Raw genomic sequence first — 42,442 nt, forward strand, 5'->3', positions numbered from 1 at the left:
GCGGCCACGCTGCTGGTGCGTGAAGCCTGCTGATCGGAATTGACCATCGACGAGTTTGACGCGCTGACCACACGCAGTGCGACTTCGTTGACCAGACCGGTGGCCGAGGCCACTTCGCGGATCGACGTGTGAATACGCTCCACGAAACGGTTGAACGACGTGCCCAGAGCGCCGAATTCGTCCTGGCCATGGATGGTCAGACGGCGTGTCAGGTCGCCTTCGCCTTCGGCGATGTCATGCATGGCGCGGCCCATGGTCAGCAGCGGTTGCATCAGCACGCGGATCAGCATGCCCAGCAGGGCGATGATGAATACTACGGCAATCACCATGGCGATCAGCGCCGAAGTACGGAACTCGCTGAGCATCGCCAGGGCAGTGTTCTTGTCGAGCACCAGCGCCACGTACCAGTCGGCCCCCGGTACGCCGTTGACCCGCGTGAAGGAGAGGTATTGAGTCTTGCCGTCGAGCTCGACTTCTTTCATGCCTGGGCTGACGTGCAGTGCACCGTCAGGGTAGGCCTCGGCCAGGGTCTTGAGCACGCGCTTGCTGTCGGGGTGGATGAGGATCTTGCCGTCGGCGCTGACGATGAACGCATGGCCGTGGCCGCCGAAATTCAGCGAGTTGATGATGGCGCTGACGCTGGACAGGTCGATGTCCGCACCGGCCACGCCGATCATCTGGTTCTGATGTTGTACCGGGGTGGCGACGGTTATTACCAGTTTGCCCGACGAGGCGGCGATGTAGGGTTCGGTGACGATGGTTTGTTGGGCGCTGTTGGCGGCCTTGTACCAGCCACGGGCGCGGGGATCGTAGTCGGCCGCACGATTGCCGGCCGGTACCGAGAACATCACGCCGTCGGTGCCACCGAAATAGCTGAGCTGGAAGTTGCCGGTGTAGGCCGGTAGGCCCACGGCGCGCTTGAGACTATCGGCACTGCTGCCGTCCACGGCAATCTGCTGGGCCAACGATTGCAGCAATTGGGTGCGGCCTTCGACCCAGGTTTGAATGTTGCGGCTGGTCAGGCTGCCGAGCTCCTGCATGGAGGTCTCGGTGCTGGCTTGCAAGCCCTGGCGCTGACGGTAGTCGTTGAACAGGATGAAGCAGGCGAATGCAACGGCTACCACGAGCGCAGCAGCCAGCAGGATTTTGTGGCTGAATTTCATGTTTCTGGTCATTAAGAACGCTACCGCAGAGGAGCTGGTCAGGAAGGGGCGTCAATTTGCCATAACACCTGGCATCGCGCTGCTCTTTTTATCGGCTCCAAAGCGCTTTGAATCAGGCGCGTGCAGGCTAATCCCGACGAAATACACGACGGCGTCACAAACGGGTTGATTCATCCATGAAACACCGGCCCAAAGCCCAACAAATACTGGGTCTGTCGGGGAACCAGATAGGGGTTTTCTCTTCTAAGGTTCTGGTTGGCACCCTGCCACCCCCTTCCGTTCCAGGAGTTACACCATGTCGCTGCGATCTATCGCCCTGTTGTCCTTGTGCGTCTTGTTGACGGCATGCAGCAAGGTCAACCAGGAAAACTATTCGAAACTGTCTGCCGGCATGCCCAAGGCCGAAGTCGAAGCGTTGTTGGGGAAACCGACCGATTGTTCGGGCGCGCTCGGCATGTCCAGTTGCACCTGGGGCGACCAGAAGAGCTTTATCAGCGTGCAGTACGCCGGTGACAAAGTGTTGATGTTTTCCGGCCAAGGCCTGAAGTAAACCGGGGCCACCGGCCCGCGGGAGAAAAATAATGATGCGGTTATTGTTAGTGCTTTTTGCCGGCCTGGTATTGGCTGGCTGTGCCACTTCTGGCGAAGACCCGTTGGCGCCAAAGACTGTCAACAGCGTCGACCTCAAGCGTTACCAAGGGACCTGGTACGAGTTGGCCCGTCTACCGATGTACTTCCAGCGCAACTGCGCGCAATCCGAAGCCCACTACACCCTCAAGCCTGACGGCAATGTGGATGTGTTCAACCGCTGCCTGACCTCGGACTGGCAGTGGGAAGAAGCCAGGGGCACTGCAACGCCTCAAGTGCCGGGCAAGACCGACAAGCTCTGGGTCGAGTTTGATAACTGGTTTTCGCGGATCGTGCCGGGTGTAGCGAAGGGGCAATACTGGGTCCTGTATGTCAGCGATGATTACAAGACCGCCATCGTCGGTGACCCGAGTCGTCGCTACATGTGGTTGCTGTCCCGAACCCCGACGGTCAATGGCGTTGTGCGCGAAGAACTGCTGAGCAAGGCGCGCCAGCAGGGTTACGACACAACACGGTTGATCTGGCGTGCCTCGGATCGGCAGATGGCCAAGACTTCGGATTGATAGTCACCGATCAAATGTGGGAGCGAGCCTGCTCGCGATGAGGTCGTCACATTCAACACAGATGTTGACTGATAGACCGCCATCGCGAGCAGGCTCGCTCCCACAGTTTTTGTGGTCAACCCAACAGTTCGCGCAAGACTTGAGTAAACGCCCGCGCACTGTCCTCCTCCCCGGCATGATGCCCGTCACGCACGACCCATTGCCCGCCAACCATCACATCCCGCACCTGACGATCTGCGCCGGCAAACAGCCAGCGATTGAGAATCCCATCGCCGTTGGCGCTGGCCAGGTACGGATCGTTGCCATCGAGCACCAGCCAGTCGGCGCGCTTGCCCACTTCGAGGGCGCCGACCGGTTGTCCCAACGCCTGGGCACCCCCTTGCAGCGCGGCATCGAACAAGGTGCGCCCGATCATCGGTTGATCGGTCCGATACAAGCGGTTGCGCCGTTGATCTCGCAGGCGCTGGCCGTATTCCAGCCAGCGCAGCTCTTCCACCACGCTCAACGACACATGGCTGTCGGAACCGATCCCAAGACGTCCGCCCTGGGCGAGGAAATCCACCGCCGGGAAAATCCCATCACCCAGGTTGGCTTCGGTGGTCAGGCACAGGCCGGCAATCGCTTGGCTCCTGGCCATGAGGCTGACTTCGTGAGCATTGGCGTGGGTGGCGTGGACCAGGCACCAGCGCTGATCCACCTCGGTGTTTTCGTACAGCCATTGCAGCGGTCGGGCGCCACTCCAGCTCAGGCAGTCGTCGACTTCCTTTTGCTGCTCGGCAATGTGGATGTGCACCGGGCAATGGCGGTCGCTGGCGGCCAGCACTTCCTGGATTTGCCCGGGGGTCACGGCGCGCAGCGAGTGGAAACACAAACCCAGCGCCTGGGCTGGTTGCCCGGCCAGGATCGGCTGCAAGCGTGACTGAAGTTTCAAGTAGTTTTCGGTGCTGTTGATGAATCGACGTTGCCCGTCATTGGGGGCCTGGCCACCGAAACCGGAATGGCTGTAGAGCACCGGCAGCAGGGTCAGGCCGATGCCGGCGGCGCTGGCGGCCTGGCTGATGCGCAGGGCCAGTTCCGCCGGGTCGGCGTAAGGCGTGCCGTCGGTGTCGTGGTGTACATAATGGAATTCGGCGACCGAGGTGTAACCGGCCTTGAGCATTTCGATGTACAGCTGTCGGGCGATGATGCCGAGCTGATCGGGGCTGATTTTTCCGACGAGGCTGTACATCAGGTCGCGCCAGGTCCAGAAACTGTCGTTGGGGTTGCCCGCCACTTCCGCCAGCCCGGCCATGGCCCGCTGGAAGGCGTGGGAGTGCAGGTTCGGCATGCCAGGCAACAGTGGCCCGCCCAGCCGTTCGGCGCCGTTTGCCTGGGAATCGGCCTGGATATGAGTCAAGACGCCGCTGGCGTCGACTTCAAAACGTACATCATGGGCCCATCCACTAGGCAGCAGCGCGCGTTCGGCAAAGAAGGCGGACATGGTTCAACCTCATCGTGCGTAATTTGTATATACATATACAGACGTTTGCCTGCCCGGTAAACTCCGGCAAGCTAGCACCCTTCTTTTGCAGAACAAGGAACCGCCGTGCCGACTCCGCCTGCCAAACCGCCGCTGGCCGCAAACATGGGCGACAGTCCGGCGCCCTTGTACGCCCGCGTCAAACAGATGATCACCCAGCAGATCGACAGTGGAAACTGGCCGCCGCATTACCGCGTGCCATCGGAAAGCGAACTGGTCAGCCAACTGGGTTTCAGCCGCATGACCATCAACCGTGCCCTGCGTGAGATGACCGCCGACGGCCTGTTGGTGCGCATGCAGGGCGTCGGCACCTTCGTGGCCGAGCCCAAGAGCCAGTCGGCGTTGTTCGAAGTGCATAACATTGCCGACGAGATCGCCTCCCGAGGCCATCGCCATACGTGCAAGGTCATCACACTGGAGGAAGAGGCCGCCGGTTCCGAGCGCGCCCTGGCCCTGGACATGCGCGAAGGCCAGAAGGTATTCCATTCGCTGATCGTTCATTTCGAAAACGACATCCCCGTGCAAATCGAGGACCGTTTCGTCAATGCCCTGGTGGCCCCGGACTACCTCAAGCAGGACTTCACCCTGCAAACGCCCTACGCCTACCTCAATCAGGTTGCGCCGCTGACCGAAGGCGAGCACGTGGTTGAAGCGATTCTCGCTGAGGCGAGCGAGTGCAAGCTGCTGCAGATCGAACGGGGCGAGCCATGCCTGTTGATTCGCCGCCGCACCTGGTCGGGGCGTCAGCCGGTAACCGCCGCGCGCCTGATTCACCCCGGTTCCCGTCATCGTCTGGAAGGACGCTTTCATAAATGATCAAGCAGATGAAAGTTCTGCGCGCCGCCGATTATCCACGCATGCCATGGAAAAACGGCGGCGGCAGCACCGAAGAAATTACCCGTGATGCGGGTACCGGCCTGGACGGTTTCGGCTGGCGCCTGTCGATTGCCGATATTGCTGAGTCGGGTGGCTTTTCCAGCTTCGCCGGTTACGAGCGGGTCATCAGTGTCTTGCAGGGTGACGGCATGACGCTGAACGTCGATGGTCAGGTTACGCGGGCTTTGCATCCGCTGGACCCTTTTGCATTCAACGGCGAGAGCCATGTGCACTGTACGTTGCTGGGCGGGCCGATTCGTGATTTCAACCTGATCTACGCGCCACTGCGTTACCGCGCGCGGTTGCAGTGGATGGGCGGCCAGCAGCGGTTTTTCAGTGAGGCGGGGACGGTGTTGGTGTTCAGTGCGGCTCCGACGCTGAGGGTCAAGATTGATACGGCTGTCGAGGCACTGGGGCTTTACGACTGCCTGCAACTGAGCGGTAACACCGGATTGCTGGAGATATCAACTGCTGGCCAGTGCTGTGTGATCGAGCTGACTGCTCACTGACCTCAGACGTGTAGGCCATTGTGGCGAGGGAGCTTGCTCCCGCTCGACTGCGCAGCAGTCGCAAAAAATATAGGGCTGCTTCGCACCCCAGCGGGAGCAAGCCCCCTCGCCACAAAAGCCTGATCGTTGTTCCTTCTACTCGCACCAACTTGTTACCGAATGCCCCAGCGTGGCGCAACGCCACGCTTTATTGGCCCTTCCTTCCAGTACCAAAAATCCCCTTCAGAAATTTCATTTTCCGCTAGAGCCCTTTAATTACGGGACTCACAACCATGCTCGTCGTTTTCCTTGGGCGCGCATTCATCAAGTTGGCCGCCTGATTGCATATGCTTGTACATACAAGTAAAGACGTATGCGTATGAGTCACCATTGCTCAACGTAACGTGCCTGGAAATCGCGCCCATTGCCTGGGCTGGTCTGGATTGATCGCTGAGGAGTTCTTGCTGTGACCGACGCTACCCGCAAACCCGAAAAATACCGTGACGTTGAAATCCGTGCCCCACGCGGTAACACCCTGACCGCCAAGAGCTGGCTGACCGAAGCGCCGCTGCGCATGTTGATGAACAACCTCGACCCCGAAGTGGCCGAGAACCCCAAGGAACTGGTGGTTTACGGTGGCATCGGCCGTGCGGCGCGTAACTGGGAGTGCTACGACAAGATCGTCGAAAGCCTGACCAACCTCAACGACGACGAAACCCTGCTGGTGCAATCCGGCAAGCCGGTGGGCGTGTTCAAAACCCACAGCAACGCTCCTCGCGTGTTGATCGCCAACTCCAACCTGGTGCCGCACTGGGCCAGTTGGGAACACTTCAACGAACTGGACGCCAAGGGCCTGGCCATGTACGGCCAGATGACCGCCGGCAGCTGGATCTACATCGGCAGCCAGGGCATTGTCCAAGGCACCTACGAGACCTTCGTCGAGGCCGGTCGCCAGCATTACGACGCCAACCTCAAGGGGCGCTGGGTCCTCACGGCCGGCCTGGGCGGCATGGGCGGTGCGCAGCCGTTGGCCGCGACCCTGGCCGGCGCTTGCTCGCTGAACATCGAATGCCAGCAGGTGAGCATCGATTTCCGCCTCAAGACTCGTTATGTCGACGAACAGGCCACTGATCTGGACGACGCGCTGGCCCGTATCGAGAAATACACCGCAGAAGGCAAGGCGATCTCCATCGCGCTCTGTGGCAACGCCGCCGAAATCCTGCCGGAAATGGTCCGTCGCGGTGTGCGCCCGGACATGGTTACCGACCAGACCAGCGCCCACGACCCGCTCAACGGTTACCTGCCGGCCGGCTGGACCTGGGACGAGTACCGCGCCCGCGCCAAGACTGAGCCTGCTGCCGTGGTCAAAGCGGCCAAACAATCGATGGCCGTCCACGTCAAAGCCATGCTGGCCTTCCAGAAAATGGGCGTGCCGACCTTCGACTACGGCAACAACATCCGTCAGATGGCCCAGGAAGAGGGCGTCGAAAATGCCTTCGATTTCCCAGGGTTCGTACCGGCGTATATCCGTCCGCTGTTCTGCCGTGGCATCGGCCCGTTCCGCTGGGCTGCGCTGTCGGGCGACCCGCAGGACATTTACAAGACCGACGCCAAGGTCAAGGAACTGATCCCCGACGACGCCCATCTGCACAACTGGCTGGACATGGCCCGCGAGCGCATCAGCTTCCAGGGTCTGCCGGCGCGTATCTGCTGGGTCGGCCTGGGCCAGCGTGCCAAGCTGGGCCTGGCGTTCAACGAAATGGTGCGCAGCGGCGAATTGTCGGCCCCTATCGTGATCGGCCGCGACCACCTGGACTCCGGTTCCGTGGCCAGCCCCAACCGCGAAACCGAAGCCATGCAGGACGGTTCCGATGCCGTGTCCGATTGGCCGTTGCTCAACGCCTTGCTCAACACCGCCAGCGGCGCGACCTGGGTGTCGCTGCACCATGGCGGCGGCGTCGGCATGGGCTTCTCCCAGCATTCGGGCATGGTCATTGTCTGCGACGGCACCGACGAAGCGGCCGAGCGAATTGCCCGCGTGCTGCACAACGATCCGGGTACTGGGGTGATGCGCCATGCTGATGCTGGCTACCAGATCGCGATTGATTGCGCCAAGGAACAGGGGCTGAACCTGCCGATGATCACCGGCAAGTAACCCCGGAGCCCATGTGGGAGCGAGCTTGCTCGCGATGTGGCCGGCACATTCAACACTTGTGTTGGCTGATAGGCCGCCATCGCGAGCAGGCTCGCTCCCACAAAAAAGCAACGCTCGAACTAGGACAATCCACAGAGGTTGAACCATGGCCGTCACCCGCACACGCGCAAGCAGCAAGCCGTTGATCGAGAGGCGTTCGATCGACTACATACCGGAAGCGGAGAGACACGGCCGATTGTTGAGCCAGTTCACCCTCTGGATGGGTGCCAACCTGCAAATCACTGCCATTGTCACCGGCGCATTGGCGGTGGTGCTGGGTGGTGATGTGTTCTGGTCGTTGATCGGTTTGCTGATCGGCCAACTGCTCGGCGGTGGCGTCATGGCGTTGCATGCCGCGCAAGGGCCCAAGCTTGGCCTGCCGCAGATGATCTCCAGCCGGGTGCAGTTCGGTGTGTACGGCGCGGCCATCCCGATCGTGCTGGTGTGCCTGATGTACCTGGGTTTCACCGCAACCGGAACCGTGCTTTCCGGCCAGGCGCTGGGCCAGTTGTTTGGTGTCAGCGACAGTGTCGGCATCCTCATTTTCGCCAGTACCATCGTGCTGGTCACGGTGCTCGGTTATCGGGTGATTCACTTCATTGGCCGTGTCGCCAGCGTCATTGGTGTGATCGCCTTTGTTTACCTGTTCGCTCGCCTGATGAGCCAGACGGACGTTGGCGCACTCCTGCAAATCCGCCATTTCAGCTGGAGCAGTTTCCTGCTTGCGGTGTCGCTCGCGGCTTCCTGGCAGATCGCCTTCGGCCCCTACGTGGCGGACTATTCGCGTTACCTGCCGAGCAAGACTTCCTCGGTGAAAACCTTTTTTGCCGCAGGCGCAGGTTCAGTCATCGGCGCGCAGGTGGCGATGATCCTTGGCGTGTTTGCCGCCGCCTCGGCCAATGGGCAGTTCGCGGGTCACGAAGTGGCCTACATCGTTGGCCTGGGTGGTACCGGTGCCACCGCTGCGCTGCTGTACTTCAGCATCGCTTTTGGCAAGGTCACTATCTCCACGCTGAACTCCTACGGCAGCTTCATGTGCATTGCGACCATCATCAGTGGTTTTCGGGGTCACCTGAACGTCACGCGCTTGCAGCGTCTAGGCTTCGTGCTGGTCATCGTCGGCGCGGCGACCCTGATCGCGCTGCTCGGTCAGCACTCGTTCCTCGGTGCGTTCAAGTCTTTCATCCTGTTCTTGCTGGCGTTCTTTACGCCTTGGAGCGCGATCAATCTGGTGGACTACTACTGCATCACTCGCGAGCGCTATGACGTGCCGGCGCTGGCCGACCCGAACGGTCGCTACGGTCGTTGGAATGCCCTTGGTATCAGCGTCTATGTCTTCGGTGTACTGGTTCAACTGCCGTTCATCGCCACCAAGTTCTATACCGGTCCGCTGGTGGAAGCGATGGGGGGTGTGGATATTTCCTGGATCATCGGCCTGGTGGTTCCGGCGGTGCTGTATTACCTCGCCGCCAGGAAGTGGCACAGCGCTGTACCCGATCAATTGATCCTGCCGGTCGAGCAGGACGCGGTTGACGCACAACCGAGCAGGGCGGGTCGCATCCAAGCGGCCTGATGGGATGTTGACAGGGCTGGATGCCTCTTGACTGCCGTAAGCCAATTCACTGATTAGGAGCGTCACATAATGAAATCGAACAAGACCCTGCTGACCACATTGCTTTGCATGGGCCTGCTGGCCAGTGCCGGCGCCACGCAAGCGGCGGGTTGGTGCGAGTCGGGCAAGCCGGTGAAATTCGCCGGTCTGAACTGGGAAAGCGGCATGTTGCTGACCGACGTCATGCAAGTGGTGCTGGAAAAAGGCTACGGCTGCAAGACCGACAGTCTGCCAGGCAACTCCATCACCATGGAGAACGCCTTGAGCAGCAACGACATTCAGGTGTTCGCCGAAGAATGGGTCGGTCGCAGTGAAGTCTGGAACAAGGCCGAGAAGGCCGGCAAGGTTGTCGGCGTCGGCGCCCCGGTGGTGGGTGCCATCGAAGGCTGGTACGTGCCGCGCTATGTGATCGAGGGTGACGCCAAGCGTAAGCTTGAAGCCAAGGCGCCGGGCCTGAAGAACATCGCCGACCTGGGCCAGTACGCCGCTGTGTTCAAGGATCAGGAAGAGCCATCCAAGGGCCGCTTCTACAACTGCCCGGCCGGCTGGACCTGTGAGCTGGACAACAGCGAAATGCTGAAAAGCTATGGCCTGGAAAAAACCTACACCAACTTCCGCCCCGGCACCGGTCCGGCCCTGGATGCGGCGGTGCTGTCGAGCTACAAGCGCGGCGAGCCGATCCTGTTCTACTACTGGTCGCCAACCCCGCTCATGGGTCAGGTGGACCTGGTGAAACTGGAAGAAAAACCGGGCGTGGACAAAAGTGTGACCATCAAGGTCGGCCTGTCCAAGACCTTCCACGACGAAGCGCCTGAACTGGTGGCGGTGCTGGAAAAGGTCAATCTGCCCATCGATATCCTGAACCAGAACCTCGGGCGCATGGCCAAGGAGCGGATCGAGTCGCCGAAACTGGCGAAGATCTTCCTGAAGGAACATCCTGAAGTCTGGCACGCCTGGGTCAGTGAAGACGCGGCCAAGAAAATCGACGCGGCTCTGTAGGTCGAATACACCCGGCCAACCCTAGGGCTGGCCGGGACGTTCACTGCATCCACTTGATCGAGAGTCTCTTATGTTTCCCGAAAGCTTTACCTTCTCCATCGCCGACTGGGTCAACAGTTGGGTCGACTCCCTGGTGACCAACTACGGCGATGTGTTCCGGCACATTTCCGACACCTTGCTGTGGGCCATCGTCAACCTCGAAGGCCTGCTGCGCATGGCACCCTGGTGGTTGATGCTGGCCATCGTCGGCGGCATTGCCTGGCACGCCACCCGCAAGGTCGCGACCACGGCGGTGATTGTCGGCCTGCTGTTCCTGGTGGGCGCGGTGGGCCTGTGGGACAAACTGATGCAGACCCTCGCCCTGATGCTGGTGGCGACATTTATTTCGGTGTTGATCGGCATTCCGCTGGGCATCCTCTCGGCCCGCAGCAATCGCCTGCGTTCGGTGTTGATGCCGTTGTTGGACATCATGCAAACCATGCCGAGCTTCGTGTACCTGATTCCAGTATTGATGCTGTTTGGCCTGGGCAAGGTCCCGGCGATTTTCGCCACGGTGATCTACGCCGCGCCGCCATTGATTCGTCTGACCGACCTGGGCATTCGCCAGGTGGACGGCGAAGTGATGGAAGCCATCAATGCCTTCGGCGCCAACCGTTGGCAACAGCTGTTCGGCGTGCAACTGCCCCTGGCCCTGCCAAGCATCATGGCCGGGATCAACCAGACCACCATGATGGCCCTGTCGATGGTCGTCATCGCTTCGATGATCGGCGCCCGTGGCCTGGGCGAAGATGTGCTGGTGGGCATCCAGACCCTCAACGTCGGACGCGGCCTGGAAGCCGGGCTGGCGATCGTGATTCTCGCCGTGGTCATCGACCGCATTACCCAGGCCTATGGTCGTCCTCGGCATGAGGTGAGCAAATGAACAACGCAGCCATCAGCAAGATCGAAGTCAAGAACGTCTTCAAGATTTTCGGCAATCGCTCCAAGGAGGCTTTGGAGCTGATCCGCCAGAACAAGACCAAGGACCAGGTGCTGGCCGAAACCGGTTGCGTGGTCGGTGTGAACGACTTGTCGTTGAGCATTGGCACCGGTGAGATCTTCGTGATCATGGGGCTTTCCGGCTCCGGCAAGTCCACTTTAGTGCGCCACTTCAACCGGCTGATCGATCCTACCAGCGGCGCGATCCTGGTGGACGGCGAAGACATTCTGCAACTGGACATGGAAGCCCTGCGCGAATTTCGCCGGCACAAGATCAGCATGGTGTTCCAGAGCTTCGGCCTGTTGCCCCACAAGAGCGTGCTGGACAACGTCGCCTATGGCTTGAAAGTGCGTGGCGAGAGCAAGCAGGTCTGCACTGAGCGTGCGCTGCACTGGATCAACACCGTGGGCCTGAAGGGCTACGAGAACAAATACCCGCACCAGCTCTCCGGCGGCATGCGCCAGCGCGTGGGCCTGGCCCGTGCCTTGGCGGCGGATACCGACATCATCCTGATGGACGAAGCGTTCAGCGCCCTCGACCCGCTGATCCGCGCGGAAATGCAGGACCAGTTGCTGGAACTGCAAAAGACCCTGCACAAAACCATCGTGTTCATCACCCACGACCTCGACGAAGCCGTGCGCATCGGCAACCGCATCGCGATTCTCAAGGATGGCAAGCTGATCCAGGTCGGAACACCCCGAGAGATCCTGCACTCGCCGGCGGATGAGTATGTTGATCGGTTTGTGCAGCGCAGGGCTGCGGTGGTTTGAGGGATTTGTGGTGGCTGGGCTGCTCCCATCGCGAGCAGGCTCGCTCCCACAATGGGGTCTTTTTTGTTCACCCCATTTTGTGTCCAAAGCAAATCCCTGTGGGAGCGAGCCTGCTCGCGATGGCGCCGGTAAAGCTGCATCAATGTTCAGGTTATAAGCATGAGGTTGAAGATGTCCCAGGCTGAAAAAATCGTAATCGCCGACGCGCCATTGCGTTGGCAGGATGTGGTCGCGGTCGCCCGCTTCGGTGCCGAGCTTGAGCTGTCGGCCCAGGCCTGGGCGCGGATCGACAATGCCCAGGCCATCGTCCAGCGCATCGTCGAAAGCGGCGAGCGCGCTTATGGCGTCAACACCGGCCTGGGTGCCCTGTGCAATGTCTCGCTCAAGGACGAACAGCTCAGCCAATTGTCGCGCAACACACTGCTCAGCCATGCCTGTGGCGTTGGCGCGCCGCTGGCCGATGAACAGACCCGGGCGATTGTCTGCGCGGCCATCCTCAACTACAGCCAGGGCAAGTCCGGCATTCATCGCCGGGTGGTCGAAGCCCTGCTGGCGCTGCTCAATCGCGGCATCACCCCGCAAGTGCCGTCCCAGGGTTCGGTGGGCTACCTGACCCACATGGCCCATATCAGCATCGCGTTGTTGGGCGTTGGCAATGTCAGCTATCGCGGGCAAATCGTCTCGGCGCAACAGGCTCTGGCCGCAGAGGGCTTGCAACCGGTGCAACTGGGGGCCAAGGACGGTTTGTGCCTGGTCAACGGCACGCCGTGCATGACCGGCCTCAGTTGCCTGGCCCTGGCCGATGCGACGCGGCTGCTGCAATGGGCCGACGTGATCGGCGCCATGAGCTTCGAGGCCCAGCGCGGGCAGATCGCGGCGTTCGATGCCCAGATCATCGCCCTCAAGCCGCACCCTGGCATGCAACAGGTCGGCGTCAACTTGCGGGCACTACTGGACGGCAGCGAAGTCATCGCTTCGAGCCTGGGCATTCGCACCCAGGATGCGTTGAGCATCCGCTCGATTCCTCAGGTCCACGGTGCCGCTCGTGACCAACTGGCCCATGCCCGGCAACAGATCGAAACCGAACTCAACGCCAGCACCGATAACCCGCTGTTGCTGGGCACGCCGGAGAGCTTCCGGGTCATGTCCCAGGCCAACCCCCACGGTCAGTCGGTGGCTTTGGCGGCGGATCTGCTGGCGATTGCCATGGCCGAAATCGGCTCCATCGCCGAACGTCGTCTCGACCGTTTGATCAACCCCCACGTCAGCGGCCTGCCGGCCTTTCTGGTGGCCAACCCCGGGGTGAATTCGGGGATGATGATCGTGCAATACGTCGCCGCGTCGCTGTGTGCGGAAAATCGCCAGCTGGCCCAGCCGGCGGTGCTCGACAACTTTGTCACCTCGGGCTTGCAGGAAGATCACCTGAGCATGGGCACCAACGCCGCCCTGAAGCTGCACCGGGCGTTGGAAAACTGCACGCAGATCCTCGCCATCGAATACCTGCTGGCCGCCCAGGCTTTTGAGTTTCTCAAGACGCAGCGGTTCGGGGCCGGCACTGACGTTGCCTGGAAACTGCTGCGTGAGCATGTGCCGGCCTACGACCAGGACCGTTGGCTGGCGCCGGACATCGCCAGCGCTGCTGCGCTGCTTAAAGATCCAGCCGTGTTGCACAACGCTTTACCGAATTTGAATTGATCAAAAAACGCCAGCGTGCCAAGGCATCCACCGTCCAAAAGGCGAGGGTGACGGATAACGGAACATTCCGGAGCGACTGGCGGGTGAAAACAAAACTCTCAAAAGGAGCAATACATGACTGCCTTAAACCTGATTCCCGGCCAATTGAGCCTGGCTCAATTGCGTGACATCTATCAGCAACCCGTGACCCTGAGCCTCGACGCCAGCGCGTCGGCGCAGATCGAAGCCAGCGTCGCCTGCGTGGAGCAGATTCTCGCCGAGAATCGCACGGCCTACGGCATCAACACCGGATTTGGTCTGCTGGCCTCGACCCGCATCGCCAGTGAAGACCTGGAAAACCTGCAACGCTCTCTGGTGCTGTCCCATGCCGCTGGCGTGGGCGAGCCGATCAGCGATGCGCTGGTGCGGTTGGTCATGGTGCTCAAGGTCAATAGTCTGAGCCGGGGTTTTTCCGGCATCCGTCGGCAGGTGATCGATGCGCTGATTGCGCTGATCAATGCCGAGGTCTATCCACACATTCCGTTGAAAGGCTCGGTCGGCGCTTCGGGTGATCTGGCGCCGCTGGCCCACATGTCCCTGGTGCTGTTGGGCGAAGGCAAGGCCCGTTACAAAGGTGAATGGTTGCCGGCTGTCGAAGCGCTGAAAGTGGCCGGCCTTGCGCCGCTGACCCTGGCTGCAAAAGAAGGACTGGCGCTGCTCAACGGCACCCAGGTGTCCACGGCGTTTGCCTTGCGTGGCCTGTTCGAAGGCGAAGACCTGTTCGCCGGCGCCCTGGCTCTGGGCAGCTTGACGGTAGAAGCGGTGCTCGGTTCGCGTTCGCCATTCGATGCGCGTATTCACGCCGCGCGCGGCCAGAAAGGCCAGATCGATGCCGCCGCTGCTTATCGCGATCTGCTGGGCGAGCGCAGCGAAGTCTCCGCTTCCCACCAGAATTGCGACAAGGTCCAGGACCCGTATTCCCTGCGCTGCCAGCCACAAGTGATGGGCGCCTGTCTGACCCAGTTCCGCCAGGCCGCCGAGGTGCTGGTGATCGAAGCCAACGCCGTGTCGGATAACCCGCTGGTGTTCGCCGCCGAGGGCGACGTGATTTCCGGTGGCAACTTCCACGCCGAGCCGGTGGCAATGGCCGCGGACAACATGGCCCTGGCAATCGCCGAAATCGGTTCGCTGAGTGAGCGGCGTATTTCGCTGATGATGGACAAGCACATGTCGCAACTGCCGCCGTTTCTGGTGGCCAATGGCGGGGTGAACTCCGGCTTTATGATCGCCCAGGTCACCGCTGCTGCCCTGGCCAGCGAAAACAAGGCGTTGTCCCATCCCCATTCGGTGGACAGCCTGCCGACTTCGGCCAACCAGGAAGACCATGTGTCCATGGCCCCCGCCGCCGGTAAGCGGCTGTGGGAAATGGCCGAGAACACCCGGGGGATTCTGGCGGTGGAATGGCTGGCGGCGTGCCAGGGGCTGGATCTGCGCGGCGGTTTGAAGACCTCTGCCAAGCTGGAGCAGGCCCGCGCCCTCTTGCGCGCAGAAGTGCCGTTCTATGAAAAAGACCGGTTCTTCGCGCCGGACATCAATGCGGCGAGCGAGTTGTTGGCCAGTCGTTGCCTGAATGAACTGGTCACGGCGCAGTTGTTGCCGAGCCTGTAAGGACCTCATCGCGAGCAAGCTCGCTCCCACAGGGGGTGGTGTAGAGCCCCGGTACACCAGAAGTCCTTGTGGGAGCGAGCCTGCTCGCGATTCGATCTTCAATAATTCGAGGAAACCGGGATGAAAACCCTCTGGCAAAACTGCCACGCCGCCACCATGGCCCAGGGCGTCTACTCGATCATCGAAGACGCCGCCATCGTCACCCACGGCGAGCTGATTCAATGGATCGGCCCGCGCACCGAGCTGCCGGCCGGTGACTATCCGGCCGTCAACGACCTCAAGGGCGCCTGGGTCACTCCTGGGCTGATCGACTGTCACACCCACACGGTGTTCGGCGGCAACCGCAGCGGTGAATTCGAACAGCGCCTGCAGGGCGTCAGCTACGCCGAGATCGCAGCGGCCGGCGGGGGCATCGCCAGCACCGTGCGCGCTACCCGGGCCGCCAGCGAAGATGAACTGTTCAACAGCGCCGCCAAACGCCTGAAAAGCCTGATGCGCGATGGCGTGACCACGGTGGAAATCAAATCCGGCTACGGCCTGGACCTGGCCAGCGAACGCAAGATCCTGCGGGTCATCCGTCGCCTGGGTGAACAGCTGCCGGTCAGCGTGCGCAGCACGTGCCTGGCGGCCCACGCCTTGCCACCGGAATACGCTGATCGCGCCGATGACTACATCGAGCACATTTGCACCGAAATGCTCCCAGCCCTCGCCGCCGAAGGGTTGGTGGATGCGGTGGATGCATTTTGCGAGTACCTGGCGTTTTCCCCGGCGCAGGTCGAACGGGTGTTTATCACCGCCCAACAACTGGGCCTGCCGGTGAAGCTGCACGCTGAACAATTGTCGTCGCTGCACGGTTCAAGCCTGGCGGCCCGTTATCAGGCGCTGTCGGCCGATCATCTGGAATTCATGACCGAGGACGACGCCAGGGCCATGGCCGAATCCGGCACGGTGGCGGTGCTGCTGCCGGGGGCATTTTATTTCCTGCGCGAAACCCAGCTGCCGCCCATGGATGCCCTGCGCAAGCACGGCGTGAAGATCGCCGTGGCCAGCGACCTCAACCCCGGCACCTCGCCGGCGCTGTCGTTGCGCTTGATGTTGAACATGGCCTGCACCTGCTTTCGCATGACCCCTGAGGAGGCTCTGGCGGGGGCGACGATTCATGCGGCCCAGGCCTTGGGCATGGCTGTCACTCACGGTTCGCTGGAAGTCGGCAAAGTCGCGGACTTTGTCGCCTGGCACATCGACCGCCCGGCCGACCTGTCGTACTGGCTGGGTGGCGATCTGGAAAAACGCGTCGTGCGTCACGGCGTGGAAATCGATTAAGGAGAACGGTTGTGGAGAAGGTCCTGAATTTCAAGCAAGGGCGCGTGCCGCTGTTGATCAGCATGCCCCACGCCGGCCTGCGCCTGACCCCGGCGGTGAAGGCTGGTTTGATCCCTGAGGCCCAGAGCTTGCCGGACACCGACTGGCATATTCCCAAGCTTTACGAGTTCGCCACCGAACTGGGCGCCAGCACCCTGGCCGCTGAATATTCACGGTTTGTGATCGATCTGAACCGCCCCGACGATGACAAGCCGATGTACGTCGGTGCCACCACCGGTTTGTATCCTTCGATCCTGTTCGATGGCGTACCGTTGTTTCGCCAGGGGCTGGAGCCGTCCGCCGCGGAGCGGGCGACTTATCTGCAACAGATCTGGGTGCCTTACCACCAGACCCTGCGGCAGGAACTGGCGCGGCTCAAGGCCGAATTCGGCTATGCCTTGCTGTTCGACGCCCACTCGATCCGTTCGGTGATCCCACACCTGTTCGACGGCAAGTTGCCGGACTTCAACCTCGGCACCTTCAACGGCGCCAGTTGCGCCCCGGCGCTGGCCAGCCAGCTCGAAGCTATCTGCGCCCGCCACGGCGAATTTACCCACGTGCTCAACGGACGTTTCAAGGGCGGACATATCACGCGGCACTACGGCAACCCGGCTGAGGACATCCACGCGGTGCAACTGGAACTGTGCCAGAGCACCTACATGGAAGAGTTCGAGCCGTTCAACTACCGTGCGGATCTGGCGGAACCGACCCAGGTGGTGCTCAGGGAATTGCTGGAAGGCTTGCTGGCGTGGGGGCAGCAGGCCTACAAGAAATAATGCCTGTTTCCTGGGGCTAGGGGGGGGGTGGGAGCAAGCCTTGCTCCCTCAGATAGATGTGGCCTTGAGCCTCGCAGGGGAACGGTCGCCACCGTGCAAAACCGGGTCGCCACAGTTCATCTTCAGCCCCTCGACGCTGCGTAATGTTCCGGTCACGGTGCACTAAGACACCGACCTACAATAATCGCTGCCGCACGAGACCTTCCCGATGAAAAGACTGTTCAAACGCTGTCTGTCGATCCTCTGCGGTACCGTCATCCTGAGCAGCGGGGCAATGGCCGCCGAGCCGGCGTCCTGCCAGACCGTGCGCATGGGCGTGGTCAACTGGACCGACGTGATCGCCACCAGTGGCATGGCTGATGTGTTGCTTACGGGGCTGGGTTATGAAAGCAAACAGACCAGCGCCGTGCAGCAGATCATCTTCGCCGGCATCCGTGACAAGCGCCTCGATATCTTCCTGGGCTACTGGAAACCGGCGATGGACAACAACATCGCTCCGTTCCTGGCGGCCAACCAGGTGAGAGTCCTGGACCAGCCAAGCCTTGCCGATGCCCAAGCCACGCTGGCGGTGCCGGACTACGTGGCCGCAGCGGGCCTCAAGACTTTCGCCGACATCGCCCGGTTCAAGGAGCAGCTCGGCGGAAAAATCTACGGCATCGAGCCGGGCAGCGGTGCCAACACCACCATCAAGACCATGATTGAAACCAATCACTTTGGCCTCAAGGACTTCAAGCTGATCGAGTCCGGTGAGGCCGGGATGCTGGCGGCGGTGCAGCGGGCGGTGAATCGCAAGGAGTTCGTGGTGTTCGTCGGCTGGACCCCGCACCCGATGAACATCAATATGAACATCACCTACCTGACGGGCAGCGAAGACGTCTACGGCCCGAACGAAGGCGCCGCGACGGTCTCCACCGTCACCGCGCCGGACTACGCCCAGCGTTGTCCGAACGTGAACCGCTTGCTGGAAAACCTCACTTTCACCGCCGCCCAGGAAAGTCAGTTGATGGTGCCGATCATGGCGCGCAAGACACCCCAGGACGTCGCCCGGCAATGGCTGCGTGAGCACCCCGAGGATCTTCAGCGCTGGCTCACCGGGGTGACCAGTTTTGACGGCAAGGATGGCGTGGCGGCGGTGCAGGCCAGTCTCAAGAATTGACGATTAGATGATCGTGGCGAGGGGATTTATCTGTAGGAGCAAGGCTTGCCCGCGACGGCGATATGTCAGTCGACACTGATGTTGAATGTACCGCCGTCATCGCGGGCAAGCCTTGCTCCCACTTAGATCCCCTCGTCTCATAATCAGCGCCCATCCCGATCCTCTATGTTGGCGTCGTTCCATGGCTACTTATCCACTCTCCCAGGCAATGTCCGCCTTCATCGACCAAACCCTGAGCTTCAACGCCCCGGACAACAGCCTCCCTGGTCTACGCCAGGCCTACAGCCAGATGTGCCGGGCCTTCACCCCGCCATGCCCGCAAGCGCTGGCAGTCGAGGATTTCGAGCTGGCCGGGGTAGCCGTGCGGGCTTACTGCCCTCGGAGCGCGCCGCCGTCCGAAGGCTGGCCATGCATCTTTTATCTGCACGGTGGCGGCTGGGTGGTGGGTGATCTGGACTCCCACGACTTCATCTGCATGGAACTGGCCGCGACCCTCGGCGTGCTGGTGCTGGCGGTAGATTATCGACTGGCGCCGGAGCATCCGTTCCCCGCCGGCTTTGAAGACTGCCTCGCCGTGTGGCATCACCTGGCGGCCACCCCCTTTGCCATCGACCCTCGCCGTCGGCTGGTGGCCGGTGACAGCGCCGGAGGCAATCTCGCCGCCGCGTTATGCCTGGCCTTGCGCGATGCCGGGCAAGCGCTGCCACGGGGTCAGGTGCTGATTTATCCCGCCCTCGGTGGCCCGGACCATCTGCCCTCGCGGCGCGAATGTGCCGATGCGCCACTGTTGAGCAGCAGCGATCTGGACAGTTATCACGCCCTCTATCTGAGCGACGCTCAACCGTCTTCCCTCGCCATGCCGTTGCTCGCCGATGACCTGAGCGGCCTGCCGCCAGCGCTGGTCGTCGTGGCGCAATGGGACCCGTTGCGCGACGACGGCGTCCTTTATAGCGAGCGGCTGAACAGCGCAGGTGTGGATGCTGTACTGTATGTCGGGGGAGGATTGGTTCACGGCTGTTTACGTGGCCGGGGCCAAGTGCCGGAGGTCGATCAGATGTATCGCACACTGCTGGCGTATCTGGCTGACACGCTTTGACTGCGCAGGGGACATGCTCATTCGGGTAATTCGGGTTTATGATGCCGGACGGCAGATTAAATAGAAGTCCCCCCAGGGATGACTCGACCCCTTACGGAGCGCGCAATGCAGACTTTGTACCCGCAGATCAAACCTCATGCCCGGCACGATCTGGCTGTCGATGACACCCACACGCTCTATGTCGATGAAAGCGGTTCCCCGGAAGGCCTGCCTGTGGTGTTCATTCACGGTGGCCCGGGTGCCGGTTGCGATGCCCAGAGCCGTCGCTACTTCGATCCGAACCTGTACCGCATCGTTACCTTCGACCAGCGCGGCTGTGGCCGCTCCACCCCCCATGCCAGCCTTGAAAACAACACCACTTGGGATCTGGTCGAAGATCTGGAGCGCATCCGCAAACATTTGGGCATCGAAAAATGGGTGCTGTTTGGCGGCTCCTGGGGCTCGACCCTGGCCTTGGCTTACGCCCAGACCCATCCCGAGCGGGTACACGGCCTGATTCTGCGTGGGATCTTTCTCTGCCGTCCGCAGGAAATCGAGTGGTTCTACCAGGCCGGCGCCAGTCGCCTGTTCCCCGATTACTGGCAGGATTACATCGCACCGATCCCCCTGGACGAGCGCGACGACCTGCTCGCTGCTTTCCACAAACGCCTGACAGGCAATGACCAGATCGCCCAGATGCACGCGGCCAAGGCCTGGTCGACCTGGGAAGGCCGTACGGCGACCCTGCGCCCGAACCCGCTGGTGGTCGATCGCTTCTCCGAGCCGCAGCGCGCGCTGTCGATTGCCCGGATCGAGTGCCACTACTTCACCAATAACGCATTCCTTGAACCCAACCAGTTGATCCGAGACATGGGCAAGATCGCCCATCTACCGGGCGTCATCGTGCACGGGCGCTACGATGTGATCTGCCCGCTGGACAATGCCTGGGAACTGCATCAGAACTGGCCCAACAGCGAACTGCAGGTGATCCGCGACGCCGGTCACGCCGCTTCGGAGCCGGGTATTACCGATGCGTTGGTGCGCGCCGCCGCCCAAATGGCCCGGCGCCTGCTCGACCTGCCGCCCGAAGAAGCATGAAGGGGCTGTTGCAACGGGTCCGCGGCGCTCGGGTCGAGGTCGCAGGGGAAGTCGTTGGCGCGGTGGACCAGGGCCTGCTGGTGCTGGTGGCGGTCGAGCCCGAGGACACCCGGGCCAGCGCCGACAAGTTGCTGCACAAGCTACTGAACTACAGGGTGTTCAGCGACGCTGATGGCAAGATGAACCTGTCCCTGGCAGATGTCGGCGGTGGCTTGCTGTTGGTGTCGCAGTTCACCCTGGCGGCGGACACCAAAAGCGGATTACGCCCGAGCTTTTCGACGGCCGCACCTCCGGCCTTGGGCGAGGAACTCTTTGACTATCTGCTCACCCACGCGAAACAGGTGCATGGCACTGTGGCATCAGGTAGATTCGGCGCCGACATGCAGGTGCATCTGGTTAACGACGGCCCGGTAACCTTCCTGTTACAGGTCTGAAAGTGTTTGAAACATCTTTTCGGTCCTGTTTCGAGGCAAAACAGGGAGTTTTCTCGATAAATACTTTGTTACCCCTGATGCGTTGTCACGCGGGCTACTAGATAATCGCGCGCTACGGGGGACCAGCGTTCGCTGGTCCATTTGACTTAGGTAGAGACTTGTCCTGGGCCGTTTGGGGAATCATTTTGTCCCATCGGAGTCGGAACAATGCTCGCCAACTTGGCAAGAGTGGCCTGCAGGTGCGGATTTCAATGCCGATACCTTGCAGATACTTTATCTGGCCGTTGGTTTTTTGATCTGTTTTCGGCGAGGGTTGCTCGTGATTGTTAGTCCCTGTAATGCACCAAAAATGACTGCCAAACGGTTTAGAAACGCTCTGGTAGCGGGCTCGGCCCTGCTGTGCCTGTTTGGCGCGGGCCAACTGTGGGCATTCAGCCTGGATGATGTATCGGCGAAGGCTCAAGAACTGGCCGGGCAAAAATTCGAAGCCCCGCGCAGCAATCTGCCGAACGAATTCCGCGAAATGAAATTCGCTGACTATCAAAAAATCCGTTTCCGCACCGAAAAAGCCGAGTGGGCCGATCAGAAGACGCCGTTCAGGCTGTCCTTCTATCACCAAGGCATGCATTTCGACACGCCGGTGAAGATCAACGAGATCACCGCGACCACCGTCGATGAAATCAAGTATGACCCGACGCGCTTCGATTTCGGTGACGTCAAGTTCGATCCCAAGTCCACGGAGAAACTGGGCTACGCGGGTTTTCGCGTGCTGTACCCGATCAACAAGGCTGACAAGCAAGACGAAATCATGACCATGCTGGGCGCGAGCTACTTCCGCGTCATCGGCAAGGGCCAGGTTTATGGTTTGTCCGCCCGTGGCCTGGCCATCGATACCGCCCTGCCATCGGGTGAAGAATTCCCGCGCTTTCGCGAGTTCTGGATCCAGCGTCCGAAGCCGACCGATAAGCACCTGGTGATCTTCGCCCTGCTGGATTCGCCACGGGCTACCGGTGCCTATCGCATGATCCTGCGTCCGGGCACCGACACCGTCGTCGACGTGAAGTCGCGCGTGTTCCTGCGAGATCGCGTCACCAAGCTGGGCATTGCTCCGTTGACCAGCATGTTCCTGTTCGGCGCCAACCAGCCGTCCAAGATCCTGAACTACCGTCGAGAGCTGCACGACTCCAGCGGCTTGTCGATCCATGCCGGCAACGGCGAGTGGATCTGGCGCCCGTTGAACAACCCGAAACACCTGGCCGTGAGCAATTTCTCGGTAGAAAACCCGCGTGGTTTCGGCCTGCTGCAACGCGGTCGTGACTTCAGCCACTACGAAGACCTCGATGACCGCTACGACAAGCGTCCAAGTGCCTGGATCGAACCGAAAGGCGATTGGGGCAAGGGCTCCGTCGATCTGGTTGAAATTCCGACCGCTGACGAAACCAACGACAACATCGTGGCGTTCTGGAGCCCGGAAAAGCTGCCTGAGCCAGGTCAGCCGCTGGACTTCGCCTATCGCCTGCACTGGACCCTCGACGAAGCCAACCTGCATTCGCCGGACAGCGCCTGGGTCAAGCAGACCCTGCGTTCGACCGGTGACGTGAAGCAGTCCAACCTGATCCGTCAGCCGGACGGCAGCGTGGCTTATCTGGTGGACTTCGAAGGTCCTTCCCTGCAAGCCCTGCCGGAAGACGCCGAAGTGCGTAGTCAGGTGAGCGTCGGCGAAAACGGCGAGATCGTCGAGAATAACGTGCGCTACAACCCTGAAACCAAGGGCTGGCGCCTGACCCTGCGACTGAAGATCAAAGACCCGAAACAGTCCACTGAATTGCGCGCCGCGCTGGTCCGTCCGTTGGTTCCGGTTGAAGCGCCGGCCGCGTCCCATGCGGTGACCACGACCCTTGCCAAGGCTGACAAGGTCGCCAGGCAGCAGAGCGATAAGGAAACCGCGCAAGAAAAAGAGCAGGAAAAAGAAGCCAAGGCCGACAACGCGTCCACTGCCGCTGAGTCGACCCCAACCCCGCAGGAACCGGAACCGACTGAACAAGTCCTGACCGAGACCTGGAGCTATCAGTTGCCAGCCGATGAGTAATACTCCAGTACAGCCAGAGACGCTCAGCGAGTATCTGGCCCATTTGCCCATGACCGATGCGCAGCGTGCCGAGCTGGCGGGCTGCAAGTCTTTCAGCGAGTTGCACGAGCGCCTTTCGTCGTCGACTTTCGATGCACCTACCGAAGCGGCGCAAGCCTCGGTGGGCCGTCGGCTGACCCTGAGCACCGCCGAAGAACTCGAAGACGCCGAAATGCTGGCGCTCGACGCCAGCGGGCGTGTCTGTCTCAAAGCCACGCCGCCGATTCGTCGGACCAAGGTGGTACCGGAGCCGTGGCGCACCAATATCCTGGTGCGCGCCTGGCGTCGCCTGACAGGTCGCACCAACCCGCCGAAGCCACCCAAGGACGAGCGCGTGCTGCCGCACGCACGCTGGCGCACCGTGGGTTCGATCCGTCGCTATATCCTGCTGATCCTGATGCTCGGCCAGACCATCGTCGCCGGCTGGTACATGAAGGGCATCATGCCGTACCAGGGCTGGTCGTTGGTGGACCTGGACGAAGTCCTGCACCAGCCGCTGTTGCAGACCGCTACCCAGGTGCTGCCCTATGCATTGCAGACCAGCATCCTGATTCTGTTCGGGATCCTGTTCTGCTGGGTATCGGCCGGTTTCTGGACGGCGCTGATGGGTTTTCTCGAGTTGCTGACCGGTCACGACAAGTACCGCATCTCCGGTGCCAGTGCCGGCAACGAGCCGATTCCCAAGGACGCCCGCACCGCGCTGGTGATGCCGATCTGCAACGAGGATGTGCCGCGAGTGTTCGCCGGTTTGCGCGCCACGTTCGAGTCGGTTGCGGCCACCGGGGACCTGGATCGTTTCGACTTCTTCGTACTCAGTGACAGTAACGAAACCGATATCTGTGTCGCCGAGCAGCAAGCCTGGCTGGACGTCTGCCGTGAAGCCGGGGGCTTTGGCAAGATTTTCTATCGCCGCCGTCGTCGTCGCGTCAAGCGCAAGAGCGGTAACCTCGACGACTTCTGCCGTCGCTGGGGCAGTGACTACAAGTACATGGTCGTGCTCGACGCCGACAGCGTGATGAGCGGCGAGTGCCTGACCAGCCTGGTGCGCCTGATGGAAGCCACGCCGGATGCTGGCATCATCCAGACCGCGCCACGCGCCTCGGGCATGGACACGCTGTATGCGCGCATGCAGCAATTCGCCACTCGGGTGTACGGTCCGTTGTTCACCGCCGGCCTGCACTTCTGGCAGTTGGGGGAATCCCACTACTGGGGTCACAACGCGATCATCCGCATGAAGCCGTTCATCGAGCACTGCGCCCTGGCGCCGTTGCCTGGTAAAGGGGCGTTCGCCGGGGCCATCCTGTCCCACGACTTCGTTGAAGCAGCGCTGATGCGCCGTGCCGGCTGGGGCGTCTGGATTGCCTATGACTTGCCGGGCAGCTATGAAGAGTTGCCGCCGAACCTGCTGGACGAACTCAAGCGTGACCGTCGCTGGTGCCACGGTAACCTGATGAACTTCCGGCTGTTCCTGGTCAAGGGCATGCACCCGGTGCATCGCGCGGTATTCCTGACCGGCGTGATGTCCTATCTGTCGGCACCGCTGTGGTTCTTCTTCCTGGTGCTATCCACCGCGCTGCTGGCGGTGAACACGCTGATGGAACCGCAATACTTCCTCGAGCCACGCCAGTTGTACCCGTTGTGGCCGCAGTGGCATCCGGAAAAAGCCATCGCGCTGTTCTCCACCACCATCGTGTTGCTGTTCCTGCCCAAGCTGCTGAGCATCATCCTGATCTGGGCCAAGGGCGCGAAAGAGTTTGGTGGCAAGTTCAAGGTAACGATGTCGATGCTGCTGGAGATGTTGTTCTCCATGCTGCTGGCGCCGGTGCGGATGATTTTCCACACCCGCTTCGTGCTCGCCGCCTTCCTGGGTTGGGCCGCTACCTGGAATTCACCCAAGCGTGACGACGACTCCACGCCCTGGAGCGAAGCCGTCAAGCGCCACGGCCCGCAAACCCTGCTGGGCTTCTTCTGGGCCTTGCTGGTGATCTGGCTGAACCCGAGCTTTTTGTGGTGGTTGGTGCCGATCGTCGGTTCGCTGATGCTGTCGATTCCGGTGTCGGTAATCTCCAGCCGAGTGGGCCTTGGCTTGAAGTCCCGCGATGAAAGCCTGTTCCTGATCCCCGAGGAATACGCACCGCCACAGGAACTGCTGTCGACTGACCAGTACACTCATGAAAACCGTTGGCACGCGCTGAACGACGGTTTCATCCGCGCAGTGGTCGATCCGCAACAGAACGCCCTGGCCTTTGCGCTGGCCACCTCGCGTCACGGCCAGGCCGAGCCGATCGAATGGCTGCGGATCGAACGGGTTCGTCATGCCCTCAAGGTGGGCCCGGCGGGCCTGAACAACAGCGAGCGACTGGCGCTGCTGAGCGACCCGGTGGCCCTGTCCCGCCTGCATGAGCAGGTCTGGAGCGAGGGGCATACCGAATGGCTGTCGGCGTGGCGTGCATCGGTCAAGGCCGATCCCCACGCTCCGTTACTGCCGCTTCAGCCCATGAGCGCACAGCCTCAACTGGCCTGATACGCAAAAAGCCCCGCTTCTGAAAGGAAGCGGGGCTTTTTGTTGGGGGCTGTTTGAGTATGTGAATACCGCCCGAATGGACTCTATGCGCAGACCATTACCCTAACCGTAATAGTTCGCCACTTAGCTTGATTGATGCCCGCGCCACAACACTCCTAATGTGACCCCCACGACAGCGAACCCGTGGAGTGGTCATGACAACAACAATATCCCCCGACTCGCGCTGGACGCGGCGGCGTTGCGAAAAGCAGCGGCGTCTCGAGCTGGTGAAGGGGCTTGCCGACGGTGTGGTGTTGCCCACCGACAAGATCGTCGCGGCGCTGGAGGCGTTGATCCTTCCGGGCGATCGCGTGGTGCTGGAAGGCAATAACCAGAAGCAGGCGGATTTCCTGTCACGCTCTCTGGCCAAAGTCGACCCGGCGAAGCTGCACGACCTGCACATGATCATGCCCAGCGTCGGTCGCTCCGAACACCTGGACCTGTTCGAACGCGGCATTGCCCGCAAGCTGGATTTTTCCTTCGCCGGAACCCAGAGCCTGCGCATCAGCCAGTTGCTCGAAGACGGTCTGCTGGAAGTCGGCGCGATCCACACCTACATCGAGCTCTATGCCCGGTTGGTGGTGGACCTGATTCCCAACGTGGTGCTCTCGGCCGGGTTCATGGCCGACCGTGCCGGCAATATCTACACCGGCCCCAGCACCGAAGATACCCCCGCGCTGATCGAGCCGGCGGCCTTCAGCGATGGCATCGTCATCGTCCAGGTCAACCAATTGGTGGACGATGTCAGCGACCTGCCACGGGTTGATATCCCGGCGTCCTGGGTCGATTTCGTGGTGGTGGCCGACAAGCCGTTCTACATCGAACCGTTGTTCACTCGCGACCCGCGCCATATCAAGCCGGTGCATGTGTTGATGGCGATGATGGCCATCCGTGGGATCTACGAAAAACACAACGTCCAGTCCCTCAATCACGGCATCGGGTTCAACACCGCCGCCATCGAGCTGATCCTGCCGACCTACGGCGAGTCCCTCGGCCTGAAGGGCAAGATCTGCCGTAACTGGACCCTCAATCCTCATCCAACCCTGATTCCGGCCATCGAAAGCGGCTGGGTCGAAAGCGTGCATTGCTTTGGCACCGAACTGGGCATGGAAAACTACATCGCCGCGCGGCCGGACGTGTTCTTCACCGGTCATGACGGCTCGCTGCGCTCCAACCGCATGGTCTGCCAACTGGCCGGGCAATACGCGGTGGACCTGTTCATCGGCGCCACTTTGCAGGTGGACGGTGACGGACATTCTTCGACGGTGACCCGTGGCCGACTGGCCGGTTTCGGCGGTGCGCCGAACATGGGCCACGACCCGCGGGGGCGCCGTCACGGCACGCCGGCCTGGCTCGACATGCGCCACGGCGATGGTGAGGCGCCGCTGCTTGAGCGCGGCAAGAAACTGGTGGTGCAGATGGTCGAGACCTTCCAGGAGGGCGGCAAACCCACCTTCGTCGAAACCCTCGACGCGGTGGAGGTGGCGAAAAAAGCCGGCATGCCCCTGGCACCGATCATGATCTACGGCGACGACGTCACCCATTTGCTCACCGAAGAAGGCATCGCCTACCTGTACAAGGCCCGCTCGCTGGAAGAGCGTCAGGCAATGATCGCGGCCGTGGCCGGGGTCACTGCCATCGGTTTGCGCCATAACCCGAAAGACACTGCCCGTATGCGCCGCGAAGGCTTGATTGCCCTGCCTGAAGACCTCGGCATTCGTCGCACCGATGCCACCCGCGAGTTGCTCGCCGCCAAGAGCGTGGCCGATCTGGTGGAGTGGTCCGGTGGTCTCTACAACCCGCCCGCCAAGTTCAGGAGTTGGTAAATGCACGCCTTCAACCTGCAACCGAAAAAATTGTCCTTGGCCGAGCGCTTGGCGGATATGGCCGTGGACGCGCTGATCGACGAAGCCGACCTGTCACCCAAACCGGCCCTGGTGGATCCGCGCGGCAATGGCGCCCACACTGATCTGCACTTGGGGCTGATGCACGCTTCGGCGCTGTCGCTGTGGCCGGCATTCAAGGAAATGGCCGACGCCGCCCTTGAATGCGGCGAGATCGGCCTGCCGTTGCGCGAAGCCCTTGGGCGGATCGGCCGTGAGGGGGAAGCGGCGATGCTCGCTACCACCGATGGTGTGAACACCCACCGCGGCGCGATCTGGGCGTTGGGGTTGTTGGTAGCTGCGGCCGCGCTGGAACCTGAATCCAGCGTCGCCAGCGCCGTCACTTTACGTGCCGCCCGCCTGGCCTTGCTTAACGATCGCTACGCCCCCAAACCTTTCAGCCATGGCGCTCAAGTGGCCCAACGCTACGGCGTGCGCGGTGCCCGGGAAGAAGCGCAACTGGCGTTCCCGGCCGTCACCGGCCTGGGCCTGCCACAACTCAAGCGCAGTCGCGCGGCGGGGGCGGGAGAACAGAACGCCCGGCTCGATGCCTTGTTGGCGATCATGACGACGTTGGCCGACACCTGCGTGCTCTACCGCGCCGGTGAGCCGGGTTTGCAGGCCATGCAGCACGGTGCCAGAGCGGTGCTCGACGCCGGTGGCAGTGCCAGCCTGGGCGGTCGTCGCCAGTTGCATGCGCTGGACCAACAACTGATTGCCATGAACGCCTCGCCCGGCGGCGCTGCTGACTTGCTCGCCGCCTGCCTGTTCCTCGACCGTATCGAGCGCGGCGATGGCCTCTTCCCAGGAGTGTGCTGATGCAAACCTTATCCTTTGAATTTCCCGCCGGGCAGCCGCCACGGGGCCGGGCGCTGGTGGGCTGTGTCGGCTCGGGCGACCTGGAAGTGCTGATCGAGCCGGGCCTGGCGGGCAAGTTGACCATTCAGGTGCAGACCTCGGTCAACGGCAGTGAACAACGCTGGCAACACCTGTTCGCCCGCATGTTCGACGGCCAGATGCCGCCGGCCCTGGCGATCGACATCCACGATTTCGGCGCCACCCCCGGGGTGGTGCGTTTGCGCCTGGAACAGGGCTTCGAGGAGATCGGCCATGACTGACAGCGCCGCGTTGCTCAATAAACACAGCTTCGTCGAGCTGGGTGCCCGGCAACGGGCCAAGGCCTTGCTGGATAACGGTTCGTTCCGTGAACTGCTCGACCCCTTTCAGCGAGTCATGTCGCCGTGGCTGCTGCGCCAGGGCGTGGTGCCGCAAAGCGACGACGGTGTGGTGATCGCCAAGGGCTTGCTGGATGGCCTGCCGGTGGTGATCGCGGCCATCGAAGGCGCGTTCCAGGGCGGCAGCCTTGGCGAAGTCGGCGGGGCGAAGATCGCCGGCGCGCTGGAGCTGGCCGCTGAAGACAACCGCAAGGGCATCCCGACCCGCGCCGTGTTGCTGCTGGAAACCGGCGGCGTGCGTCTGCAAGAGGCCAATCTGGGGCTGGCGGCGATTGCCGAGATTCATTCGGCGATTGTCGACTTGCGCCAGTACCAGCCCGTCATCGGCGTGGTGGCCGGCAGCGTCGGTTGTTTTGGCGGCATGTCCATCGCCGCTGGGCTGTGCAGCTATCTGCTGGTGACCCAGGAAGCGCGACTGGGCCTGAACGGACCGCAAGTGATCGAGCAGGAAGCCGGGATCGACGAGTACGACTCGCGTGATCGGCCGTTCATCTGGAGCCTGACCGGCGGTGAGCAACGCTTCGCCACCGGGTTGGTGGACCGCTATGTGGCTGATGACGTGGCGCAGATCCGCGAGCAAGTCAGCCAGTTGTTGCAGTTGGGTGTACCCGCCGAGCACCGCAGCGGTCAGGCCGAAGTGTTCCTGCAACGTTTGGCCCGACTGGACACTGAAGTGCAAATCGAACCGGCCGCGGTTCGCCAGCTGTATCAGGGAGAACGCCCATGAATTCGTATTCGTTGAGAGGCTTGCGCTGGTTCGCGGCTCTGAGCGACGGCGCCACGCCGTTGGCAGGATTGCCCGCTTCTCTGAAAGTGGCCGACGTCACGCTGGGCGAGCAGAACGTGCGGCTGTTGGCCGTCGTGGCCGATCCCGATAGCCGTTTCCCTCGTGCCCGCAACGGCGAAGTCGGTTTGCTGGAAGGCTGGGGCTTGGCCAAGGCCGTGGATGAGGCTATTGACGCCGACCGTGATGCGTCCAGCAAGCGCGCGCTGATTGCCATCGTCGATGTGCCGAGCCAGGCCTATGGTCGTCGCGAAGAAGCCCTCGGCATTCATCAGGCCCTGGCCGGTGCCGCAGACAGTTATGCCCGAGCGCGGCTGGCCGGGCATCCGGTGATTGGTTTGCTGGTGGGCAAGGCGATGTCCGGGGCGTTCCTGGCCCACGGTTATCAGGCCAACCGGTTGATCGCCTTGCGTGATCCGGGCGTGATGGTCCACGCCATGGGCAAGGCCTCGGCGGCGCGGGTGACCCTGCGTAGTGTCGAAGAGCTTGAGGCCCTGGCCGCCAGCGTGCCGCCGATGGCCTACGACATCGACAGTTTCGCCAGCCTCGGTTTGCTCTGGGAAACCCTGTCGGTGGAGCAGATCGAACAGCCAAACGCGGCGGATCTGGCACGGGTCAGGGATTGTCTGCAACAGGCGATCAACGAAGTGGCAGGTGCGCCTCGGGACCTGAGCAGCCGTCTCGGGGCGACGCATCGTGCGGCTTCCAGCACCGTTCGCCAATTGTTGAGAGCGCAGTGGTGAGCACCTTCCTGGCCCACGACCTGCTATGGGGAATGACTCCACAGGCGTTGCCTGCGGATGCGCCGGCGTGGGTCATTGAGTCCTTGAGCCTTGAGCAGCCGGTGGTGGTGCGGCGAGCGATCACCGCGCCGGGACAAATTGCCGTGGGCGTGCGAGGCGTCTCGCGGGAACAGCGTTACGCCACGTCGATGCCGGTGGCGGCGATCCAGCGCCGGGTGCGCCCGGAGGACCTTTGCCATGTCGCATTGCGCCGTGAATTGCCGGCGTTGCAGGCGCTCGCTCAAGTGCGGCCGATGCTGGATGCCAGCGGCTGGATCTGGGGCGTCAGCGGCAGCGCCGGATTTGAACTGGCCAGTGGCATCGAGGCGCTGCATGCACGCAGCGATCTGGACTTGATCCTGCGCACACCGGATCCGCTGGATCGTATCCAGGCCAGGGATTTGTTGGCACAACTGGACGGTTCGACGTGCGCCGTGGACATGCAACTGCAAACCCCCTTCGGCGCCGTCGCCCTGCGCGAGTGGGCCGGCTCGGCGCGGCGGGTATTGCTCAAGGATAATCTTCAGGCGCGTCTGGTGACCGATCCATGGCAACCGGCGCTGGAGCAAGTGGCGTGAGCAGCCTTTTGGTATTCCCCGGCCAGGGTGCGCAGCGAGCGGGCATGCTCCAGGGCGTGTCGCCGCAACTGCTGGAACTGGCCTGTGAAGTGCTGGGCGAAAACGTACGACAGCTGGACAGCACCGAGGCGTTGCAATCGACCCGAGCCGTACAACTGTGTCTGTTGATCGCGGGTGTCGCGGCGGCCCGGCAATTGTTGGAACAGGCACCTGTGCCGGATTACGTCGCGGGCCTGTCCATCGGCGCGTACCCGGCGGCGGTGGTGGCTGGTGCGCTGGGGTTCGATGATGCATTGCGCCTGGTCAGCCTGCGTGGCGAACTGATGCAGCAGGCGTATCCGCGAGGCTACGGCATGACGGCGATCATCGGCCTTGATCTGGCGACAGTGGAGGCGTTGCTCGCGCAGGTACACAGCGCCATGACGCCGGTTTACCTGGCCAACATCAATGCCGATAACCAGGTGGTCATCGCTGGCAGTGACGAGGCCATGGCCAGCGTTGCCGAGAGAGCACGCCGCCAGGGCGCCGCGAAAGCGTGTCGGCTGGCGGTGAGCGTACCGTCCCACTGCCCGTTGCTGGAGGTCCCGGCCCGGGCACTGGCCCAGGCGTTTGCCGACGTGCCGTTGAAAGCGCCCGCTTTGGGTTATCTGAGCGGCAGTCGTGCCCGGCCCGTGGTGAACACCGACGCCTTGCGTGAGGACCTGGCCTTCAACATGTGCCGCGTGGTGGATTGGCGCGGCACCGTGCAAAGCGCCTACGAGCGAGGCGTGCGGTTACAGATCGAACTGCCACCCGGTGCGGTTTTGACGGGACTGGCGCGTCGGGTGTTCGAGCAGGGCACCGTCATTGCCTTCGACGGTGCGCGCCTGGACACCTTGCAGACGTTGCTCAGAGAGGAGGGACGCCGCCGACCCTAAACCACCGACTCAAGCTGGCGAAGCACAAAAACAACAACTTCGACGATGCACTTTGAGGACTACAACAATGATTATTTACGGTGTGGCGTTTTTGGCCTTTTGTACCCTGGCGGGTATTTTCATCGGTGAGCTGCTGGGCAAACTGATCGGCGTGCCGGCCAACGTCGGCGGTGTCGGCATTGCGATGCTGCTGTTGATCGGCCTGGGCAGTTACCTGAGCAAACGCGGCCTGTTCAAGGGCAAATCCGAAGCCGGCGTGGAATTCTGGAGTGCGATCTACATTCCTATCGTGGTCGCGATGGCGGCCCAGCAAAACGTCTATGGTGCGCTCAAGGGCGGGCCAATGGCGATTCTGGCTGGGACCCTGGCGGTGGTGATTGCCTTTGCGATGGTGCCGGTGCTGGTGCGCATCGGCAACAAAGGGCCTGAAACCGATGTTTCCGCCAAGACAGTCGGGTGATTGCCATGTACGAATCAATGATGAAAGTGATCACCGGTTACGGTCTGCTCAGTGGCTTTGCGATTGTCGGCATCACCATGTGGGTGTCGTACTGGATCAGCGACACGTTCACCAAGGGCCGCCTGCACGGTTCGGCCATCGCGATTCTCCTGGGGTTGGTGCTGTCGTACATCGGCGGTGCGATGACCGGCGGGCAGAAGGGTGTAGTAGACATTCCGCTGCTCTCGGGCATCGGCCTGCTGGGCGGCGCCATGCTGCGTGACTTCGCCATTGTCGCCACGGCGTTCGGCGTGAGTGTCGAGGAACTCAAGCGCGCCGGGTTCGTCGGGGTGCTGGCGTTGTTCGTCGGGGTGGCCACCTCGTTCATCGCCGGTGTCGGAGTGGCGATGGCCTTCGGTTACACCGACGCGGTGAGCCTGACCACCATCGGCGCCGGAGCGGTGACCTACATCGTCGGGCCGGTCACTGGCGCGGCGATCGGTGCCAGTTCCGAGGTGATGGCGCTGTCCATCGCCGCCGGTTTGATCAAGGCGATCCTGGTGATGGTGGCGACGCCGTTCGTGGCACCCTTTATTGGCCTTAACAATCCGCGCAGTGCGGTGATCTTTGGCGGGTTGATGGGCACTTCCAGCGGCGTGGCCGGCGGCCTGGCGGCCACCGATCCGAAACTGGTGCCGTATGGTTGCCTGACGGCGGCGTTCTACACGGCGCTCGGGTGCTTGCTCGGGCCTTCGCTGTTGTATCTGATCATGCGGGGGTTGTTGGGCTAAGGCTTTGAATTTTCGCTGAGCGGGCTGTCCTCATCGCGAGCAGGCTCGCTCCCACATTGGATCGGTGTTCACCATCCTGTGTGGGAGCGAGGCTGCTCGCGATGAAGGCGACTGGGTCTCAAGCCTGGCGATTGGCATACATCCGGCACTCCGCCAGCAACGCCAGCAAATTCGGATCGCGCTCCTTGGCCTTCAGGAATACCACGCCGATGTGCTGCTGCAGCCGATACTTTTCCTGCAACGGGATCAGTTTCACCCGGTTTTCATACACCGCCGCAATCCGTCCCGGCAGCAAGGCATAACCGACCCCGGAGCTGACCATGCTCAGCAGGGTGAAGATGTCGTTGACCTGCATCGCCACCTTCGGCTCGAACCCCGCCTGCTTGAACACTCGATTACCATCCTGATGAGTGGCGAAGCCCTGGGTGAGGGTGATGAAGGTTTCGTTGCACACTTCGGCCAGGTCCACTTCACTGCGTTGGGCGAAGGCTGAATCGGCTGGCGTGGCGAGAAAAATGTCGTCTGAAAACAGCTCGATATGCTCGCAGTCAGGGTCGTTCACGCTGTCGTCCAGGGAGATCAGGATGGCGTCCACCTCCATGTTCTTGAGCTTGTACAGCAGGTCGATGTTCGAGCCCAGGATCAGGTCGATGTTCAGTTCGCTGCGGCGGATTTTCAGGCCCATGATCAACTGCGGCACGGTCTTGACCGTCAGTGAATACAGCGAGCCGAGCTTGAACCGCTCCGCGGAAAACCCGGCGGCTTCACGGGTCAGGCGCACGCTTTCGATCACGTCCTGGATCAGCTTCTGTGTGCGTTCTTCCAGCACGTAAGCGCTTTCCAGGGGGGTGAGGTTGCGGCCCTCGTGCTTGAACAACGGGCAACGCAAGGCGCTTTCCAACGAGTGAATGGCCCGGTGTACGCTGACGTTGCTGGTCTGCAACTCGGCCGCCGCCCGCGCAAGATTGCCGGTGCGCATGAACGCCAGGAACACCTCGAGTTTTTTCAGGGTCAATTCTTCGTCGATCAGCATGGGGTGGACTCTTATTCGTATCGCCCGATTGTGCCCCAATCGGTAGGAGGATGTTGATCTGTGGGAGCAAAGCTTGCTCGCGATGCAGGCGACTAGGCTCCTGAGGCACCGCGTTATCTTCATCGCAGGCAAGCCTTGCTCCCACAGAGAGCTAAACATTGCACTTTGTAGCGCCAAGCCTGAGCCTTGGCGTCTGTTTTGGAATGTGAGGTGGGACTGGATGTATCACGGAGAGCGACTCAACGCCTGGACCCACCTGGTCGGGGCGGTGGCGGCTTTTATCGGGGCGGTGTGGTTGCTGGTAATTGCCGGGATGACGGGCGATGCGTGGAAAATCGTCAGCGTGGCGATCTACGGTTTCACCTTGCTGGTGCTGTACAGCGCTTCGACGGTTTACCACAGTGTGCGCGGGCGCAAGAAAGCAATCATGCAGAAGGTCGATCACTTTTCGATCTATCTGCTGATCGCCGGCAGCTATACGCCGTTCTGCCTGGTCACCCTGCGCGGGCCGTGGGGCTGGACCTTGTTCGGGATTGTCTGGGGGCTGGCGCTGATCGGGATCTTGCAGGAGATCAAGCCGCGCTCTGAAGCACGAATCCTGTCGATCGTGATCTACGCGGTGATGGGCTGGATCGTGCTGGTGGCGGTCAAACCGTTATTGGCCGCCTTGGGCAGCGCCGGCTTTGCCTGGCTGGCTTCGGGTGGTGTGTTGTACACCGTCGGCATTGTCTTTTTCGCGCTGGACCATCGGTTGCGGCACGCCCATGGCATCTGGCATCTGTTCGTGATCGCCGGCAGTTTGCTGCATTTTGTGGCGATCTTGTTCTATGTGCTCTAGCTCATAACCACCGCTGGTCCTGTGGGAGGGAGCAGGCTCGCTCCCACACGGCTTCTTCATTCGACTTTAGAAATCCCCCCACAGCTGCTGTGCCACGGCCAGTGCCACCACCGGTGCGGTTTCAGTGCGCAGCACGCGCGGGCCGAGGCGGGCGGCGTGGTAGCCGGCGGTCTTGGCCTGTTCAACTTCGGCATCCGACAAACCGCCCTCGGGGCCGATCAGGAAGGCCAGGCTCGACGGTCTGGCATGGTTGACCAGCGGCTCGGCCACCGGGTGCAGCACCAGTTTCAGTTCGGCGTCGGTTTGCTTCAGCCAGTCGGCCAGTAGCAGCGGCGGGTGGATCACCGGCACGGTGGAGCGCCCGCACTGCTCGCAAGCGCTGATCGCCACCTGGCGCCAGTGCAACAGGCGTTTGTCGGCGCGTTCGTCCTTGAGGCGCACTTCGCAGCGCTCGCTGAAAATCGGCGTGATCTCGTTGACGCCCAGTTCGGTAGCTTTCTGGATCGCCCAGTCCATGCGCTCGCCCCGGGACAGGCCCTGACCGAGGTGGATGCGCAAGGGCGATTCAACCTGCCCGGCGAATTGTTCGTTCAACTGCACAAGCACGCGTTTTTTGCCGACTTCGGCCAGGGTGCCGCGAAACTCCTGGCCAGAGCCGTCGAACACCTGCACCGCATCGCCCTCGGCCATGCGCAGCACCCGACCGATGTAGTGGGCCTGGGCTTCGGGCAGTTCGTGAGCGCCGAGGCTGAGGGGGGCGTCGATGAAGAAGCGGGACAGTCTCATTTCGAATCTCTGAAAAAGTTAAACCTGTGGCGAGGGGATTTAGCGAAACGTCGCACCGCCCCGCTGGGCTGCGAAGCAACCCCAAATGCTTACAACGCGATTTGCCTGAAGTATCGGAGTGTCCGGTTTTAGGGCTGCTGCGCAGCCCAGCGGGGATAAATCCCCCTCGCCACAACAGTATTCCAACAAGAACACCGGGGTTTTAACCCGGATCACGGAATCCTGGATGAAAATCCTTCGGCACCGCCACGCTGACCTTGTCCCGGGTGGCGATGTCGATGCCCTCGCTGGCCACTTCAGCCAGGAAGTCGATTTGCTCGGGGGTGATGACATACGGCGGCAGGAAATACACCACGCTGCCCAGCGGCCGCAGCAATGCGCCGCGCTCCAGAGCATGCTGGAACACCGTCAGGCCGCGACGTTCCTGCCATGGGTAAGCGGTCTTGCTCGCCTTGTCCTTGACCATCTCGATGGCCAGGACCATGCCGGTCTGGCGCACTTCGGCCACATTCGGGTGATCGGCCAGGTGTGCGGTGGCGCTTGCCATGCGTTGGGCCAGGGCCTTGTTGTTTTCGATGACGTTGTCTTCTTCGAAGATATCCAGCGTCGCCAGGGCCGCCGCGCAGGCCAACGGGTTGCCCGTGTAGCTGTGGGAATGCAGGAAGGCGCGCAGGGTCGGGTAGTCGTCGTAGAACGCGCTGTAGACCTCATCGGTCGTCACGCACGCCGCCAGCGGCAGGTAGCCGCCGGTCAGGGCCTTGGACAAACAAAGGAAGTCCGGGGTGATACCGGCCTGTTCACAGGCGAACATCGTGCCGGTGCGGCCGAAGCCGACGGCGATTTCGTCGTGGATCAGGTGCACGCCATAGCGGTCGCAAGCCTCGCGCAGCAGTTTCAGGTACACCGGGTGATACATGCGCATGCCACCGGCGCCCTGGATCAGCGGCTCGACGATTACGGCGGCCACGGTGTCGTGGTGTTCGGCCAAGGTCTGTTCCATGGCCGCGAACAGATTGCGCGAATGCTCTTCCCAGCTCATGCCTTCGGGGCGGAGGTAGCAATCGGGGCTCGGCACTTTGATCGTGTCCAGCAGCAACGCCTTGTAGGTTTCGGTGAACAGCGGCACGTCGCCCACCGACATCGCGGCGATGGTTTCGCCGTGGTAGCTGTTGCTCAGGGTGACGAAGCGCTTCTTGGCCGGCTGGCCACGATTGATCCAGTAGTGAAAGCTCATCTTCATCGCCACTTCGATGCAGGACGAGCCGTTATCGGCGTAGAAACACCGGGTCAGGCCTTCAGGCGTCATCTTCACCAGGCGCTCGGACAGTTCGATCACCGGCTGGTGACTGAAGCCGGCGAGGATCACATGCTCCAGTTGATCGACCTGGTCCTTGATGCGCTGGTTGATCCGCGGGTTGGCATGGCCGAACACGTTGACCCACCAGGAACTGACGGCATCGAGGTAGCGCTTGCCTTCGAAGTCTTCCAGCCACACGCCTTCACCGCGCTTGATCGGGATCAGCGGCAGCTTTTCGTGGTCTTTCATCTGGGTGCAGGGATGCCATAGCACCGCGAGGTCGCGTTGCATCCACTGGTTATTCAGGCCCATATACAGTCTCCTCGAGGCGGCTCGCGGCGGGCGCGGGCAAAACAATCGGGCAAGCCTATGCAATGGCAGCCCCGGGGACAACCCATTGTGTCATTCCTGCTACCTTGAGTAAGGCGATAGACGCCGCTGGCGGCGCTGGGGTGGCTGACGTATTCTTCGCCGTTCTCTGAGCCGTCTGGCTCGAAAAACTGATCGTTCCTGCGTTTTATTCCGGAGTTCGCTGAATGTCTGCTGGTTGGCTGCGCGCCTGTGCGCTGGTGGTGATAGGGCTGTTCAGCGTGTGTGCGCTGGCCAAGGACAAGCAACCGACGGTGATCGTCATCGGCGGCGGCCTGGCGGGGCTCACGGCGGCCTACGAGCTGCAGAACAAAGGCTGGCAGGTAACCCTGCTGGAAGCCAAGCCAAGCCTGGGCGGTCGTTCGGGCATGGCCACCAGTGAATGGATCGGCAACGAAAAAACTCAGCCGGTACTGAACAAGTACATCTCGACCTTCAAGTTGAGCACCACACCGGCCCCGGAGTTCGTGCGCACCCCCAGCTATTTGATCGACGGCACCTACCTCACCGCCGCTGACCTGGCGACCAAGCAACCGGCCACGGCTGAGGCCCTCAAACGTTACGAAACCACCCTGGACGACCTGGCCCGTTCCATTGAAGACCCACAGAACCCGTCGGCCAACAACACGTTGCACGCACTGGACCAGATCAGTGTCTCCAACTGGCTCGACCGTCTGCAATTGCCGACCACCGCGCGGCAGTTGGTGAACCAGCAGATCCGCACCCGCTATGACGAGCCGTCGCGACTGTCGTTGCTGTATTTTGCCCAGCAAACCCGGGTCTACCGTGGTGTGTCCGACCGTGACCTGCGCGCCGCGCGCCTGCTGGGTGGCAGCCCTGTGTTGGCCCAGGCTTTCGTCAAGCAACTGAAAACCATCAAGACCAGCTCGCCCGTCTCGGCCATCTCCCAGGACAAGGACGGCGTTACCGTCAAGGTTGGCAGCGTCGGCTATCAAGCTGACTACGTAGTGCTGGCGGTGCCGTTGCGAGCCCTGAACAAAATCCAGCTGACCCCGGCCCTGGACGCCCGGCATCAGGGCGCGATCAAGGGCACCAACTACGGCTGGCGCGACCAGATCATGCTCAAGTTCAAGACCCCGGTCTGGGACAGCAAGGCGCGCATGTCGGGTGAGATCTACAGCAACACCGGTCTGGGCATGATGTGGATCGAGCCGGCCATGAAGGGCGGCGCCAATGTGGTCATCAATCTGTCCGGCGACAACGCCCGGGTGATGCAGGCCTTTGGTGACAAGCAGATGGCCGATCAGGTGCTGATTCGCTTGCACGCGTTTTACCCGCAGGCCCGGGGTGCTTTCACCGGTTATGAAATTCGCCGCTACAGCACCGACCCGTCCATGGGCGGCGCGTACCTGGCCTTCGGACCGGGCCAGATCAGCAAGTACTGGCGCCTGTGGGAAATGCCGTTGCAGCGCGTAGCCTTTGCCGGCGAACACACCGACACCTTGTATCCGGGCACTCTGGAGGGCGCGTTGCGTAGCGGTCAGCGGGCAGCCAGCCAGGTTGAAGACCTGGCGGCGGGCAAATCGTTTGAACCGGCCAAGGTCGTGCCGGTGGCAGCGGCAGCAGCTGCCGGTGCGGTGGCGGCAAAGAAGGGTAATTTCTTCTCCAACCTGTTTGGTGGTTCGGATGACGACAAGAAGCCGGAGCCGGTCAAGGCTCCGGAGCCGGTAGCGCCTGCTCCAGTGCCGGCACCCGCCCCAGCGCCCGCACCGGTGGCACCACCCGCGCCAGCCCCGGCGAAAGTTGAGCCCGCCAAGAAAGCAACCACCAAACCAGCGGTGAAAAAACCAGCCGCCAAGACCCCGGCCAAAAAAGCCCCGGCCAAGGCTCCGGTGAAAAAGGCCCCGCCGGCGAAGAAGCCGGCAGTCAAACCGACGACGACTACTGAAACCAAGGCTCAGTAACGATCAGGTGGAAAGAACGCGGCTCAAGGGCCGCGTTTTTTATCCAGCATCAAGCGTGCCGGCGGCGCCACTCAAAGCCCGGCGTCGCTTAATAAGCGCTACGTCCTACACGCCTTGGCGATAAATCGGAAACTTCCCACCCTTTAACTAGAAGCAGGCTATGGCGCTTACCAAACCAAAAGTCTAGGCTCCTCGAAAAACAGGAGCGCGTATGAAAATACTAATGGCAGTGGTTGTATTGGTTTCGATATATGGATGTGTGTATGGCGAATGCCGGGATCCTTTGACAATTCCGATGATTCCAAAAAGAGATCCGCAGTTAGCACACAAATGCTCCATCGATCCATATAAGCCTGAGTGCTCGGTAAATTAATGATTCAAGTTTCAGGCTCGTAAACTGGAGCGACCATGAAACCGATAGAAGCTTTGATGTTCTTTATAATGCTCGCCAGTAGAGGCTTTACTGGCGGTCGTATGACGCTTAAAAAATACGACCCTCAATTGGCGTACAGATGCGATATGGATCCACAGGTCCGAGTACCCCATTAAGTAACATTACCTAAGAGAATTTTTAGAGAGGGGGTAACGAAAATGACCACGTATGAATTGGCACGTCCTCAAACAGGATCCTGACCCGCTTCGGCTTCGACATACGTCCCGGAACGAAGCCAAAGCGGGCCCAGCAGAGGTTGCCTGTTCGCATGTCAAAAATGACCAGGTTTCCATCGTCCTGCATGGTCATACAAGTGTTATACCAAAGTGACTTATCAGTACTGTGGGTGCTTTCGGCGATCCACAATCGCCGTCTGGACGGATCATAAAGAAAGCCGCTGTTGCTGACGACGAATTGTAGAGGTTCACGCATTCTCCTTGGATACAACGTGACGCTGTGAGGTTGTTTATCACCAGCGGTCCAGATAATTGCCTCGCGGTCCTTGATTACCAAGTTTCCATCGGCCTGCAATATCAATCGGAACCGCCCATTACTGGATTTTAGGTATTGCCCCGGGGACATCGTTTGATTAGGGGGTAATTGCGGCGAGCCGTTAGCTTTAAAATGGGTATAACGAACAGCCATTTTGTTCACCTTGTTCAATGAGTTGTGGAGCGCTCATTTGATCAAGGGTGAAAGTGAAAATGGCGATAGATATATATTGAATGGAACAAATAGTTGGACGGCGGTAACGGCTCCGGTGCGGTCCCCTGTGGGAGCGAACCTGCTCGTGATGAGGTCCATACAGGCCCCAAAGGCTGCCTGATTGCCTCGCCATCACCCGCCGTTTCCCCTTTAATCTTTCCTTAACCCACCCCCTCCAGACTGATGATCGTATTTCTCGATATTTCAAAGCAAAATTTTTCGCTTTAAATCGATAGATAACTCGCTAGTCTTGGTCGCAGTTTTCACAGGATATGAGCAATGCAGCTACGCAACTCTTCTTCTCGCTATGGCTGGGTCAGCATCGTTTTGCACTGGGGCATTGCACTGGTGGTGTACGGGCTGTTCGCGCTGGGGCTGTGGATGGTCGGCTTGGATTACTACAGCACCTGGCGTAAAGACGCGCCGGACCTGCACAAGAGCATTGGCTTGGTGCTGCTGGCAGTCATGTTGCTGCGGGTGATCTGGCGGGTTGTCAGTCCGCCACCACCGACCTTGCCAACCTATGGCCGCCTGACCCGCGTCGGCGCCAAGCTTGGCCATAGCGCACTGTATCTCGGGTTGTTCGCCGTGATGATTGCCGGTTACCTGATTTCCACCGCAGACGGTGTCGGGATTCCGGTGTTTGGTCTGTTTGAAGTACCCGCGCTGGTGTCCGGACTGCCCGATCAGGCAGACGTTGCCGGCCAGATTCACTTCTACCTGGCATGGGCGCTGGTAATTTTCTCCGGCCTCCATGCGTTGGCAGCATTGAAACACCACTTTATCGATCGTGACGCGACCCTCAAGCGCATGCTGGGACGCCAAGCCTGATGTTCAACCTCGACTCCAAAGGAATAGAAAGCATGTTGAAAAAAACGCTCGCCGCCCTGGCAATTGGTTCTGCCCTGCTGTCGGCCGGTCAGGCCATGGCTGCCGACTACGTGGTCGACAAGGAAGGCCAACACGCCTTCGTCGACTTCAAGATCAGCCACCTGGGCTATAGCTACATCACCGGTACCTTCAAGGACATCGACGGCAAGTTCAGCTTCGACGCCGCCAAGCCTGAAGACAGCAAGATCGAGTTCAACGTGAACACCGCCAGCGTGTTCACCAACCACGCCGAGCGCGACAAGCACATCGCCAGTGCTGACTTCCTGAACGCGAGCAAATTTGCCAAGGCCACCTTCGTGTCCACCAGCGTCAAATCCACCGGCAAGAACGCTGATGGCAAGGAAACCGCCGACGTGGCTGGTGACCTGACCCTGCTGGGCGTGACCAAGCCTGTCGTGGTCAAAGCCACCTTCCTGGGTGAAGGCAAGGACCCATGGGGCGGCTACCGTGCCGGCTTCGAAGGGACCACCAGCATCAAGCGTTCCGATTTCGGCAAGCAGAAAGACCTGGGCCCAACGTCCGACGTGGTCGAGCTGTACGTTTCGTTTGAAGGTGTCAAAGCGAAATAACATTCGCGCCTGATAAAAAACGCCCCTGATCTTGGATCAGGGGCGTTTTTTATTGCCGTATGGAATCTTGTGAACCGCACATGACCCCTTGTGGGAGCGAGCCTGCTCGCGATAGCGGTGGGTCAGTCAACCTCTGTACTGGCTGAACCGACGCAATCGCGAGCAGGCTCGCTCCCACAGGGTGAAGTCGGCGTCACTCAAAAAAAAGGCCCCTGATCGCGAGATCAGGGGCATTTTTACGGCTTGGAGAAACTCAGCGATTGCGGGTCAGCAGTGCCGGCTTCTCGCCCCGTGGACGGCTTGGCAGTTGATCCAGCTGTTCAGGCGTCGGGAATCGATCGATCTTCGACTCCTTGTGCATGATCTTCGGCTGGTTACCACGAGGGGCTTGCACGGCAGGTTCCTGACGAGGCTGCTCGTCACGTGCCGGGCGGCGAGGGCGGGAGTCTTCGCGGCGGGCCTGGCCGTCACGAGGTGCGCCGTTGCGCGGGCCGCTGCGCTT

Annotated in this window: 38 protein-coding genes and 1 pseudogene (1 of these 39 cut by a window edge); 32 read left to right on the forward strand and 7 right to left on the reverse strand. The window is 61.3% G+C overall.

Annotation, left to right across the window (positions count from 1 at the left end; genetic code table 11):
• Window positions 1-1,175 carry the 5' portion of a methyl-accepting chemotaxis protein gene (locus T3A99_RS27570; RefSeq protein ID WP_197685214.1) on the reverse strand. 718 nt of this gene lie to the left of the window's left edge, so 1,175 of the gene's 1,893 nt are visible here — the first part of the coding sequence; its start codon is at window positions 1,173-1,175; its stop codon lies off the left edge, out of view.
• Between the two features lie 283 nt (window positions 1,176-1,458).
• On the opposite strand from T3A99_RS27570, the gene T3A99_RS27575 reads away from it, so the two are divergent.
• Together T3A99_RS27575 and T3A99_RS27580 are read left to right on the forward strand one after the other, a co-directional pair.
• Window positions 1,459-1,713, forward strand: a complete 255-nt coding sequence (locus T3A99_RS27575; protein WP_047226926.1) for a lipoprotein — start codon at window positions 1,459-1,461, stop codon at window positions 1,711-1,713.
• A gap of 31 nt (window positions 1,714-1,744) precedes the next feature.
• Window positions 1,745-2,314 (forward strand): lipocalin family protein, encoded by a 570-nt coding sequence (locus T3A99_RS27580; protein WP_047226927.1) that lies wholly within the window; start codon window positions 1,745-1,747, stop codon window positions 2,312-2,314.
• 115 nt (window positions 2,315-2,429) lie between these two features.
• On the opposite strand, the gene T3A99_RS27585 is transcribed toward T3A99_RS27580, so the two are convergent.
• Window positions 2,430-3,794, reverse strand: coding sequence for a formimidoylglutamate deiminase (locus T3A99_RS27585; protein WP_047226928.1), 1,365 nt, complete (start codon window positions 3,792-3,794; stop codon window positions 2,430-2,432).
• A 144-nt stretch (window positions 3,795-3,938) separates the two neighbouring features.
• On the opposite strand from T3A99_RS27585, the gene hutC reads away from it, so the two are divergent.
• The 26 genes from hutC to madM all read left to right on the forward strand — a co-directional run bounded on the left by hutC (window position 3,939) and on the right by madM (window position 33,094).
• Window positions 3,939-4,649 carry a histidine utilization repressor gene (gene hutC / locus T3A99_RS27590; RefSeq protein WP_171061303.1) on the forward strand — a complete coding sequence of 237 codons (711 nt, stop codon included), beginning with the start codon at window positions 3,939-3,941 and terminating at the stop codon, window positions 4,647-4,649.
• Window positions 4,649-5,218, forward strand: a complete 570-nt coding sequence (locus T3A99_RS27595; RefSeq protein ID WP_107323306.1) for a HutD family protein — start codon at window positions 4,649-4,651, stop codon at window positions 5,216-5,218. The genes hutC and T3A99_RS27595 overlap by 1 nt, the downstream gene beginning before the upstream one ends.
• Before the next feature lie 445 nt (window positions 5,219-5,663).
• Window positions 5,664-7,352 carry a urocanate hydratase gene (gene hutU / locus T3A99_RS27600; RefSeq protein ID WP_047226931.1) on the forward strand — a complete coding sequence of 563 codons (1,689 nt, stop codon included), beginning with the start codon at window positions 5,664-5,666 and terminating at the stop codon, window positions 7,350-7,352.
• Between the two features lie 145 nt (window positions 7,353-7,497).
• Window positions 7,498-8,964, forward strand: coding sequence for a purine-cytosine permease family protein (locus tag T3A99_RS27605; RefSeq protein ID WP_076383360.1), 1,467 nt, complete (start codon window positions 7,498-7,500; stop codon window positions 8,962-8,964).
• 69 nt (window positions 8,965-9,033) lie between these two features.
• Entirely contained in the window at window positions 9,034-10,002 is a 969-nt protein-coding gene (locus T3A99_RS27610) for an ABC transporter substrate-binding protein (protein ID WP_047226933.1), read from the forward strand.
• 70 nt (window positions 10,003-10,072) lie between these two features.
• Window positions 10,073-10,924: an ABC transporter permease gene (locus T3A99_RS27615; protein ID WP_047226934.1), complete on the forward strand. Its 852-nt coding sequence runs from the start codon at window positions 10,073-10,075 to the stop codon at window positions 10,922-10,924.
• Window positions 10,921-11,751, forward strand: coding sequence for a quaternary amine ABC transporter ATP-binding protein (locus T3A99_RS27620; RefSeq protein ID WP_052915294.1), 831 nt, complete (start codon window positions 10,921-10,923; stop codon window positions 11,749-11,751). Before T3A99_RS27615 ends, T3A99_RS27620 begins: the two co-directional genes overlap by 4 nt.
• 171 nt (window positions 11,752-11,922) lie before the next feature.
• Entirely contained in the window at window positions 11,923-13,446 is a 1,524-nt protein-coding gene (gene hutH, locus T3A99_RS27625; RefSeq protein ID WP_076383361.1) for a histidine ammonia-lyase, read from the forward strand.
• A gap of 114 nt (window positions 13,447-13,560) precedes the next feature.
• Complete coding sequence (gene hutH / locus T3A99_RS27630; protein ID WP_047226936.1) at window positions 13,561-15,093, forward strand: histidine ammonia-lyase; 1,533 nt, start codon at window positions 13,561-13,563, stop codon at window positions 15,091-15,093.
• Window positions 15,094-15,213: 120 nt separating this feature from the next.
• Window positions 15,214-16,416, forward strand: a complete 1,203-nt coding sequence (gene hutI, locus T3A99_RS27635; RefSeq protein ID WP_322834995.1) for an imidazolonepropionase — start codon at window positions 15,214-15,216, stop codon at window positions 16,414-16,416.
• An 11-nt stretch (window positions 16,417-16,427) separates the two neighbouring features.
• Window positions 16,428-17,231 (forward strand): N-formylglutamate deformylase, encoded by an 804-nt coding sequence (hutG, locus tag T3A99_RS27640; protein WP_160893988.1) that lies wholly within the window; start codon window positions 16,428-16,430, stop codon window positions 17,229-17,231.
• Window positions 17,232-17,439: 208 nt separating this feature from the next.
• Complete coding sequence (locus T3A99_RS27645; protein WP_139048861.1) at window positions 17,440-18,387, forward strand: choline ABC transporter substrate-binding protein; 948 nt, start codon at window positions 17,440-17,442, stop codon at window positions 18,385-18,387.
• A gap of 181 nt (window positions 18,388-18,568) precedes the next feature.
• Complete coding sequence (locus T3A99_RS27650) at window positions 18,569-19,483, forward strand: alpha/beta hydrolase (protein ID WP_322834996.1); 915 nt, start codon at window positions 18,569-18,571, stop codon at window positions 19,481-19,483.
• Window positions 19,484-19,588: 105 nt separating this feature from the next.
• Window positions 19,589-20,560 (forward strand): prolyl aminopeptidase, encoded by a 972-nt coding sequence (gene pip / locus T3A99_RS27655; protein ID WP_047226941.1) that lies wholly within the window; start codon window positions 19,589-19,591, stop codon window positions 20,558-20,560.
• Window positions 20,557-20,994 carry a D-aminoacyl-tRNA deacylase gene (dtd, locus tag T3A99_RS27660; RefSeq protein ID WP_076383364.1) on the forward strand — a complete coding sequence of 146 codons (438 nt, stop codon included), beginning with the start codon at window positions 20,557-20,559 and terminating at the stop codon, window positions 20,992-20,994. The genes pip and dtd overlap by 4 nt, the downstream gene beginning before the upstream one ends.
• Window positions 20,995-21,343: 349 nt before the next feature.
• Window positions 21,344-23,083, forward strand: a complete 1,740-nt coding sequence (locus T3A99_RS27665) for a glucan biosynthesis protein G (RefSeq protein ID WP_218277732.1) — start codon at window positions 21,344-21,346, stop codon at window positions 23,081-23,083.
• Window positions 23,076-25,646: a glucans biosynthesis glucosyltransferase MdoH gene (gene mdoH, locus T3A99_RS27670; RefSeq protein WP_047226943.1), complete on the forward strand. Its 2,571-nt coding sequence runs from the start codon at window positions 23,076-23,078 to the stop codon at window positions 25,644-25,646. Before T3A99_RS27665 ends, mdoH begins: the two co-directional genes overlap by 8 nt.
• A gap of 194 nt (window positions 25,647-25,840) precedes the next feature.
• The gene (mdcA, locus tag T3A99_RS27675; RefSeq protein WP_047226944.1) at window positions 25,841-27,511 is read left to right on the forward strand and encodes a malonate decarboxylase subunit alpha; all 1,671 of its coding nucleotides are present in this window, start codon (window positions 25,841-25,843) and stop codon (window positions 27,509-27,511) included.
• Window positions 27,512-28,387 carry a triphosphoribosyl-dephospho-CoA synthase gene (locus tag T3A99_RS27680; protein ID WP_322834997.1) on the forward strand — a complete coding sequence of 292 codons (876 nt, stop codon included), beginning with the start codon at window positions 27,512-27,514 and terminating at the stop codon, window positions 28,385-28,387. It begins immediately after the preceding gene.
• Window positions 28,387-28,686 (forward strand): malonate decarboxylase subunit delta, encoded by a 300-nt coding sequence (locus T3A99_RS27685; RefSeq protein ID WP_047226946.1) that lies wholly within the window; start codon window positions 28,387-28,389, stop codon window positions 28,684-28,686. The genes T3A99_RS27680 and T3A99_RS27685 overlap by 1 nt, the downstream gene beginning before the upstream one ends.
• Window positions 28,679-29,530: a biotin-independent malonate decarboxylase subunit beta gene (locus T3A99_RS27690; protein WP_047226947.1), complete on the forward strand. Its 852-nt coding sequence runs from the start codon at window positions 28,679-28,681 to the stop codon at window positions 29,528-29,530. Before T3A99_RS27685 ends, T3A99_RS27690 begins: the two co-directional genes overlap by 8 nt.
• Window positions 29,527-30,330: a biotin-independent malonate decarboxylase subunit gamma gene (gene mdcE, locus T3A99_RS27695; RefSeq protein WP_107323038.1), complete on the forward strand. Its 804-nt coding sequence runs from the start codon at window positions 29,527-29,529 to the stop codon at window positions 30,328-30,330. The genes T3A99_RS27690 and mdcE overlap by 4 nt, the downstream gene beginning before the upstream one ends.
• Window positions 30,324-30,947, forward strand: coding sequence for a malonate decarboxylase holo-ACP synthase (locus T3A99_RS27700; protein WP_274090672.1), 624 nt, complete (start codon window positions 30,324-30,326; stop codon window positions 30,945-30,947). The genes mdcE and T3A99_RS27700 overlap by 7 nt, the downstream gene beginning before the upstream one ends.
• Window positions 30,944-31,864, forward strand: coding sequence for a malonate decarboxylase subunit epsilon (gene mdcH / locus T3A99_RS27705; protein ID WP_107323037.1), 921 nt, complete (start codon window positions 30,944-30,946; stop codon window positions 31,862-31,864). Before T3A99_RS27700 ends, mdcH begins: the two co-directional genes overlap by 4 nt.
• 67 nt (window positions 31,865-31,931) lie before the next feature.
• Window positions 31,932-32,324, forward strand: coding sequence for a malonate transporter subunit MadL (madL, locus tag T3A99_RS27710; RefSeq protein WP_047226951.1), 393 nt, complete (start codon window positions 31,932-31,934; stop codon window positions 32,322-32,324).
• Between the two features lie 5 nt (window positions 32,325-32,329).
• On the forward strand, window positions 32,330-33,094 hold the full coding sequence (gene madM / locus T3A99_RS27715; RefSeq protein WP_076386537.1) for a malonate transporter subunit MadM: 765 nt from the start codon (window positions 32,330-32,332) through the stop codon (window positions 33,092-33,094).
• A gap of 118 nt (window positions 33,095-33,212) precedes the next feature.
• Here madM and T3A99_RS27720 read toward each other — a convergent pair whose 3' ends face one another.
• The gene (locus T3A99_RS27720) at window positions 33,213-34,127 is read right to left on the reverse strand and encodes a LysR substrate-binding domain-containing protein (RefSeq protein WP_047226952.1); all 915 of its coding nucleotides are present in this window, start codon (window positions 34,125-34,127) and stop codon (window positions 33,213-33,215) included.
• A 220-nt stretch (window positions 34,128-34,347) separates the two neighbouring features.
• Here T3A99_RS27720 and trhA point away from each other — a divergent pair, with 220 nt between their 5' ends.
• Window positions 34,348-34,965 carry a PAQR family membrane homeostasis protein TrhA gene (trhA, locus tag T3A99_RS27725; protein ID WP_047226953.1) on the forward strand — a complete coding sequence of 206 codons (618 nt, stop codon included), beginning with the start codon at window positions 34,348-34,350 and terminating at the stop codon, window positions 34,963-34,965.
• 66 nt (window positions 34,966-35,031) lie between these two features.
• Here trhA and T3A99_RS27730 read toward each other — a convergent pair whose 3' ends face one another.
• Together T3A99_RS27730 and T3A99_RS27735 are read right to left on the reverse strand one after the other, a co-directional pair.
• A complete protein-coding gene (locus T3A99_RS27730; protein WP_322834998.1) occupies window positions 35,032-35,751 on the reverse strand; it encodes a 16S rRNA (uracil(1498)-N(3))-methyltransferase in 720 nt (239 codons plus the stop codon).
• Window positions 35,752-35,953: 202 nt separating this feature from the next.
• Window positions 35,954-37,360, reverse strand: coding sequence for an adenosylmethionine--8-amino-7-oxononanoate transaminase (locus tag T3A99_RS27735; RefSeq protein ID WP_076383370.1), 1,407 nt, complete (start codon window positions 37,358-37,360; stop codon window positions 35,954-35,956).
• A gap of 224 nt (window positions 37,361-37,584) precedes the next feature.
• Here T3A99_RS27735 and T3A99_RS27740 point away from each other — a divergent pair, with 224 nt between their 5' ends.
• On the forward strand, window positions 37,585-39,342 hold the full coding sequence (locus tag T3A99_RS27740) for a flavin monoamine oxidase family protein (protein WP_322834999.1): 1,758 nt from the start codon (window positions 37,585-37,587) through the stop codon (window positions 39,340-39,342).
• Window positions 39,343-39,913: 571 nt separating this feature from the next.
• On the opposite strand, the gene T3A99_RS27745 is transcribed toward T3A99_RS27740, so the two are convergent.
• On the reverse strand, window positions 39,914-40,420 hold the full coding sequence (locus T3A99_RS27745; protein WP_047226957.1) for a hypothetical protein: 507 nt from the start codon (window positions 40,418-40,420) through the stop codon (window positions 39,914-39,916).
• Between the two features lie 339 nt (window positions 40,421-40,759).
• On the opposite strand from T3A99_RS27745, the gene T3A99_RS27750 reads away from it, so the two are divergent.
• Complete coding sequence (locus T3A99_RS27750; protein WP_274090673.1) at window positions 40,760-41,311, forward strand: cytochrome b; 552 nt, start codon at window positions 40,760-40,762, stop codon at window positions 41,309-41,311.
• Window positions 41,312-41,343: 32 nt separating this feature from the next.
• Window positions 41,344-41,940, forward strand: a complete 597-nt coding sequence (locus T3A99_RS27755; protein WP_047226959.1) for a YceI family protein — start codon at window positions 41,344-41,346, stop codon at window positions 41,938-41,940.
• Window positions 41,941-42,193: 253 nt separating this feature from the next.
• Here T3A99_RS27755 and T3A99_RS27760 read toward each other — a convergent pair.
• A pseudogene (locus T3A99_RS27760) lies at window positions 42,194-42,442 on the reverse strand (DEAD/DEAH box helicase); the annotation flags it as partial.

This window comes from Pseudomonas sp. N-137, assembly GCF_034555295.1.
In the GTDB taxonomy this organism is placed as follows: Bacteria; Pseudomonadota; Gammaproteobacteria; order Pseudomonadales; family Pseudomonadaceae; genus Aquipseudomonas; species Aquipseudomonas rhizophila.

Bases quoted from the DNA above. Each gene is read 5' to 3' on its own strand.
- T3A99_RS27610 (WP_047226933.1), top strand. From the start codon at position 9,034: ATGAAATCGAACAAGACCCTGCTGACCACATTGCTTTGCATGGGCCTG.
- mdcA (WP_047226944.1), top strand. From the start codon at position 25,841: ATGACAACAACAATATCCCCCGACTCGCGCTGGACGCGGCGGCGTTGC.
- hutI (WP_322834995.1), top strand. From the start codon at position 15,214: ATGAAAACCCTCTGGCAAAACTGCCACGCCGCCACCATGGCCCAGGGC.
- T3A99_RS27745 (WP_047226957.1), bottom strand. From the start codon at position 40,420: ATGGCTGTTCGTTATACCCATTTTAAAGCTAACGGCTCGCCGCAATTA.
- T3A99_RS27690 (WP_047226947.1), top strand. From the start codon at position 28,679: ATGACTGACAGCGCCGCGTTGCTCAATAAACACAGCTTCGTCGAGCTG.
- hutH (WP_047226936.1), top strand. From the start codon at position 13,561: ATGACTGCCTTAAACCTGATTCCCGGCCAATTGAGCCTGGCTCAATTG.
- T3A99_RS27685 (WP_047226946.1), top strand. From the start codon at position 28,387: ATGCAAACCTTATCCTTTGAATTTCCCGCCGGGCAGCCGCCACGGGGC.
- T3A99_RS27735 (WP_076383370.1), bottom strand. From the start codon at position 37,360: ATGGGCCTGAATAACCAGTGGATGCAACGCGACCTCGCGGTGCTATGG.
- T3A99_RS27585 (WP_047226928.1), bottom strand. From the start codon at position 3,794: ATGTCCGCCTTCTTTGCCGAACGCGCGCTGCTGCCTAGTGGATGGGCC.
- T3A99_RS27580 (WP_047226927.1), top strand. From the start codon at position 1,745: ATGATGCGGTTATTGTTAGTGCTTTTTGCCGGCCTGGTATTGGCTGGC.
- mdoH (WP_047226943.1), top strand. From the start codon at position 23,076: ATGAGTAATACTCCAGTACAGCCAGAGACGCTCAGCGAGTATCTGGCC.
- trhA (WP_047226953.1), top strand. From the start codon at position 34,348: ATGTATCACGGAGAGCGACTCAACGCCTGGACCCACCTGGTCGGGGCG.
- T3A99_RS27730 (WP_322834998.1), bottom strand. From the start codon at position 35,751: ATGAGACTGTCCCGCTTCTTCATCGACGCCCCCCTCAGCCTCGGCGCT.
- T3A99_RS27720 (WP_047226952.1), bottom strand. From the start codon at position 34,127: ATGCTGATCGACGAAGAATTGACCCTGAAAAAACTCGAGGTGTTCCTG.
- hutH (WP_076383361.1), top strand. From the start codon at position 11,923: ATGTCCCAGGCTGAAAAAATCGTAATCGCCGACGCGCCATTGCGTTGG.
- T3A99_RS27680 (WP_322834997.1), top strand. From the start codon at position 27,512: ATGCACGCCTTCAACCTGCAACCGAAAAAATTGTCCTTGGCCGAGCGC.
- T3A99_RS27755 (WP_047226959.1), top strand. From the start codon at position 41,344: ATGTTGAAAAAAACGCTCGCCGCCCTGGCAATTGGTTCTGCCCTGCTG.
- T3A99_RS27740 (WP_322834999.1), top strand. From the start codon at position 37,585: ATGTCTGCTGGTTGGCTGCGCGCCTGTGCGCTGGTGGTGATAGGGCTG.
- hutC (WP_171061303.1), top strand. From the start codon at position 3,939: ATGGGCGACAGTCCGGCGCCCTTGTACGCCCGCGTCAAACAGATGATC.
- dtd (WP_076383364.1), top strand. From the start codon at position 20,557: ATGAAGGGGCTGTTGCAACGGGTCCGCGGCGCTCGGGTCGAGGTCGCA.
- T3A99_RS27645 (WP_139048861.1), top strand. From the start codon at position 17,440: ATGAAAAGACTGTTCAAACGCTGTCTGTCGATCCTCTGCGGTACCGTC.
- T3A99_RS27750 (WP_274090673.1), top strand. From the start codon at position 40,760: ATGCAGCTACGCAACTCTTCTTCTCGCTATGGCTGGGTCAGCATCGTT.
- madM (WP_076386537.1), top strand. From the start codon at position 32,330: ATGTACGAATCAATGATGAAAGTGATCACCGGTTACGGTCTGCTCAGT.
- T3A99_RS27620 (WP_052915294.1), top strand. From the start codon at position 10,921: ATGAACAACGCAGCCATCAGCAAGATCGAAGTCAAGAACGTCTTCAAG.
- madL (WP_047226951.1), top strand. From the start codon at position 31,932: ATGATTATTTACGGTGTGGCGTTTTTGGCCTTTTGTACCCTGGCGGGT.
- T3A99_RS27615 (WP_047226934.1), top strand. From the start codon at position 10,073: ATGTTTCCCGAAAGCTTTACCTTCTCCATCGCCGACTGGGTCAACAGT.
- T3A99_RS27605 (WP_076383360.1), top strand. From the start codon at position 7,498: ATGGCCGTCACCCGCACACGCGCAAGCAGCAAGCCGTTGATCGAGAGG.
- pip (WP_047226941.1), top strand. From the start codon at position 19,589: ATGCAGACTTTGTACCCGCAGATCAAACCTCATGCCCGGCACGATCTG.
- T3A99_RS27650 (WP_322834996.1), top strand. From the start codon at position 18,569: ATGGCTACTTATCCACTCTCCCAGGCAATGTCCGCCTTCATCGACCAA.
- T3A99_RS27575 (WP_047226926.1), top strand. From the start codon at position 1,459: ATGTCGCTGCGATCTATCGCCCTGTTGTCCTTGTGCGTCTTGTTGACG.
- T3A99_RS27665 (WP_218277732.1), top strand. From the start codon at position 21,344: ATGACTGCCAAACGGTTTAGAAACGCTCTGGTAGCGGGCTCGGCCCTG.
- mdcE (WP_107323038.1), top strand. From the start codon at position 29,527: ATGAATTCGTATTCGTTGAGAGGCTTGCGCTGGTTCGCGGCTCTGAGC.